The sequence below is a fragment of the Anatilimnocola floriformis genome (assembly GCF_024256385.1).
In the GTDB taxonomy this organism is placed as follows: Bacteria; Planctomycetota; Planctomycetia; order Pirellulales; family Pirellulaceae; genus Anatilimnocola; species Anatilimnocola floriformis.
On record NZ_JAMLFW010000001.1, the window covers coordinates 1786973 to 1844643 of the forward strand.

Sequence of the window (57671 nt, forward strand, 5' to 3'; positions counted from 1 at the left end):
ATGGTTTTCAACGTCATTCCCAAGTTGCAGACGTTTCTTACGTCGATGGGCAAGCAGTTGCCCGCGATCACGCAACTGCTCGTCGATATCACCACCTTTATCAACAATCACATCTGGTATGGCGTAGGCGGCGTGACGGTTTTAACCATCGTCACCGTTGCCGCACGGTTGTGGCCGACCAGTCGCGAGTTCACCGATCGAGTCCTCCTTTACGTGCCGGCGATTGGGCGAGTGTTTACCGTGGCGGGCACGGCGGCGCTGGCGCGGAACCTGGGAACACTGCTCCGCAGCGGTGTGACGGTGCTCGATTCCTTGCATTCGGTCGAGCAGTTGCTGGCCAATAAGCATCTGGCTCGCGTGATCAGTGAAGCACGCACCGAAGTGGTGCAAGGACGCACCCTCGCCGACGCTTTGCGCGGCCGCGGCGGCTTCACGCCCATGATTTGCAAGATGATCGCCATCGGCGAATCTTCAGGCCGCTTGGACGACGTGATGGATGAAGCGGCCCGCTATTACGAAGATGATCTGCGACGAGCGATCAGCACATTGGCAGCGCTCGTCGAACCGGCGATGTTGTTGATCGTCGGCGGTATCGTGGGATTTGTGTACATCGCGTTCTTCATGGCTATGTTTGCCGCGGCCCGCTAACCACTTCGCGCTTGGCTATTTTCGGATCGAGCGCGGGTTCTTCGCTTCGACCGGAATCGCCCCTTCAAACTCGTTCTCCTGGCCATGCGGACCACGATACCAGCCCTTGTAATCGCGGGCCGGTGGCGGCGGGAGCGGATAGATATAGTCCGGCTTCCAGCCGCGGAAATAATAGTTGCCGTAGTAACCGCGCGGATAATAGACCTTGTCCTGCATCTCGGCCGGGCCGGCGTACAGGCGAAAGAGCGCGTGGCGAGTTGCTCGATATAGTCCTACGCGCTGTTGGCCTTCAACCGGTTCTCCGCCCAGACCGTCGGCATATTCCACTGGCCCTGGCGATAAGATTGGCGCGGGACCGAGCGCTGGTTCAGGCGCGACAGGCCGAGGGAGCGGCGGAGCTGGCAGCAAGGGATCGGCTGGCGGCTCGGGCGGCACTTCGGCTTGGGCCGAGGCCGGCCGCAGCCCCGCATAATAGTCGAGTTGCTGAGCGACACACGTCGTCGCGAACAGGCCCGAGGCGGTCAAGACGCACGCAGCGAGAAACGAAAGGGGCAAGCGAGGCATGGGCAAAACTCCCTGTGGCAGTTGGCAACGAAATCGGGCTGCGAAACCTTAGAACTGCAAGGTGCGTAGCTCTTGCTCGCAGGATGCCATCCGCTCTTTGTTCTTGGCGTGTTCAAAGTACTTCGATTGATTCCAATAGGTCTGGGCCAGTGCTTCCACGTCTTGCTGAGCGCGGAAGTGTCCTTGGGCTCGTTCCAGCCAGTTCATGCCGTTCTTTTCATCGCCGAGCATCAGATAGGCGAGTCCCAAATCGGCTTCAGCAGCGGCCCGGTTGGGCCACTGCACTTCGGGTTGCGCGGTCAAGCCGCGGCGCAGGAGTGACAGGCCTTGCTGGGTCATGCCTTCGTGCAATTTAAGCGAACCGAGCTCGGCGGCCGCAGCGAGCGAGACCGGCGAGTTGTCCTTGGCCCCGGCGAGTTGAATCAGCAGCGCTGTCGAAGTCGAGGTTTGACCGAGCGCGGTCAAAGCCTTGGCCTGCGTGAGGCGAGTCCAACCGGTGGCGGCTTCGACCGTGCCGAGCGCTTCGGCTCGCTTGAGCAGCAGCAGACCTTGCTGCGCTTCATGACGATTCAACCGCCATGTACCCAGGCATGCCGCGATGATGGCCGGCACCGACGGCTTGTCGCTGCCATCGAGCTGCGCCTGCACGATGTTCATCGCCGGTTGCAGATCGAGCGGCACACTCGGCCCGCGATACAACTGCGTGAAATTCTGCAGCACTTGCGGCGGAAAATCGACGCCCACTGGCTGCAGATACACGGCGCGATCCCAGAGCGTGGGATCGATCAGCGGTTTGGGAAGCGTCAGCAGATTGCTGATGAGCGTCGTGGCGGCAGTCCAGGTTTGCACGGCTCCGCTATTGTCGCCCGACCGGCGCTGAGCTTCGCTGAGGAGCAACATGACATGCGCCGACTGATGCGGTGCGGAGTCGCGAGCTTGCGCGGCCGCTTGTTGAAAGGCGGCGGCAGCTCCGGCGGGTTGATCGGCCAGCATGCAACTTACACCAGCGAGTTGATAGGCTTCGATCATCAAATGGACCTGCCCGAGCGGCTGCGTGGCTCGCACCAGGTCGATCTGCATTGCTTCGGCAAATTGACCGTTACGCAGGCATAGCATCACCCGCATCCGTGTTTCGCGATAGTTTTTCAAAGCATCGGGCCGAGCAGCCAGCGTTTGCATGCAGACTTGCCAGCTGTACGCCGAATTCGTCGCCGAGCAGCATTCGTCATACGCCTGTGCGAGCGAGCCTTGGCTCTTCAGATCGGCCGATTCCGCTGCGGCATCGCGCAGCGCATCGAGAGCCAGGTCTGGATGCCGCTGCACGTACAACCGTGCGGCACCGAAGCGGTTTTCCTTGATGAGTGCTTGGAAGCGATCGACGAATTGCCGCTTGGCGGCGATATCTTGCTCGGGCTGACCGAGCGCGAGCGCGGGGCCATCGACGAGCACCTTTGTCGCCGTCGGCAGCGGCTTTTCGACCACGTGCGGTTTCTTCAGCGGATCGGACGTGGTCTTTTGTGGGAAGTAATGCGAGCAACCGGCGTGCAATGCGATTGCCGGGACGAGCAGGGCTAGGAAGTGAATCGTGCGCATCCGTGCGCTCCTTGAATTCGACTTTGATCGCGAGGGGGGATTAACAACGAGTGATTAGTAGTTCTTGGGTTCCACATTGTGAAACCGGAAAATCGTCTGCAGCGGATTCGTCGGCGGGTTCGGCCGTACCGCTTCATGCGGTGCGAACGATCCCAGTGTGCCGACCGCGTCGGGAGCGTTGGGATTGATGCTGAGTAAATCGACCAGGTGATGGCTGACCGCAGCGGTCTCCGACGGCGTGTTGAAGACGTAAGGGCGAATCATCACGACGAGTTCGGTCTTGCTGCGGCGAGTGTCTTGATTTCGAAAGAAGAAACCGATCACCGGCAACTTGCCGGCAATTGGAACTTCGTCACGCTGATCGCTCACGTGTTCTTCGATCAAGCCGCCGAGGGCAACCGTCAAACCGTCCTTGGCGACGACCGTGCCGCTCACGGTTCGAGCTGCAACGGTGTCGATCGTCTGCGGCACGAAGCCCGTGTTGGTCGGAACGAGCACCGTCGAGCCATTCGAGACAATATTCGATTGCTCCTGCAGGATCCGCAGCGTGACGGTTCGGTCGGCATTGATATTTGGTGTTACCAGCAGCGTTGTTCCAACGGGACGAAATTCGATGGCCGTGGTGCCCGCACCCAGGGCAGCACCACCGATGCCGTTGTTGATCGCCTGCGGTCCCGAGAAGCTGCGATTGAGCGGCACTTCCCGACCGACAAACAGGCGGCTGACTTCGTTATTGGCTGTCAGCAAGAGAGGTGTAGCCAATTCGGTTACACGGTTCTTGGTTTCCAGCAACTGCATGCGATAGCGGAAATTGTCGCTGACCACCTGAAACAGCATGTTGCCCGGAGTGACCGGCAGGCGTTGAAAATCGGGAGCCGGAAAACCTGCTGCGGTTGACGCAGGGTCATTGGTCAAAGGGCTAGGACTTCCGGGGCCGGGCGGCAGAATATCGCCCGTGGTGAATTGGCCGGTGGCCGCAGCGCCGCCGAATTGGTAATCGAACACTGAGTTGAAGCCGTCGCTGAGATCGAGCGACATAATCTTCACTTCCAGCAACACGAGCGGCGTGGGCACGTCGAGTCGTTGAACCAGATCGGCGATTTGATTCATCGTTTCTTCGTCGCTCGTCCGCACAATGATCTGGTTTTGCCGGCGAATCACGGTGATGAAGATCGACGCTCGTTGCTGCCGCATCAATTCGTTCACTACCGACTGATCGCGCTGATTATTGGATGAGCTGACGAGGGCCTGGATCTGATCGGGCGTCAAACGGCTGAGATCGACGCGATCTTCCGGCCGCGAAGAAGCGGCATCTTGGGTGGCGATATTGCGACCGGCTTGGGCATTTTGCAGCAGGTCGGTACGCGTCTGGCCAGCAAAACCGCCGCCGAAGTTGCCTCCAGCGCCGCCAGAACCACCGATACCGCCTCCTCCTCCAAAGCCACCACCACCGCCGCCACCAAAACCACCACCTCCTCCTCCAAAGCCACCCCCACCAAAACCACCGCCGCCACCACTGGTATTGCCGCCACCAAACAGGCCGATGCCCATGGCGCGCCGGTCGACCAGATCGAAGCGGTTAAATCGCTGCGATAGTTCTTGAAATTCCTGCTGTTGATTCGAACCAGTGCTGAGAACTACCTGGCTGCCGTAGATGTCGCTAATTGCTTGCGCGGCATCGTAAGCATTGGGATACAGCAGCGTGAAAACCTTGGTCTTCTCTTCGCGGAAGTTGCGCAGGTTGAACTCGAACTCTTCCGTGGTGAAGATCGAGATGATTCCCGACGCAACATCCTCGCGAAAGAACAAGCCGTGCGTCTTGGTCATCGCCTCGAGGGCTTGCCGCGGCGTGACGTTACGTACGTAGATGGAAATGGGAATTTCCGCTGCGGCCGAAGACGCCACCACATTGATGCCGGTTTGCTCCGAGAAGAGCAGCAGCGCGTCGCGCAGCGGCAGCTGCCGGAGTTCCATGATCGCGAGGCGTTCCTCCGGCACTCGGGCTCCCGGGCCAATTGGCTCTTGCGAGCGGCTCACGTTCCCAAGTGCGAGGGCCAGCGTGCACACCAAGCAGCGCACTATCTTGGCTGTTGTTCGATCGTCCATGATCTTATTTCCCACGGGCATCCTGCCCGAATTGTCTGTGGCGTTGCGATTGTCGTCAGGCTCAGGGTTGTTGAACGCAGAGGCGATTACCGCAGGTGGTACTCGTGTCCTGTTTCATCAACGACCACGACGACCTCATCCGCATTGAATGCTTTGACGATGATGGTGGTCCCGTTGTGACGGATCTTCTTTCCCTCTTTCACGAGCGTCTGCATGTCATTGATCCGCAACACGCCGTAAGCCCTTCCGCTGGCAGTGACGATGCGGCCGCGCACTTCGAGCAACAGCTCTTCGTTGTTGGCCCCTTCAACGCGCGTAGGTGGATCGAGCAGCGGCTGCAGTTCGGGATTGACGCGAGTGGGATCCCGACCGGGCCCCGATGGAGCCGGCAATTGCCGTTGCGGCGGGCCCTCGGGTGAAGGCGGGCCAGGTTGCATGGCCACGGTCCGAGTGAGCGGACGACTAGGCGTCGTCGGCTGCATTGCGATCGGCCGCATTGGAGCTGGGGCCGGCAAGTTTGCCGGCTCTTGCTTTTGCGCGCTGGGATCCGACCGCGGCGGCACGGGAATCAAGCCATCTTGCGCGCGTACGGTCCACACCGCCACAACGGCCATGCCGAATAGAACCAATCCAGTCAGCTGGTATTTCATTTTCATCACCGGGGGAAGTGACTTGCTTACGTAATTGTTTTTGGTGACTCACCACGAGGCTACGGAGGCGAGCACCTCGGCTGCGGATGTCAGTCCGCTTTGCATTTTCATCAAACCATCGTCCACGAGTTGTGGTTGTTGCTGCAGTCGCAATTGAGCGATGAGGGCAGTCTCTTCGGCGCCGCTCGAAATCATCCCGGCGATGCGTTCATCCACGGGAAGCATTTCAAACACACCCAGCCGGCCGACATAACCGCGATTTGCGCAGTACATGCAGCCGACAGGATCGAACACCGCTGTGCCCGCCGCTGGACGTGACAATGTTTCTGCCTCGGCGTGCGTGAGCGGTCGTGAACGATGACAGTGTTGGCAAAGTCGGCGGACGAGACGCTGAGCCACTGCCAAACGCAACGTGGCAGCAATCAGGAAGCGATCGATTTCCATATCCACCAGACGGGTCACTGCGCTCACCGCCGAGTTGGTGTGCAAGGTGCTCATTACCAAGTGGCCCGTGAGGGACGACTTGATCGCAATGTCGGCCGTTTCGTGATCTCGAATTTCGCCGATCATCACCACGTCGGGATCGTGTCGCAACACGCTGCGCAGAGCCTTCGCGAAGCTCACCTTATCGGCCGAGTCCACTTCGACTTGCTGCACGTCGGAGATTTCGTATTCGATGGGATCTTCGATGGTGATCACGTTGTAAGTCGCGCCCGCGATCAGCTTGCGAATCGCCGCGTACAGCGAAGTCGTCTTGCCGCTGCCGGTTGGCCCGGTGATCAAGATCAAGCCGTGCGGCCGATCAATGGCGTGCGAAAAATTCTTCAGGTCGGCATCGCTCATGCCGAGTTTTTCGAGCGTCAGAGATTCGGTTTGCACCGCTAGTAGCCGCAGCGTCATCCGTTCGCCGTGCCGCGTCGGCAAGGTTGCGACGCGAACGTCCACTTTTTGATTTTGACCGCCGAACGTGTGTGTAAAGCGACCGTCTTGCGGCGAGCGACGTTCGGAAATATCCATTCCCGAGAGAACCTTGAAACGGCTGACCATGCTGGCGTGCAAGGCGATGGGCAGCGGGCGATAGTCCTCGAGCACGCCGTCGACGCGAAAGCGAACTTGCAGCTTGTCGGCTTTGGGATTGAGATGCACATCGCTCGCCTGGCGAACCAGCGCGGCGCTGAGCAATTCATCGCAGAGCGAGACCGCGTCTTCCGATTCGACGTCTCCCGTACGCGGTTTGCCGGCAGCGGCGGCGCCCATACGTGCCGCTGCTTCCGCGTTACCATAAATGCGATCGAGGGCCCGCTTGAGCGATGCCGGCTCGGCGTTGTAGAGCTTCAGTGGTTGCTGCAGTTGCCGCTGCAAGGCTTGAATGGCCGAGGCATCGCGCTGATTGGAACAAGCAACGCAAACCTGTCCTTGCACGAGTGCAAATGGCAGCAGTTGCCGCCGCACCGCCAGCGAGGCAGGCACGCGCAGGGCCCAGGCTGGGTCGACTTTGACCTGATCCATGTCCAGCAATGGTTCGACTGGTTCTGTACTCATCGGTTGGCTCCCGTCGAGGGCCGACCGCCCGCCGGTGACGGCGAGCCATCGGTCGCTTGAAAGCCCCGCTGCCGATAGAGCAAAGCTCGTTCTCGCAGCACATTCGAATTGCGGGCCAAGGTTTGGGCGGTCGTCTCGCTGATGAAGCCCTGCATCCACAAACGGGCCAGATCGTGTTCGATGGTTTGCATGCCGACCGAGGTGCCGGCTTCGATGGCCGAAATGATTTGACTGCTCTTGCCGTTGGCAATCAGGTTGGCAACCGCGCTGGTGTTCTTCATCACTTCACTGGCGACCACGCGGCGGCGGGAAAGAATGCCAGTCACTTCGGCATCCTTCAAAACCCGCGCTCCATCGGCGACCAGCAACTGCTGGGCGATGATCCATCGCAGCACCAGCGCCAACTGCTTGCGAACGCCGGTTTGCTCGTCGGCAGGAAAGACCGAGACCAGACGCTCGACCGCGCCGATGCAATCGCCGGCGTGAACGGTGGTCAGCACCAAGTGGCCCGTTTCCGAAGCCGTGATCGCCGTGCGAATCGTGTTGAGTTCGCGAATTTCGCCGACGAGGATCACATCGGGATCTTGTCGCAGGGCGGCTACCAGAGCATCGTTGAAACTGCTCGCATCGATTCCCACTTGCCGCTGGTCGACTAGGCTCTTGGCGGGCGGATGAAGGTATTCGATCGGGTCTTCGATCGTGATGATGTGGCAAGGCCGTGTGCGATTCACGCGGTCGACCAGCGTCGCCAGCGTGGTGCTCTTACCGCTGCCCGTTGGTCCCGCGACGACCACCAGACCGTGGCTTTGATCGCAAACCTCGTACAACAAATCCGACAGACCGAGTTCGGCGAGCGTGTGCAGCCGGTCTTCGAGTCGCCGCAGTGCGATGCTCAGTTCGCCTTCGCGGCGGTAAACGTTAAAGCGAAAACGGGTCGAATCGGTGAATGTAAAAGCACCATCGGCCGAACCGGTCGCTGTTAGCGCTTGTTCAAAATGCGGGCCGATCAAACGGATCGACAGCAACTTCAGGGCGTCAAGCGAAAGAGGAGTGGAACCTGGAATCGGCGCGAGTTGGCCGTGCAAGCGCACGTAAGGAGGTCGGCCCGAAGAGAGATGCAAATCCGACGCGCCCGATTGCACGCACATTGCCAGCATGCCATCGAGCGCTTGCGTGATCGCAGCGACAGATTGCTGTGTAGCGATGTTCGATGTGGGGTCGATTGCAGAATTCATTGCCAGTCCAGCCAAGTTCGTAACTTCCACCTGAAGCGGCGGTAGCGAAACGAAACCAAGTATTTCGCTGCCGCGCTCAAGGAGCGCTAGCTAGCTGGCTGGCGGCAGCTTCACTCCTGAAGAGCAGGAGCGAAGCGCAAGACTGACTTGCTGGGCTAGTAATTCTATTTTCGGCAGACTTTGACGATTACATAAATTGTAACGACAAACTTTCGTCGCTAGCAACCGTCAGCACGCTTTTTTAGCTGTATTGCTGGCATTTTCCGGCTTGCACCTTGTCCTCAGCCCACCTGGCAAACCTGCGGTTTTACCACTCTGCCGCTGACCTCCGCTGCTTGACTCCCCTCTGCTAGCAGCCCTACAACCACGATTGTTGGCAGAACCGATTACTCCAGGAGAATGCATCATGAGCAAGCGAATTCTGAGTGCAGGGTTGGTTGTCTTGGCCGCGATGGCAAGCGTGGCGCTGGGCCAGACACCGGAACTGATTCTGACGACCGACAGCGCCCTGCTGTCGACCGTTACGAACAATGAAGCCGCGGTGGATAGTCAGTTGGCCGCGCGGGCGATCGAGATTCGCGGTATCGCGAAGAAGATCGTACGCACGGAGAGTGGTTACGTATTGCAATTCGCGCCCGACAGCATGACCGACAATTTTGTTCGGCTGCAAATCGATTGCGAGTTTCCAGCCGATCAGCGCGATGCGTTGGGCAACATCAGTTTGCCCGCGGCGGTCACCATTCGTGGCGCCGTCAAAGCCAGCCTGTGGACACCGCGGTACGACAACCACAAGTACTACAAGGTGGTGATTCGCGACAGCCAACTGACAGCGTCGGCGCCGCTGCTGCGCTAAATGCAGCGCTTCGCCGATTGTGGAAATGCGTCGAGTGCAAACTGGCACTCGACGGAAATCAATTGCCCGGCAAACGGACCACGCCGGTGCAAACGGCTTCGACCGACGTCAGGTCATGGGTGACCAGAATCGTCGGGACCGGATATTTCTTCAGGGTTTGAGCCAGGTAGCTGATCACGCTCTTCTTCAACTCGGGATCGAGCGCGCTAATTGGTTCATCGAGCAGCAGAATCGACGGATTGCTGGCGATCGCTCGGCCTAGCGCGACTCGCTGCCGCTGGCCGCCACTGAGTGACGCGGGAAAACGCTGCAGCAAATCGCCCAGTTCGAGTGCATCAATGAGCGGGCTCAGGCTGGCTGTCGCAGCCGTTCCGCGCGACGCGCCGTAACGCAGATTCTTATCCACCGTCATGTGTGGAAACAGCAAGTAATCCTGAAAAACCATTCCGATGCTGCGCCGATACGGCGGCACGTTCACGCCGCGGGCCGAATCAAAAAGCGTCTTGTCAGCGAGCACAATCTGCCCCGCTTGCGGCCGAAGGAGTCCCGCGATCAGGTGCAGGATGGTTGTCTTGCCCGCGCCTGACGGCCCGACGAGCGCTGTGATGCCTCGCTCGACGGCGAACGACTGATCCAGCTTGAAACCGGTTGGATACCTGAAGCGGCAGTTGAATTGCAAGACGCTCATCGGTTTAGTCCGCGGCTCCTTGCAGTCGCCGCCGACCTAATCGTTCGAGTAGTTCTCCCGAGAGTAACGCCAGCGCCGAGATCCCGATCGAGACCACGATCAAGCGATACACATTGGCAAACCCGTCGGGTGCATCGAGCTGGGTGTAAACAAACAGCGGAATCGTCCGCGTCTCGCCGGGAATGTTGCCGGCGATCATGATCGTCGCGCCGAACTCACCCATGCTGCGGGCAAAGGCCAGCACGCTGCCGCTTAAGATTCCCGGAATCGCCAGGGGAAGCGCGATCGTGAAAAAACTATCGGCGGGCTTTGCGCCGAGGGTTTGCGCTGCGAGGAGCAAACGGTTGTCGAGAGCTTCAAAGGCTTGGCGGATGGGCCGGACCAGAAGCGGAAAACCGACGATAGCCGAAGCCAGCGCGGCCCCTTTCCAGTCGAAGATCAGGCGCAGCCCGAGCGTATCCTCCAGCAGACGCCCCAGGTAGCCGCGGCGGCCAAAGAGAATCAAGAGCAGATAGCCGGTGATCACCGGAGGCATGACCAACGGCAGGTTGATCACCGTTTCGAGGATGAATTTGCCCGGGACACGCACCTTCGCAAGGAGCCAGGCAACGGCGATGGCGAGTGGCAGGCTGATCGTGACCGCGGTGAACGCCACGAGCAGCGTCAGCCGTGTCGCTTGCCATTCTTCAGCACTCATCACTGGTCACTTGATACGGCTGAAGCCGGCTTGAGAGTAAATCGGTTCGGCGCGATCCGCTTCCAGATATTCAAAGAAAGAAACGGCCGCGGGATTCTTCGCACCATGCTTGAGGAGCACCAGGACGTAGACAATTTCATCGTGCAGCGCCGGATCGAACTCATGAACGACTTCCACGTTCGGCGCCACCTTCACATCGGTGGAGTAGACAATTCCAGCCTCGGCCTCGCCTCGTTCCACAAAGCTGAGTGCTCCGCGCACATCCTGCGCGCGGGCAATCTTCTGGTCGGCGGTCAGCTTTTCAACAAGTCCAAGTTTGGTGAGAGCCTGATCGGCGTACTTCCCGGCGGGAACTTTTTCGCCGGCGAGGGAAATTTTCTTCACCTGATCTGAGAGCAAATCCTGCGGCGTTTTGACTTGCGCCGGGTTCCCCTTTGGCACGATCAGCACCAGCTTGTTCGTGAGGAGTTCTTTGGCTCGCTCAGCAACGCCCGCTTCTTGCACCTTGGTCGCCCATTCGCGACTCGCACTCAAAAACAAATCGGCGGGAGCTCCCTCAATGATCTGATTCGCCAGGCCACTCGAAGGTCCCGCGTTCACCTTGATCGTGACGGCTGCATCCTGCGAATAGCTGGTGCTTAGCGCTTCCATCAGTTCCTTGGTGCTGGCCGCGGCCGAGACCAGCACTTCGCCGGCAACCGCAGCCGATGCCGATGCGGAGTTATTCGCAGGAGCCGGAGCTGGATTTGCGACCGGCTTTGCGCCGTCGCAAGCCGCTAGCGCTCCGCACAATAACAGCACGACAAACCGCGTTAGCGGATGAACTGATTTTGGCATGAACGCTCCTGACTTGCTTGGGGCCATTCCCGGGAGGGCGAGGCTCCCGCATGTGATCGGGCACCATCATAACGTAGCGTGTCATAATCATGCCACTTGGCGAGCGAGCCGATTGCAGCGCGTTAGCGGACAAATCGCAGCGTGTCTTTGCCCATCGACGATGCGTACAGAATGTTCGCTTGCGGATCCCAGGCATAGTTCGGGCCGACCGGGCCGACGGTAAATGTATCCGGCAGCGGCGCGATCGGCTTCCAGTTTTTGCCGCCATCGGTCGACTCGTGAAAGCCTTCCTTGTTCACGAGCATCATTTCGGTGGCAGTTTTGCCGAAATAAGGACCGAAGACGCACGGCGGTGAACCGGCCAGCACTTCCCAAGTCTTCCCTTCGTCTTTGCTCGTCAGCAGCCCTTTGGCCGATGCCCAATAGATCGTGCCGTCGCGCACGATCGACACGCGCGCGGTGGGCGTGATGTCAGAAACCTCCGTCCACGTTTGCCCGCCGTCAGTGCTCCGTAGTATTCCTTTCTTTTTGCTGGCCAGCAGAATCTTGTCGCTCACCACCCCCAAGTGCGAAAAGCCGGGCTGCAGATCGGTCCACGTTTGCCCCTCATCGGTCGAGAGCGTGAGCAGATCCTTGTTCTCATGGCGAAACGAGAGAAACACTTTGCCGGTCGCATGCCAATCGACCGCGCCAAAATCGAGATGGCTGGTCTTCGACGCAGTCCATGTCTTGCCGCCGTCGGTCGTCAGCGCACTCGAGCCATAAATCATGAAGCACATCAGTCGCTTGCCGGCGGGGTCGAAGTTGAGCGCGTAGCCCGTCTCCGTTCGTCCACCGATCTTCTTGTCGTCGACGCGGGCAAATGTCTCGCCGTGATCGGTGCTCAGCCACATGCCGTTATCAGGAACGACCATGAAAACGTTGCCATTCGCCGGGTCGACCGTCACGCCAGCTGTCTTGCCGGGATAGCCAATCTTCTCGACCTTGGCGAGCGTGCTGTCGGAAATGACGGTCCATTTTCCTTTTTCCAGTTTTGCCTCCTGCGCAAAGCTGTTTACGGCTATGCACAACAACATCACGGAGAGGAATCGAATCACGGCAGGGCTCCTTAATGAATTGCAGATTGAAGATGTCAGATTGCAGATCGGAATACAGATCTATTTTTGAGAGACGCACCAGAGGTGTTTTTTGCCTTTAAGAACTAGCTTGCCGTCGCTCACCGCGCCGGATGGTGCTGCGGCATCGCCCAAGTCATTCGTTGCTAGTAGTTCGTACTTCGGAGCTGCCTGCACGACGAAGGTTTTGCCGGCGCTGGCAAAATAGAGCTTGCCATCGGGAGTGATGATGGGGCTTGAGGACACCGATACGCCGTTGAGTCGTTGGGCGTATTGTTCCTCGCCGGTGGTTAGATCGACGCACTTCAGCACGCCCGGATTGTGCAGGCGAAAGAGCAAGTTGCCGACGATGGCCGGCGAAGAGAGGCCCTCGGGGATTTGATCGAGCTTCCATTTCACGTGTGTGGCCGCGACATCGCCGCTGCCGTCGGCGGCGACGAGAATGCCAGGTCCGCCCCGACCGCTGTCGGTGTAAACCAAGCCGTTGGCAAAAACCGGCGAAGTGACATCGCCGGGTGTTTTGCACCACCACAGCTTCTCGCCGCTGGCCGGATCGAGCGCTTGCAATTCACCCGAAGCAGTCACCAGCAGCTGCGATTTGCCAGCTGCTTCGATGACGACCGGCGTGGTGTGTGTGAAGGCGCCTGTTCGTTTTGATTCCCACAGCATCTTGCCAGTTGCCGGCTCGAAGGCAGTGAGGGTCGATTTCTTTTGATTCCGATCAGCCAGGACGAGCAATTGGCCGCGATGCAAAATCGGGCTCGAAGCAATTGCCACATCAAAGGCTTGCCAATCGGGCAGGTCTTGTTCCCAGGCAATCTTTCCCAAGAAGTCGACCGCGGCCAGCTTCGACGAGCCGAACACGACATACACTCGCTCGCCGTCCGTTACTGGCGTCGGCGCGCAATAGCCGCCGCGCAAGTCCGAGAGCTTCCACGGTCCTGGCGGCACCGCCGTGTCCCACAGCTGCTCTCCGTCATTCAGCCGAAAGCAAGTCACGCGCTGCTCAGGCTGTTCCTCACCCTTGCGATCTTTGGGCCAGAACGCGGTCGTCACGAAAACTCGATCGCCCCAGATGATGGGGCTCGATTGATTGTGATCGGGCTTTCCCTCGGCCAGCGTGGCGGGGAGCGGCATCTTCCAGAGCACGTTGCTGCTGTCGTTGGCGTTCCAGGTGAGGGGCAGGTTTTTCTCCTGGCTGATCCCCATGCCGGTCGGTCCACGAAAGCCCGGCCAGTTTTCAGCCGCCGCAACCGAAGTCGCGATCAGCAGGATTGGGAGAAGTGCTCGTACACTGCGCGTCTTCATACTCGTCGCCCCGGCGAGATTTCGATTCACGAAGTCGCCGCAAGTATGGCGGGGGGCAGAGTGGGATGCAAGAAAAGACACGCGCTCGAACGACGGTCCGTAATTTGTCGCAGGGTTGCGGCTGCAGTACTGACGGGCTTCCGTTGATTAAAGTGTCCCGATACTTTAGTCGGATGGCCTCACCAAGCGGGATAATTCAATTGAAGTCGATTTCCAAGTTTCTTCTGGCGGCTCTGATGTTGGGAGCCGGTGCGATGCACTTCGCGCAGTCTGACTTTTTCACGAGCATCATGCCGCCGTATCTTCCGTGGCATCGCGAGTTGGTCTACATCAGCGGAGTTGCCGAAGCAGCGTTGGGCTTGTTGCTCATCGCCCCACGATTCTCACGCCCGGCGGCTTGGGGCATCATCGCCCTTTTGATCGCCGTGTTTCCGGCAAACATCTACCTTTACCAGCACCAAGAGTTGCTTCCCGCCCCGCCCATGGTCCATTTTCTTCGGCTTCCCCTGCAAGCCGTTCTCATACTTTGGGCGTTCTGGCATACGCGGTAAGAAAAATCCATCCGCGGCAGGTTGTGCATGTCGAAGTGCGCGGTGCTAAGATGAAGGCCCACCTAAACGGTTTCAGCTCCCACTGGATCCGTCCCACCCTTTACATCGTGAGCTTCGGAATCCTCCGAACAACGTACCTTAGCGCTCGGAAAGCCCGTCAGCCTATGCGCACTCTGATCAGCACGATTCTGTTGATATCGGCAGGCGGAATGGCTTGCCACGCGCAGGCCGCAGACAGCACATCGCCGACTTTCGCTGAGGTGCGTGAAGCTGGGCGAGCGAAGTCGCTGTTCTTAAAGGAAGCCGAGAAGAAGGCGGAGTCGACGCCGGCCATTCCCACCGCCAATCTCGATCACTTCCGCAAATCGATCGGGCCGATCCTCGCGCAGAAGTGCGTCGCTTGTCACGGTCCGGATGCGACGATGGGAAATCTGCGCGTCGACAAGCTGAATCCCGATTTGCTCACGGGGACCGACGTCGATCGCTGGCGAGGCATCTACAAGGTCCTCAGCAATTCCGAAATGCCCCCCGAAGACGAAGCCGATTACAAGCTGGCCGATGCCGATCGCAAGTTGATTGTCGATTGGCTTAGCGAAGAGATGAGCAAGGCCTCGTTGGTTCGTCGCAGCCGCGCCGAGCACTCTTCGTTTCGCCGCATGACGAAATACGAATACAACTACGTCCTGCAAGACCTACTCGGCCTGTCGTACCCGATTGCCAACAGCTTGCCGCCCGAGACTGCTTCGGAGGACGGTTTTAAAAACAGTTCCGACTTGCTGCAGATGTCGCCGCAGCAACTCGAAGCCTACCGCGATCTCGGCTTGAAAGCGCTGCAGCGCGTGACCGTGATTGGCGAACGGCCCAAGCCGACCACTTATCTCATTTCGCCCGCAGAAATGATCAACAAGACCAAAGGGGATAAGGCCAAGCGGTTCAACAAGTCGGACGATAGCTATCGCAATCAACGGCACCGCACGCACCTGCTGAATCAAGAGACAGGTGACGGCAGCCAGTTCACCGAAGGAAGCGTCGCTCCCAAAGCGGGCGAGTTCGCCGGCCATAATCCGGATGCTTCGCCGGTGGTCATCATCCTGCCGCGCAACAACGAACTGAAACTAAACCTCGATCGCTTCCTGCCCGACGAAGGGATGATGCGCGTGCGAATTCGGGCTGGCCGCAGCACGAACGACCCCGACGAGTATGCCAGCTTACGACTGATCTTCAGCGCTCACACGAGCAACAACGCCAACTTCTCGAACATCATCAGCCAGCGCGACCTGCCCGTCACCGCGGCCGCAGACAAGCCGGAGTTCGTCGAGTTCGACATCCCGCTCAGTGAAATCCAGCGCAATCCGTTTCGCAAACTCGAAACGACTTTTCCACGGCGGGATGAGTTCCTGCACATTCGCAATGAATCGAATGCGCAACGCAAAGAGCCGCTGCAGGTCGTCATCGATTACATCGAAATCAGCGCGCCCCACTTCGATCAATGGCCGCCACAGAGCCATCTCAACATCTTTATCGAGAGCCAGAATAAGAGCGACGAACAGGCTTATGGCCGAGAAGTACTCGCGAAGTTTTTGCTGCGCGCCTGGCGACGGCCTATTGCGGCGGAGGAGATCACTCCGTTCATGGAGTTGTTCGCCAAGTTTCGCGCGGATTTCGATTCATTCGAACCAGCGATGCTGGAAGTGCTCGCCACGGCCTTGGCCTCGCCGGAGTTCCTCTATCTGACTCAGAAGTCGCCCGCACCCGAAGAGAAGAAGCCGGCCACGATCAGCGATCAGGAATTGGCGACTCGGCTGTCGTTCTTCTTGTGGTCGAGCGTGCCCGATGATGAACTGCTGCAACTCGCTCGCGAAGGGAAGCTCAAAGATCCCGTTGTGTTGAATTCGCAAGTCGACCGCATGCTGGCCGATCCGCGGGCCGAACGCTTCTCGCAACATTTTGTGGAACAATGGCTGGGGCTCGATGGACTGGAGAGCGTCACGCATGTGAAGGACGCCGCGCTCCGCGAGGCGATGCGACAGGAGCCGATCGCGTTTTTCCGCGAAGCCCTCCGCAACAACAGCAGCGTGATGGACTTTTTGCATTCCGATTACGTCGTCGTCAACGAGCGACTGGCAAATCACTACGGCATTCCGAAGGTCTTCGGCACCGAGTTTCGCAAAGTGGCTAGTTCGGCCGATATTCATCGCGGCGGCGTGTTGACCGCGGCTGCTTTGCTCACGATGAATTCCGACGGCAGCGATTCGCATCCTCTCAAACGCGGCGTGTGGCTGCTGAAGCGCGTGCTGCTCGATCCGCCGCCACCGCCACCTGCCGCGGTACCCAAAGTCGACCTCACCGATCCTCGCATTCTCGAGATGACGCTCAAGGAACGGATCGCCGACCATCGCAACAAGGCCGCCTGCATTTCTTGCCACTCGCGCATCGATCCCTGGGGCATCGCGTTCGAGAACTACGACGCGCTCGGCACTTGGCGGACAAGCATCAAGAACAAACCGGTCGACGCCACGTCGACGCTGTTCAACAAACAAGAACTCGCTGGAGTGGATGGCCTTAAACGGCACTTGCTGGCCGATCGGCAGGATCAATTTTCCCGGGCCATGGTTCACAAAATGGCTGCGTATGCTCTTGGTCGGCCGCTGACTTTTGCCGATCATGCCGATATCGACGGCCTGACGGCCCAGTTTCGAAAAAAGAACGACGGCCTGGCCGATTTGATACATTTGGTCGTGAGCAGCGATTTGTTTAACTCGAAATAGAGCTAGTAACCCGACGAACGTTACCTCAAAGAGCGAACAATCATGAGCTTGAATCGTCGAAACTTCCTCCGTGGCGCCGGCGTCGCTTTGGCGTTGCCGTGGCTCGAGTCGTTGGCCGTGGCCGGTCCCGTTGCGAGCGCCACCCCGAAGCGGTTTCTGAGTGTCTATCATCCGGACGGCGTCGGCTTGCCGCTGAAGAGCGATCCGGCGTGGAAGGATTGGAGTTGGTTCCCGCGCGGCGGCGAAAAAGATTTCGAGCTGACGAAGGTGCTCGATGTGCTCGAGCCGCTACGGAGCGAAATCACCATTTACTCCGGCCTGTCGCACCCCGCCGCTCGCAAGGTGCATGGCCATTCCAATGCCGATCAATATCTGACCGGCGCGAACATCGGTGGCGATGGCCCGTACAAAAATTCGATCTCGGTCGATCAGGTCATCGCCGAGCATGCGGGCGAGTTCACGCGGCATGCGTCGCTGGTGATGTCGACCAACGGCGGGATTGGTGGCCCGCGTGGTGCGCAGACGCAATCGTACAATCGCGAAGGCCGCCCGATTCCGGCCATGAACAAGCCGAAGCAGATTTTCGACACGCTGTTTGTCACCAGCGGCAAGGATGCTCACGCTCGCCTCGCCCGCAGTAAGAGCGCGCTCGATCTGCTGATTGAGAATACGCGGTCGCTGGAGAAGTCGTTGTCGAAGCAGGATCAGCAAACGCTGAAGCAATATCTCGATGCGGTCCGCGACACCGAAGTGAAGCTTGCCAAAGCACAGAAGTGGATCGACACGCCGATTCCGACGATCGACACCAGCAAGCTCAACTTGCAAGCCACTCCGGAAGAAGCTCGCCTCTACTTCCAGACGATGTATGAACTGATTTATCTCGCCTTTCTCAGTGATTCAACGCGAGTCGCCACGTTCCAGCTCGGCCGCGAAAACGGCGAAGGGCCGCACGACCTACTCTCGAAGGCCGTCGGCCTGAACGGTGCGCATGGTCTGACGCACGCCGTCAAACAACCCGACGGCTGGAAGAATCTCGGCACCTACAACCGCTACCAGGCTGAAGCCTTCGGCGTCTTCGTTCAACGACTCAAGGAAACTCCCGAGCCGACCGGCCACGGCAACATGCTCGACAATACCTTCGCGATGCACGGTTCGGCGTCTAGTAGTTTTCACCTCTCGCGCAATTATCCGATCATTTCCGCCGGCGGGAAAAACCTGGGCTTTACCAACGGCCGCTACCTCAAGTTCGGCACGGGCAACGAAGACAACCAGGCTGGGGCGGGGATCGATACCGACGCTGGCTGGCAAAGCGACGCCAAGGTTCAAGAAGAAGCACTCGCCCTGCTGTTCACCACTCTGTTGCAGCGCTTCGGCGTCGAAACCGATTCGTTTGCGGGCATCACGGGAACGCTAAACCGGGTTTAAGAGTTCTCCTGCTGCACATGTCTTACCTCCGCCTCGCTGCGCTCGGCATTTGATTTCGTTGCGCAGCAACGAAAAGGTAGCCCGACGCGTGAGCGAGGGATTGGGCGAGTGGAGTCAGCCACCACCAACGTGCGACAGCACCTCCGTTTTTGTGCTTACGCACGTTGCCGAACCCAATGTCCTCGCGCCCAAACCCTCGCTCACGCGTCGGGCTACCTTGCTACTTGACGCTTCGAAATCATCGATCGCGGATGGCGGACGGCAAGAGCGGACCGGAGTTGTCCGCGCGGGTGTGTCTATTGGATGCCGGAGGTTGGGTGACGACGTGACGCGCGAGGTGAAGTGCCATGGGCCAGAGCTAGTTGGAGCGACCTGTTCGGGCGATTTTAGAGCCACCCGTTTTAGCTAGAATAAAGGGCGGCGTCCATAATGGAACGCGTTGCTAGCATTGAGTTTCGGGCATTTTGTGGAGGGGTGGCTGATTGAAAACGCCAACGCTGGGGCGGTTGAATAGAGGTTGGAAAACGACTTCTCGATTCAAACCGGAGACCCAGCGATGGCAATTCATTTTACCGTGAGCGAACGCCAGCAGTTGGCGGCATTGGTCGCGTTGCGAGTTTCGAAGATCGCGATTGCGCGCCGGTTGCAACGTGCCCCGTCCACCATCTTTCGTGAGCTCAAACGCAATTGCGGTGACACGGGTTACCAGGCGGGCTCGGCTCAGCAACAGGCGGTGATGCGGCACACGCACCGTCATCGCAAGATGGATTCTCCGGAGGTGGCCGAGTATGTGAAGTCGCGACTGGAGCTGCGCTGGTCGCCAGATCAGATCGATGGCCGAACCAGACGGGACTTTCTCGACGACCGCCTGCGGCGGATCTCGCGGCAAACGATCTACAACTGGCTGAAGCAACCTGCAGGGAGCGAGCATCGCCAATACCTGCGTTTTTATCGGGAAAAACCGCCACTTCGGCGTCGCGTCGATCCTGCTCAGACGCTCCCCAATCGGCCCGCCATCATCGGCCGCCGCGAACGCTTCGGCGACTGGGAAGGCGACACGCTCGTCGGTCGCAAAGGCATCTCGAAACCCGTGCTCTATAGCATCGTCGAACGGGTGAGCGGTTATCTCGAACTGGCGCGTGGCGAAAACCGTGAAGCCGACACGGCCAATCGCATCCTTCGCCGTCGCCTCAATCAGTACCCACCCAACTGGCTGCAGAGCTGCACCTTCGACAACGGCGCCGAGTTCGCCAAGGTCGGCGAGCTCGAAAGCGTGTTGCAAATCGAGGTGTACCACACGCAACCCTACAAAGCCTGGCAACGTGGGACAAACGAAAACACCAACGGCCTCATTCGCCAATACTTCCCCAAAGGAACCGACTTCCAGCAAGTCAGCCAAGCGGAGCTGACCACGGCTGAAAGCCAACTCAACACCCGCCCTCGCAAACGGCTCGGCTACCAGACTCCCCAAGAACTCAAAAACAAGTACTGCTAGCCACGCAATCCATTTTGGACGCCGCCAAAGTGCGATATGGGAACCCCGATATTGCAGTGGATTTTCGGCGTAAGTCGTTTGGATGGAGTCTTTTACAGGGAATTCGAAAAGTTGTATCACCTGTTATAATCTGGGGGTACGAAAGGGGGGGGCAGGTGTTCCAGAATTGCTGGCCACTGCACCGCGCGGCTCGGCGGGAGCCATTCCGTCGCTCGCCGCAACAGCGTGCCGTTTTTTTGCCGCTCGTTGGCGGCTACTCCAATGCCTTCGCTCCGAACGCCGTTTCCACGAGAACGAATTTCCCACCACATGGGAGACGCTCAAACTGGTCTCGTGTTTGCGGCGGCTTTTCCTTGCTCTTGCCTGCCGGGCAAATTAACATAATCGGTACGGAGCGCGAGAGTTGCGCTCGGGGTGCGCTTTATTGGCGGGTATCTACGGAGTTTGGCAATGACACGGAGCATTCGATGGCTGGCAGCGGCGGCGGTGGGCTGCTTGCTGTTCACCTCGGTCGGTTGGTCGCAAGATCAGCTGCTGGACGAACTTTACGGGCGGGGTGTGCATAACTATTTTGCACGCAACTATTCGCAAGCCCATACTTTTTTGACTGAGGCGGTCCAAGGCGGCAGCCAAGACCCGCGGGTCTATTACTTCCGCGCGCTCGCCTATAGCAAGCTCGGCCGGCCCGATGAAGCCAAGGCCGATTTTGAGAAGGGGGCCGCTTTCGAAGTGCAAGCTGGCGACATCTATCCCATCGGCCGTTCGCTGGAACGGGTGCAGGGAAATGACCGGATGACCCTCGAAGGTTATCGCCGCAGCGCCCGCATTTCTGCTCGCAGCAATACGAACAAACGAGACAATGTCCGCTTCGAAGAAATGAAGCGGAACGAACAAGAAGTGCTGCGGAATCCCGGCGCGGCTGGCAATTTGCCGGCCCCAGCCCCGGGAGCACCGGCTGCTCCTGCAGCTCCGGCCCCGAGCGACCCGTTTGGCGCTCCGCCCATGGCTGATCCATTTGGTGGTGCGGCTCCGGCTGCTCCTGCTGCACCCGCGGCCCCTGGCGCTCCGGCCGATCCGTTCGGTGCTGGCGCCGCCCCGGCAGCTCCTGCTCCAATGCCTGCCGCCCCCGCAGCGGACCCATTTGGTGCTGCTCCAGCGCCGGGTGCTCCGGCCCCAATGCCTGCTCCGGCAGCCGATCCATTCGGCGCTGCCCCAGCGCCGGGTGCTCCGGCTCCGATGCCCGCTCCTGCTGCCGATCCATTTGGCGCTGCTCCAGCGCCAGGTGCTCCGGCTCCGATGCCTGCTCCGGCAGCCGATCCATTTGGTGCTGCCCCAGCGCCGGGTGCTCCGGCTCCAATGCCTGCTCCTGCTGCGGATCCATTCGGCGCTGCTCCAGCTCCCGCCGCACCGATGCCGGCAGCTCCGGCTGCTCCAGCAGCAGATCCCTTTGGTGCTGCTCCGGCAACCGCCCCTGCCGTACCCGCTGATCCGTTCGGCGCTGGCGCTGCTCCCGTTGCCACCCCAGTAGCCGCTGGCGGTAAGTCCACCATGGGTTCGCTGTTTCGCGCTTTTACCAAAGCCATTCCCGGTGAAGCGAGCGCTCCCGGTGCTGCTCCCATCGTCGATCCAGCCGTTCGCCCAGCCGACAACCAAGTCGATCCTTTCAAGGATGACTCGCCGGCCGCGCCTGCTGCAGGTCGCCCAGCTGCGGCCATGCCAGCCGCCGATCCTTTTGGCGCTGCTCCGCCTCCCGCAGCCCCGACTGCACCGGCTCCGGCCGCCCCAGCACCCGCAGCAGCCGATCCTTTTGGCGCAGCCCCGCCGCCTGCTGCTCCCGCAGCTCCAGCCCCGGCAGCTGATCCGTTCGGCGCTGCTCCGCCAGCGCCAGCCGCTCCTGCACCAGCTCCTGCCGCCGATCCGTTCGGTTAATCGTCTGGCTCCGCTCGACTCCGCCATTTTCAGCGCCGTCATCGTTCCGATGACGGCGCTGTTGTTTCCGCCCGCCCGATTCGCTCTCACTCGCCTTCAACGATTCGCCGCTTCGCCTCGCTTCGGAGCTTTCGTATGAGTCGCTTGTCCTCTCTTGGTTGCTTGCTGGTTGCTCTGGTCGCCTCTTCGGTGAACGCGGCCCCGGCGATCAACGGTCTTTCGCTCCGCGGTCTCACGATCGGCAAGTCGGTGTCGATCACGATCGATGGCAGTGAGCTTGGCGACGATGCACGCATCGTTCTCGACGCGCCGATTGCGTCGCAAACGATCAAACCGGGTAGCAAAGGCAACCAGGTTACGATCGAGATTACCGTCGATAACGCGACTGCACCGGGGCTTTGTCTGTTGCGAGTTGCCACGAAGAACGGCATCTCAAACCCGCTCACGATCGGCCTCGATCGCCTGCCGCAAGCGATGTTCTCTGAAATGATCACAGCCACGCCGATCGCGCTGAGTGGCGCTATTCCGAACGGCGGCATCTTGCGCACGAAGTTTGAGGGAAAGAAAGGCGAGGTCATCGCGCTCGATTTGGAAGCGCAACGCCTTGGCGCTATGCTCAAGCCCGTGGTGCGATTGCTCGATCCGCGGGGCACGCAGCTCGCCTATAGCCCACCGTTGCGAGCGCTCGGTGGCGATCCGCGCTTGACCACCGCCTTGCCCGCGGATGGCACCTACACGATCGAGCTGCATGATCAACTCTATCGCGGCGCAAACCCGAGTCACTTTCGTCTGAAGGTGGGCGCCTTGCAGTTTGCTGATCAGGTCTTGCCTCTCGCCATGGCCAAGGGGAGTAAGGCGAATGTGAGCCTGCCGAACAGCAACCTCGCGGGTGAAGTGCATTTCGATGCCTCGGCTGCTCTGTTTCCACAATTAACCACGGTCGCCGTGCCGCCAACCGCGGAGCGGCTGACGGGCGCTGCGCCGCGGATCTTCGTAAGCGACATCGCCGAAAGCGTCGAACCAGCTCGCGAGGGTAATCAACTGCCGAAACTACCCGCCGTTCCAGTCGGCGTGAGCGGCGCGTTATCTGCCCCCGGCGAAGAAGATCGCTACGAACTGCCGGTCACGCCGGGCAAAAAACTGCGGTTCGAAGTTTTCGCCCAACGTTTCGGCTCGCCGCTCGATGGCGTGCTGACAGTTTATGGTCCGCAAGGCAATGCGCTGGCCAGCAGCGACGATCGAGCGGGAACAGCTGATCCCATGCTGGAATTCATGGTGCCAGCCGGCATGATGAGCGTGCAGGTAGGCGTGAAAGACATGCAAGAGCGTGGCGGCCCGGCATTTTTATATCGCATTGAAGCGCGCGACACTGCGGCACCGGACTTTGCTTTGAGTGTCGCCATCGATCGCTTGAACATTCCCGCCGGCGGTACGCAGGTGCTGCAAGTGCAGGTGAACCGCCTGGGTTACAACGGCCCCATCGATTTGCAGTTGCACGGTCTGCCCCATGGTCTCACCGTGAATGGCAACAAGATCGCCGCCGGGGCCGCCATCGCACTCGTCACACTGACTGCGAATGCAGACATCGGCGGCACGACGAGCCTGATTCAAATCGCCGGTACCGCTTCAGAACTCGAACCGCCCCTCTCGCGACTCGCTCTAACGCCCGATTTGCCGGGCTCCAGCTATCAACCGCAGTTTAAGCAGCAACTCGCTCTCGGCGTGACGGCCGCTTCGCCGATTCAGTTTGCCTGGCAAGGAGCCGACACCGATGCGTTGTTGCTAGGTGATAAGCTTCCCGCAAAACTAGCCGTCAGTCGCGCCGGCAAAACGCCAGGCAACGTGCGCGTGCGACTCCTCACGACGCAGCCCATGCCAAAGAAGACGATCAAGGAAAACAATCAAGACAAAGTGGTCGACGATATCAACAGCGCGCTGCGTCTCGAGGGTGATCCGCAACTCAAGGTAACCGAAGCCGAGTTAGTCGCGAACATTCTTGTCCCCGCTGATCTACCGCAACACGCTTGGGATCTGGTGTTGATCGCCGATCTGCTCGCGGCCGATGGCAAGACGGTCGTCTCGTCGATCGCCGCGCCAGTTCGCTCGTTGTTGCCGGTCAGCCCATTCACGGTGGAACTCGCCGGCAGCGACACCGCCGAAGGAAAGGCGGGCGCGGGAACAACCGGCAAATTGGCGGGCAAGATTCAGCGCGTCGGCTCGTTCAAACAGCCGATCGTCGTAACCCTGGAAAATCTCCCCAAGGGCTACGCCGCGCCGCAGGTCATCATTCCCGCCGATCGCGCCGAGTTTGAGTTGCCGCTGGTCTTCCCGTTTGGCAGCAAGCTCGGTGAATTGAAAGATGTAAAGCTCGTCGCCGTCGCCGCGCCCGTCTCGGCGAATTCCGTTCGCAGCCGAGGCCTGCCGGTAAAGATTACGGTCGTTGCCGGCGAAAAACCGACAGCCGAACCGCCGCTGGAGGTTTTCGAGGACGACGAGAAATTCATCGCCCTGCTCAACGAAGGCAACGGCAAGGCCGTGCCGGAAAATCGCGACAAGTTCAGCGGCCAAACGTGCATCCGCATCAACGGCGACCAACGATACAACGCCAAGCTCCCCGGCTTGAGTGTGAAGGTCCGCGAGAATCCCGGGCCCGGCGAAGTGCGCTACATTCGTTTCGCCTGGAAGAAAAACGGCGGCAACACGATCTGCCTGCAACTCAATCACGACGGCATGTGGGGACCGGGTGGCTCGGGCCGCGAAGGGGCGAAGTTTCGTTACCATGCCGGCCCCGGCGGCGAATGCTACGGCGGTTCGCTGGTGATCGATGAGAAGTTACCGGTGAAGTTTGAAGTGGTGACGCGCGACCTCTTCGCCGACTTCGGCGAGTTTACGCTCGATGGCATCGCGTTCAGCGCCGTCGATGGCCAAGCTGCTCTCTTCGACCATTTGTATCTCGGCCGCTCGCGAGACGATTTCGACTTGATCAAAGAGAAGGGCAAATAGGCTCGGCTTTTCAATCAGAAGTTAGTAATCAGCAATCGAGCCATCCGGCAACCGGCCGCGCGTGGGCCATTCCGGCGGCAAAGGTTGTTTCGCGAGTTCTTCCAGCACCTTCTCGTCGATCTCGCAGCCGATGCCGGGTCCTTCAGGCAACGAGGCGTAGCCGTCTTTGTCGAGTGACCAGTTTTTCTTCACGAGCCCTGGTGGCGTGATGCTGGGGTAGTACTCGTGGATCAGGAAGAAGGGAATCGCCGCGCTGACATGCAGGCTGGCCGTCGCGCCGAGGTCGGTCGTCACGCAGTGCGGCGCGAGGGGCACGTGATAGGCTTCGCCGAGGATCGCAATCTTTCGCATCTGCGAAATGCCGCCGGTGTGAGCGCAGTCGATCTGCAGAATGTCGGCGACTCCTTCTTGCAGGTAGGGAATCACTTCCCAAATGGTGCGGGCCTGTTCGCCGACCGCGAGCGGGATGTTGATGTGCTTCTTGAGCCGCTTGAAGACCTCGATGTTCCCGGGTACGGCGGGCTCTTCGATATAGAGCAGATCGTAGGCCTTCACCGCCGCGGCGAGTTGCAGCAGGAACGGCGGTGGCAACGCACAATGCGCATCGAACATCACCACACCATCCGCGCCGACTTGCTTGCGTGCATTCTCGATGTTCTTCACGATCCCTTCGATCTGCGCAGGAGTGCCGGAGAACGGCTGCGGCCCGGCACCGACCTTCGTGGCTTTCGCCGAAGGGTACATCCGCACCTTGTCGCGCGTCGGCCCACCGAGCAAACGATGCACCGGCACGCCCCACAGTTTGCCGGTGATATCCCACAGCGCCATATCGATGCCGGCCAACGTGTGCGTCATGAACGGCCCGCCGCGCATGTCGCGATGCGAGCGATAAATCTTCTGCCACAGATGCTCGATCCGCGTCGGATTTTCGCCGTCGAGCAATTCGAACAGCGACTTTACGAGGGCGGTCGCGACCGTTGTTTCGAGCTGATCGATCTCGCCCCAACCGGTCACGCCGTGATTCGTTTCGACTTTGATGAAAACCTTCCGCTTCACCGCCGTTGGTGTAATGCGGATGATCTTCAGCGTGGTCGTTTTGTCGGCCACGTTGGCAGCGGGATTGTTGTCCAACTGCGCGCCAAGGGCAGCGTTCATGTCGCCGCGGAAGGCGTTGAAGGTGAGTGTGCCAGCAGCAGCCGCGAGAAGGTTGCGTCGTGTGGTCATCGTTGCCTTTCACTGTCGCCTTTCGCTCCGCGAAAGGACGCGTCTGTTCAAGGTGGGAGAAAATGGGGAGGTGAGTTTGTTGCGCGTCGACGTGCAAAAGACGCGTGCTTTGACGGAGTGAAGGCCGACATTAGTAATCCGCGATCGAGCCGTCTTTAAGTTTTTGGCCGGGCCATTTGTAGGTCTGCGGTTTCTTCGCTGCTTCTTCGAGTGCTACTTCGTCGACTTCGACGCCGAGGCCAGGTCCGGTGGGCAACGCGGCGTAGCCGTCTTTGTCGACTTCCCACTTGATGCGCATGATCGAGCCGGGGTTGAAGCCTTTGTTGTCGGGATAGAACTCGTGAATCAGTAAGAACGGAATCGACGCCGCGACTTGAATGCTCGCGGAGATCCCCAGGTTGCTCGCCGTGCAATGCGGCGCGAGGGGTACGTGGAAAGCTTCCGCGAGCGCAGCGACTTTGCGCATCGACGTGATCCCGCCACCGTGGCAGCAATCGGGCTGCAGTACGTCAAGGCAGCCGTTCTGGAGATACGGAATCATCTCGTAGATGTAGCGATCGCGCTCGCCGGCCGCGAGCGGAATGCTGATCTGCTCCTTCAGTCGCTTGAAGACCTCGATGTTCCCCGGCACGGCGGGCTCTTCGATGAACAGCAGGTCATACGGTTTGAGAGCCGAAGCAAGTTGAATGAGAGTGGCCGGCGGCAGCGCGGAATGAGCATCGAGCATGACCGCGCCGCTGGGGCCGACTTTTTCGCGCGCTTGCTGAACCCGTTTGATGATGCCCTCGATGTCCGCTGGCGACGAACTATGTTCCAGCGGATGACAAGGAACTTTTTGGGCCTGCGGCGTGTGATAGACGCGAATGCGATCGCGCGTCGGCCCGCCGAGCAGGCGATAGACCGGCACGTTGTGGAGCTTGCCGCAGATGTCCCAGAGCGCCATGTCGATGGCTGCCAGCGTGTGCATCATCAGCGCGCCGCCGCGCAGGTTGCGATGTGAACGATAGATCTTCTGCCAGAGATATTCGATCCGAGTCGGATTCTCGCCGTCGAGCAGTTCGAACAGCGACTCGACGAGCGGTTTGCTGACGCGGGGATCGACTCCCTTGAGATCGCCCCAGCCAACCGGGCCGTGGTTCGTTTCGATCCGCACGAAGACGTTCGGATTGACCCACGTCGCGCGTAGGCCGGTGATTTTCAGCGTCGTCAATTTATCAACGACATTCGCCGCCGGATTTTGCGCGGCGGGCAAGGCTTCATTGATTAACGCAGTTCCCGCGGCAATCGCTGCCGCGGAAGCGATGAGGTCACGGCGGGTAGGCATAGGCAGGAAGTTGTAGGGTGGGCCGAGCTGTACTCAGCGAGGCCCACCAATACCCGAGTTCGGTCGGTGGGCCTCGCCGAGTACGGCTCGACCCACCCTACACTCTACACTTCGTTCAGCGGTTCCTTGCCATCGCCAAATTCCTTCGGACGATGACTCATCTTGTCCATCATCGACAAATACAGCCGGCACATCTGGCGGTTCGGCTGATCGCGGTAGTTCAGGATTTTGCCAGTGGCGATCCGTCCGCCGCCGCCACCGACCATCACGACCGGCAGCTGATCGTTGTTGTGATTGCCAGTCATCATGCTGCTGCAATACATGAGCATGCTGTTGTCGAGAGCGGTACGCGAGCCTTCCTGAATCGCATCGAGCTTGCGGGCGATGTAACCGACCTGCTCGACGAAGAATTGATTCACCTTCAGCCAATCGGCGGTGTCGCTGTGCGACAGCAAGTGATGGATCATGTAATCGACGCCCAGGTGTGGGAAGCGGAGCGACGAGTGGTCGTTGTTGAGCTTGAGCGTGGTGATCCGCGTCGTGTCGGTCTGAAAACCGAGGACGAGAATGTCGCACATCAGCTTCATGTGCTCGGCAATGTTCTGCGGAATGCCATCGGCAGGGCGCGCGATGTTCGGCTTGTCGAGTGTTGGTCGCCAGCCTTGCAACTCACCCTTCTTGCCCGCGCCGGCGATGCGCTGCTCGACATCGCGGACCGAATCGAGATACTCATCGAGCTTCCGCTGATCGCTGGTGCTGATCTGCCGCCGCAGATCGCGGGCATCGGAGAGTACCGCGTCGAGCACGCTTTGATCCCCCTTTTGCACTTCGTCTTTGAAAAGACGATCGAACGCCAGCGCAGGATAAAGCTCAAGCGGAGTAGGTGTGGTCGGCGATGTCCACGAGATATGCGAGCTGTAGAGCATCGAATAATTTTTGTGGACCGACGGATTCGATTTTTCGCAAGCCAGGACCAGACTCGGCACTTTCGTCGATCGGCCGTACGTTTGAGCAAGTAGCTGATCGACGCTCGTCCCCGAACGAATGTCGCCGCCCGATGCGAGCGGTGCACCGGAAAGCAAGTTGCCAGTCTGCGAACTATGGATGTTTCCCTTCAAAGCCTGTTCGTTATAGAGGCCTTGAATAAACAGCAGCTTTTCGCGGAAGTCATGGAGCGGCGCGAGAACCTTGCCCAGTTCCATCGCCGAGCCTTCGCCCTTGGCCCACCATTCCTTGCTGTGAAAGCCGTTGCCGGAAAAGAGAATCGCGAGGCGCACCGGCGCTTCGCTCGCTTTTTCGGCGCCGGTCTTTTCATCGCCCCAGACATTGATCGATTCGAGCCACGGCAAGGCCATGCTCACGCCCAGGCCGCGGAGGAGAGTACGGCGGGAAAAAATGTGTTGTGTCATGTGTGATGTCCTTACTTCTTATTCTTCAACGACCTGATCCTGGCCGCGGATTTCTCGGAACTGGCGACTCAGAATAATTGTCTCAAGGGCGAGCTGCATTTGATAGTTGTTGGTCTTCAGTTTGGTTTGCATTTCGGCGAGGAGCGGCTCGTCCGAAAGCTGCACGCTGCGGCCCAGGGCGTAGCCCAGCAACTTGCGACAGAACTGGCGGACGAAGGCCTCGCGGCGGGTGTTGGCGATGTAGTCCTGCAGACCGGCCAGGCCGTTGAACTTCACGCCGTCGATCGTTTGCACCGAGGTATCGCCGGGCTTGGCTGATCGCGCGCCGATGGCATCGAAGCCTTCGAGCGAAAAGCCGAGCGGATCGATCCGTTTGTGGCAGACCGAGCACTTCGCGTCGGTGGTGTGCTTCTCGACAAGTTGCCGAACGGTGAGTTCGGCGGACGGCAGTTCGTCGGGCAACTGCGGCACGTCTTTCGGTGGTCGAGGCAAGCGTTCGCCGAGCAGGACTTCGCTAATCCAGTTGCCGCGCAGAATCGGACTCGTGCGCGACGCGCCCGACTGCTTGGACAAGGTTGCGGCCTGCGCCAGAATGCCGCCGCGGTCGTACTTTTTCGCTTCGGCAATTCGCTGCCAGTTCGGCCCAACGACATTCGGAATGCCGTAGAGCTTCGCCAGGTCGGCGTTCACGAACGTGTGATCGGAACTGATGATATCCAGCACACTACCGTTGTTTTGAAACAGGTCGGTGAAGTAGCGGATCGATTCTTCATACATGTCGTCTTTCAGCGCGGCGAACTGCGGGAAGTGGCGTTCGCTCTTTTCGTCGTGCTGATCGAAGTCGTAAATGTGCAGCCATTGGCAGGCAAACTCTGTGGCGAGGCGACGCGTTTTGTCGCTCTTCAGCATGCGCTGTGATTGGGCAATCAACTGCTGTGGATCACGGAGTTTCCCCGCAGAAGCAACGGCGAGTAATTCTTCATCGGGCTGCGACGACCACAGGAAATAGCTGAGGCGACTGGCCAGTTCGAGATCAGTGATCGGCCCTTGCTTGTTACCAGGGACGGGCTTTTCGATTTTGTAGAGGAACGAAGGAGAAACCAGCACGCGGGCCAGCGTCAAACGAACTGCTTCTTCGTGCGGAATCTCTTGTGAGCGAAGTTTACCGTAGAGTTGTCGCAGCTCTTGCTGTTCGGCGGGCACCAGCGGGCGGCGATAAGCCTTCGCGGCAAACGCCTGCAGCTTGGATAAGTGCGCTGATTCGGCGTCGATGAGCGACTGTCGATAATCGGCGGCGCGCTTGGCAAATGGCTCGCGGAGCGGTTCGAAGACTTTCGGATTGGCATCCTGCGTTGCGTATTGAATGAGTTGTTCGAGCGCATCGACCAGCGTCAACGAATCCTGGCTGACGAAGTGCAACTCGGCCCACAGGTCATCGAGCTTTTTCCGCTGGGCATCGTCGAGCATCAGGCGAACGAGATGATCGTCTTCGCGGTAGAAAAGCATGAGCGTGACGACTTCGTCTACGGGCACGATCTTCGTGTAGCAGAGAGCGGCTGGGAACAGATCGCGAAAGGCATTCAGATCGGTTTCGATGCGAGTCTTCGCTGCCGAGCCGTCGTTGACCAGGATCGGTGCGCTGACGGAAGTCTGGCGGTTGTCGCCTGTCCACGCGCCGCCGCCCATCACGGTTTTAGCTTCGGCGGGTTGCAGAGCTGCGCCGAGCGTTCGTTTGCCGACGACGATCTCGTTTTGCGCGCTGCCTTCTTTGCCGGTGGTAGGTTCGAGCAATGTGGCCGTGATCAGTTCGCAACCGGCGACGAGCGCGGCAGGGAGACGAATCTCGAGAACCGACGGCGCGCGAACGCAAAGAGAGTTTCCATCGATGGCTGTGCCGTTCGGGTGTTTGCCGAAGAGGGACGGATCGAGACCGTATTCGTTTTTGACGGATTCACTGCCGGGAACTGGCGGCGCGGGGCGAACATCGCTGAGCACGCTGCCGAGAAGTGGGCCGCTGAGGGAGGTCAGCTGTTGATGAAGGGCGGCGTCGCTTCCTTCCGAACCGGCGCTCAACAACAACGTCTGCACCGCGCCGGCGAGTTTCACCTTTTCATCTGCGTTGCTGGCCGTTTGCCATTTTGCGAGGACTGAACCGGCGGGAATCGCTGGGGTCGTCGGTTGCGGCTTGTCGGCTTCGGTGAAGAAGTGCCAAACGTTCTTGTTACCGAAACTGTCGTCGTGCGGATTGCCGGTGAGGACGTTGCTGGAAATGTCTTTAGCGAGATTCCAAACGCGTTCCTTTTCGCCTGGCGAAGACAACTGCCAATCGATGTTGGTCAGATCGCAGGAATGATTGTTGTCTCGAGCGCCGATCGACAGCGCGATCACATCCCCGGTTTGCACGGCGACGTCTTCGAATGGCCCGAACTTCACTTCCTTGGCGCCTTGAGCAATGCCAGCGGCGAATTGCCGGCGGGTCGCGCCGCGGCGAAGTTCGAGCGACCAGGTTACGCCGTTGCCACACTCGGTGTGAGCGTGTGTCACCGTTCCGCTCATCGATAGTTTGCCGGTGACCGGGCTCTGCCAGCCGACGGCGACGCGAAGCGTCGGCGAGGGATGAACAACGACGCCGTGCGCCCGCATGTTGCCAGGAATGCGAACGTGCTGGTCGGATGAATTGGCAAGAAGCAGAGGAGTTTGATTACTCCCCCAGCCTTGTACGAATTTATACGCACCGGCTTCGTCGAGCTTGGTAGTGAAGTGGCCCTCGATTTTCGTAGTAGCGCCGCTGCCGAGGCCCAGGTAGTTCAGCCAGGCTTCGAGCGGTTGCTGATCGACTTCGTGTTTCTTGGCGAGCGCGGCGGCATCGAAAGTTCCCTGCGCAGCCTGCGCTTCGGCGCAGGCCGCGAGATACTTTGTTGTCGACGACAAGACGCGAGCCCGCCGTTCGGCCAACTGCTGAGTTACGGCGCGGACATCTTTCAGCAGCAAATCGGGCCGGCCGGGAGCAACGAGCCGAGGCTGCTGCCAGACGACGAAATCATTTTCATTGCCGTCGCCAAGATCGCTGGTGACGAGCGAGAGGACAATGTCTTCCCCGGCCGATGGCGGCGGCAGCTTGAATTTCAGATCTTGTTTGCTCGTCAGTGGGCTGAGAGGTTCCAGCCAGCGCTTCGGCCCGCCCACTTTGCCGATGTGGCCGACGGAGCCGAACCGCCACAGCCCACGCTGCCAGGCGGCGATCTCGGCCGTGAGTGCGGCAGAATCTTCGGCTTTGGTCGCCGCGGCCCAGCGCTGACGCAAACCACTGAAGAGCAACGACGGCTTTTCATCTGTCAGCTGTTGCCACAGCAGGCCGAGATATTTCGCATTGAGTGAACGTTCCGCAGCAACCGCAGCGATCGTTTTTTTGCCGCTGCGAATCGCTTCGCGCTCGACAATGGTCGCAGCGAGGTACTTTTCGACCGGCAATCGGCCGCCGCCGTTGGTATTGAAGACGACGCCCTGCAGGTTCACTTGCTCGCCGCCGGTGGGATCGGTGAATTGGCTGTAGAAGTTGCGAATATCGGCCAGCGTTTCGTTGGTCCAATCACTGCGAGTCGTGTAACGCGAAAAGCGAATGCCCTCGGGCTGCAGCACCGCATGCGCTGCCATTTCCTTGGCAGCGTCGAGATACTTTGTTACGAGCGCCGGAGACATGACGAGCGCGTTGCCGGTGTTCGTAAAGCCTTCGCCGGCAGCGCCATCGACGGGAAATTCCTTGGCCGGCGACAGATCGTTCACGCCGAGCAAATCGCGGAGCGTGTAGGTGTATTCGGCATTGCTCAAGCGGCGAAGCACCACTTTGCCGGGATCGCCGGCGCGGGCGGCTGCTTCGGTGGTGAGAAAACTCCGAACCCACTGCTGCAACACGCGGCGATCAGCTTCGGTTGGCTGCGTTGCGTCCGGCGGCGGCATTTGCAGGCTATCGAGCATTTCGCCGACGCGCTGCCAGGTCTGCGGGTGCTTTTGCAGATCGGCGAGCGTGGCGAACGTCGTCAGATCGAGTTCGGCTTCCATTCGTTTGGCGGAATGGCATTCCTGACAGTAACGCATCACGATCGGGCGAATTTTTGCGGGAAAGGATTCGCGCAATTGGGCCGGCGTGAGATCTTGCCCGCGCAGCAAACTCGCGCAGGCTATCAAGACGAGCAACGAACTAATTCCACGAAGCGATTTCAGGAAGCAAGAGTTCATAAGCGTTTGTAACTTCATCATTTCAGACTTCGGTATCGGCCCCATCGTAGCGAGCCGCTCGCGCGATTGCCACGCGCGAGCGGCTTCACTCGCCGCGGGCGGTGAATTAGAATCTGAGTGTCGTCGTTTCACCTCTTATCCTCAGGTTGCCTCATGAATTCCCGCCAGCTGCCACTGGGCCTGTCTATTTTGCTTGTTGTCATCGCTGCTCTCCCCGTGCGGGCTCAGTTTGCAGAGTTGACCAAGAAAATCCCGGGCTCGGCCAATGTCGCCGCGTTTGTCAACGTTGATAAGCTGATGTCGAGCCCCGCGGCCATGAAAAATGGCTGGTCGGAGAAGCGCGACAAAGCCTTCGCGAGTGGCGTGTCGTTCTTGCCGCCAGATGCGAAGTATGCCGTGCTGGCGATGGAGCTCGACGTGCAGATGTGGACTCCCATGTGGGAAGCTGCTGTCCTGGAACTCGATCACAATCCTGATACCAAGAAGATCGCCGAAATGACCGGCGGCGCGGTCGACACCATCGAAGGGCTGTCGGTTGTCGATCTTCCCAGCGATGCATACTTGGTGAAGTTCAACGGCAACACCGGCGCGTTCATGGCCCCGGCCAATCGCCAGTCGGTGGCCCGTTGGCTGCGTCAGGTGCAGGCCAAGAACGACCTGAATGTTAGCGGCTATTTGTTCGAAGCCTACAAGTACGCCAATGATCGCGGCACGCCGGTGATTCTGGCGCTCGATCTGGAAGACGCGTTTCCGCCAGGGGCCATTCAATCGCAACTAATGTCGCCCGATGCGGCCGACTTCCTGAAGAAGAACAACATCCCACTCGACAAAGCCGTCAAGCTTTGCTCGAACGTCCGCGGCATTACGCTCGGTATTACCTTTGCCGATCAACCGTACGGCAAGGTGAAGATCGACTTCAAGGATGATGTGGCGATGACTCCTGAAATGGCCAAGCTGGCCATGCTGCACGTCTTTAGCACGCACGGCGTGATGCTGAACGAATTTTATGAGTGGAAGCCCGAAGTCGAAGGCAGGTCGATCGCCCTCGAAGGCTATTTCACTCCCAGCGGCATGCGTCGCGTCGGTAGCTTGTTCAATCGTCCGCCAGCTCTGAAGATGCCCGCCTCGGCCAGCGACGTGGTGCCGAAGACCAAGCAAGAACTGATGCGCGATGCCTCGGTGAATTACTTCCACCACATCGAAGGTTATCTCAAGGATTTCCAAGAGGTGAAGACCGGCGCCCAGAGCATGGGTTCGTACGGCGTGTGGATGAACAAGTACGCTGGAAAGATCGATCAGCTGTCGGCGCTGAATGTCGATCCCGACCTGTTGAACTACGGCGCTTATGTGTCCGATACGCTGCGGCAGTCGTATAACGCGATTCGCACGGGGGCTGCCCGTTCGCGGATTCGCGAAGTGAATACGCCGATGCAGTACGACTACTACACCAATACCAATACCTGGGGCTACACCTATCGCGACGGCTGGTACGGCGGCGGCGTGGTGCCGTGGGGCAATACCTACACGACGGCAGTGCCTGATCAGCAGGCTTACATTCACGCCCGCACGGCGGTGAAGACCGAAGAGCGCGTGGAGTCGGGAACGCAGGCCCGCACGATATTCCAGGGGATCGAGAAAGCGACCGGCGACATCCGCCGCTCGATGACGACCAAGTATATGGTTGATTTCTAAGCCGCCATTCGCAGGCATTTTTGACGAACGGTCGCGGTATTTACGCTTGGTAACCGCGGCCGGCAAAACCGTCAGCACCCGCTTTCCGTGACATTCTGACGTCGCAGCGGGTAAATCCGGCAGCTTGCAAGCTTTTTCGGCTCAATAACTTGCGTCACCGCGCGCCGATCCCTGGCCCCTGCCGCAGATTACCGTTTATACTTAGGTCATGCTGCCAGTGCGGTCCCCGTAGTCCGGGCAAACGTGCTGGGCGGCAAACTCGCTGGGGCTGGCTCGAATCGTTCGGACCAGCCTTTCTCGACACCCCGGTGCGGCCCGCGCCGCTCTGCAATGATCGAACAGAATATCACTCTGGCCGACCCTAATCGGGCGCTCGCCCTCTTCGGCCCTCGCGATCAATATCTCCGTGCCCTAAAAGAAACCCTCGGTGTGACCCTCAGTCACCGCGACGGTGTTCTTCGCATTCAAGGAGAAGAGCCTGCCGTCAACAAGGCGGCGGCCATCGTCGAGCAATTGCAAACGCTGCTGAAGGAACGAGGCGAACTCGATCCAGAGACGGTCGGCGGTATTTTGGCAGCTGCTGGTGGCAAAGCCCTCGGCGTCGTCGCGCAGCCGATTGATATCATTAACGTGGCGAAGCGGATTCAACCCCGCACGGCCGGCCAGGCTCGTTACGTCGATTCGATCCGCGCACACGACATCACGTTCGCGGTCGGTCCGGCTGGCACTGGCAAAACTTATCTGGCCGTGGCTCTCGCGGTCGAAGCGCTGAAGCATCATCAGATGCGAAAGATCGTGCTCGTCCGACCCGCCGTCGAAGCCGGCGAAAGCCTCGGCTATTTGCCGGGCGATATGTTCGCCAAGATCAATCCTTACCTGCGGCCGTTGCTCGACGCGCTGACGGAGATGATTGATTACGACCAGATGAAAAAATACATGGAGCAGGACGTGATCGAAGTCGTGCCGCTCGCCTACATGCGCGGCCGCACGCTCAACGAAGCCTTCATCATTCTCGATGAAGCGCAGAACACGACCGCCTCGCAAATGAAAATGTTCCTCACTCGCATGGGTAACGGTTCAAAAATCGTGATCTCCGGCGACGTGACGCAAGTCGACTTGCCCCGCGCAAGTGCCAGCGGTTTGACCGATGCGCTGCAGCGGCTGCGCGATATTCCGGGCATCAACACGGTTCACCTCGGCAAGGGAGACATCGTGCGGCACAAGCTGGTGCAGGAAATTGTCCGGGCGTACGAGGAAGAACCGAAGTCGCCGCCCAAGAAGAGCACGCGCTAGTCGCGAATTGCCAAACCGTGTCGAACACCACCATTTCCCGACGACTCCGCAACAGTAAGATGGCAGCGCTGCCACCGGGCATGTTTGCGCGCAGCTGGGTTGTGTTGCGGCGGACCGATGTGCTGATTCGGATCGCGCTGTGTGTTTTCGCGGCGCTGGTGATGTGGGGAGTGACGCAATCTTGGGCGCCGTCCTTTTCCTATCGCACTGGCTACATTCCGAGCCGCGAAATCATCGCCCGCGTAACCTTTGAAGAAAAAGACGTCGCGGAAACTGCCAAGCAGCAAGAACAAGCCAAAGCTCAGGCAGAATATGTTTACGAGCACGATCCGCGGCCGCTGGAAGAGTTGCGGCAGGAATTGAAAAACAAAGTCTCGCAGCTCGCGAGCGTCGAAACGTATGACAAGGTCGACCAGGCGCTGTGGCGAGAGTTTTCGCCGCCGAGCGAAACCAAGACTCCGGAAACCGAGCAAAAACGCTTCGAAGCGCTGAAGGCCTACTTTGCCGCGGGGATGGATTCGGGCCGTTTTGACGATGCGGTTAAAAAAGCGTTTGCTCCACTCGAACGCAACGGCTTGATCGATGTGCTGCAACACACCGCCGCCCAAGGGAGCCAGCAAGCGATTCTCATTTTGCCAACCGGCAAGCCGAAGTGGACGCATCGTGCTCCGATCGAGGAAGTGCTGGTCAGTAAGATCAAGCCGCAATTGCAACAGCGATTGATCGAAGAGCTCAAAGTCTTCGGCGGGATGAACGACGGCAGCCTGACGGTCGCCGATTTGACGTACACCTGGCTCGATCAGCGGCTGGCAAAGTTCCGTACCCTCGCCGTGCACCAGGTCGCCTCGGAAGAAGAGAAGACTGCCGCGGCGAAGGCCGTTCTGCCTGTCATTCGCCAATACAAAGCGGGCGAAGCTCATCTGGCTCCCGCATTTGAACCTCTCGGCAACTTGCAGGTCGCGCTCCTTCGAAAGGAATACGACGCCTGGCGTAAGCAGACTGGCCTGTCGGCCAAGTTCGCGCACTCCGCTGCAACCTTCGGTATGTACTTCGCGCTCTGCACGCTTTGCGGCTTCTATATTTTGAACCGCCGTCGCAAGCTGGTCGAAGACCTCAACAAATTCACCGTGCTCTTGGGCTCGGTCGTCGTCACGGTTGTACTATGCTGGATCGCTTCCAAGGATCAGTGGCGGGCCGAAATCATTCCGCTCATGCTCTTCGGCATGACGGCGGCGATCGCTTATGAAAAAGAACTCGCGCTGCTACTGGCCGCGTCTGTGTCGCTCATCGTTTCGTTTGCGCTCGATCAGGGACTCGCGGAGTTCGTGATTCTGGTCTCGTCGGTGGCCGCCGCGATTCTGTTTCTGAAACGGATTCGTAGCCGCACGAAGCTGATCTACGTCGGCGCTATCTCCGGCCTCGTGGTCATCGCGACCACGCTCGGCGTCGGCACGCTGGTCGGTCAGGCCTTTGGCGCTACCGATGGTGCGCTGACGGTTGTCGAAGATTGGCTCCCCGAAAACTGGACCAATCGATTTTTCGTGACGCTCGGCACCGGCGCTCTCTGGTTCGGGGCGTGTTCGCTCCTCGCCAGCCTGCTGATGACCGGCCTGCTGCCGTTTATCGAACGCGTCTTTGACGTGCAGACCGACATCAGCCTGCTGGAACTCGGCGACGTGCAACATCCGCTCTTGCAGCAACTCGTTCGCCGCGCCCCGGGCACTTATAACCACTCGATCAACGTCGCTTCGATCGCCGAAACGGCCGCCGAAGCCATCGGCTGTAATGGCCTGTTGGTTCGCGTCGGTGCGTACTTTCACGACATCGGCAAAATGCTCAAGCCGGCGTACTTCGTCGAGAATCAAGGGACCGAAGGGAACCGCCACGAATTCCTGCAGCCTGCCATGAGCACGTTGGTGATCATCGCGCATGTGAAGGACGGCGCCGATCTCGCCCGCCAGCATCACCTACCCCGGACGATCATCGATTTCATCGAGCAACATCACGGCACGACGCTGGTCGAATATTTCTACCGCCGCGAAGCCAAACGGCTCGAGTCCGATCCTTCGCTGCCGGAACCCGATGAATCGACGTTCCGCTATCCTGGCCCCAAGCCGCAGACCAAAGAAACCGCCGTGCTGATGCTGGCCGATGTGGTCGAGAGCGCCAGTCGCGCCCTTTCCGACCCCACGCCGGCCCGCATCGAGAGCCTTGTGCACGATCTCGCCATGAAGCGCTTGCTCGATGGCCAGTTCGACGAATGCGGCCTCACACTGCAAGAGCTGCGCGTGCTGGAAGACAGCCTGGTGAAGTCTCTGACCGCCGTCTATCACGGCCGCGTGAAGTACCCCGAGCATCAAACGGTTTAGCGTGGTCGATAAGATCGAAATTGCCGACGAGCAGGACGCTCACGTCATCACCTACGAGCGGTTGATCACGGCAGTGCGCGAGATTCTCTTTGACGCTGGTTACACTGCCGGCGAGGTAAGCATTGCGATTGTCACCGACAGTGCGATGCACGAACTTAATCGCCAGTATCTTGAGCACGACTATCCCACCGATGTGTTGAGCTTCGTGCTGGAATCAGAAGCCGAACGGCTCGTCGGCCAGTTGATTGTCAGCGCGGATTATGCAGCCCGCGAAGCGCCGACTTTTGGTTGGACCACGGACGATGAGGTTTTGCTCTATACCATCCACGGCGCTTTGCACCTGGTGGGGCACGATGATCAAGAGCCAGAGTTAAAAGCCGAGATGCGCGAGCAGGAGAAATACTATCTCTCCAAGTTCGGCTTGAGTCCGCAGTATTCGTAACTGCTCGGCCTCGCTACTTTTTAGCCGGTGAATAGCGGCGGTTGAAGATTTCCGGATCGAACGGATCCCGCGGCTGCCATGGTTTGTGAACTGCCGTTGGCGCTGGCGTTTGGGGGGGCGAGTGGTGCCCGTGCGGCGCGGGAGTCTTGGGCGGTTCACCGAGTTTCGGTGGTGTTGTCGCATCCCAAGGAGCTGGCACTTCGGCCACGTGTTTTGTTTCTGTGGTCCGCTGCTGCATGTTTTCGCCGGGCGTGGCCCGGAGCGGGGTCGTCAGCTGGGCCGCTTGCGGATCGATCGTGGCCGGCGTCGGCGCATCTTTGCGATAGGCAAGTTGTTCGACCCAGGTCTGAAGTTCCTGTAATTGCGAACGGCTGCGGACATCCAAGGCCGCGGCCGTGCCGCCGCCGTGAGGAGCTTGTGGCTTGTTGAGTAGCGCGCTGTTCGCCGGTTCATCGCGATCGACGAACTGTAGCACCGCATACAGATTGCGCTGCGTAAACTTCTGGGCGGAACCAATTCCCGCCGGAGGACGCAGCAGAACCAATTCACTCGTCGAGTTCGCGCCGTGGCAGTGGCTCGTCGCGCAGCGATTGTTCAAGATCGGTTGCACGATCGTCGAAAACCGCTCCAACGCCCCCTTAGGCAGCTCGCGCAACGTCTTTTCGAGTTGCTCCCCACTCACGATCGTCGAATTGGCCGACTTGGCCTTGATCGGCGCGGGCGCTTGCGTGGCAAGCTGCAAACGGCGGTCGATCCCTTCCAATCGCTTGTTGTCGGGTTCGGTGGCGAGCGCGAGTGACAGTTGCTCGGCGCATTGGCGATGCAGATTATGTCGCAGGCTCCATTCGGCCAGATCGAGGTGTGGCCCGGCGCCATCGCCCGACAATCGCCGCAACTTATAGTCATATGCGCCTTCGATATCGGCGCACTGCGTTTCGACTTCCTTAGCTGCGATCTTTACTTCGCCGCCGATGCCGAACGTGACAATGTAGTTGTCGCCAGCCCGTGTGATCTGTCCTTGCAGCATGTGTCCATTGCGCAGCAACAGCAGTCCCGCCTGAGGAGTCAGGCTGGTGAATTCCTGCGCGACCGACAACGCCGGGAGCAGCAGAATCAACAGAATGGTGCGACGACAAAATGACATACGGCGCGGAGATTAGAGATTGGCCGCAAGTGGGTCAAGAGAAATCAAACAAAATTTACAGCGTTGCAACGCCAGCACTTGCCGCCATGGGATGAAAGCGCGGAAGTGCAATCGCGAGTAAATATCACGCGTTGCCGACTTGCTAATTCAAGAACGATCTTCCGTGCACTACGCAGCCTGGCGAATGCCCAGCAGCGGCTGCAATGGCAGCGGCAATTTCGCCGCATGAATGGCCGGATCCTGCGACAAAGCTGCGGCTAATTGATCGAGTTGTTCGACGGCCGAAAGGGCCAGATCGAGAAAGATATGTCGTCGGCCGCCGAATTCGCACACGCCGCCACCGGTCCCGCCGAGCCATTCTTGCCGCACGCTGTAACCGAGTTCTTCGGCCAGACGGATCATTCGTTCGCGCATTTCGACGGTGTGCATGGCTGCCTCCTTGCAGCGATTTCTCTCTTAGTTCACGGCGGATTGTAACCCGTCAAAGTCATGCGAGCCAGTTCGATTCGTCGATAAGACAACGTCCCTATTCGGCCCTGGCAAATTTCTTGTCATCAACCGGGCAATCCAGGCGAACTGCATCAGATCGAGGGCTTCGTGAGCATGACCAGCTCGTCCCGCACCGTGACACCGTCAGCAACGCTAGCAGACGAAAACGCCGATCTCCGGCGGCAGGTAGCTGTGCTCGAGGAGCAGCTCCTCCAGGCCCAGAAGCTGACTTCGTTGGGCGAGTTGATGAGCACGACGACGCACGAGTTCAACAACATTCTGATGACGGTGATGAACTACGCGCGCATGGGCATGCGTCATAAGGACGAACCGACGCGCGACAAAGCTCTGGACAAAATCTACAACGCCGCGACTCGCGCTGCGAAGATCACCAGCAGCGTACTTGGCATGGCCCGCAACCGCACGATCTCATTTGCGCCGACGGAACTGCCGCAGCTGATCGAAGAAACCATGACGCTCCTCGAACGCGAGATGAGCAAGTATCGCATCGCTGTCGAACTTCAAATCGGCGCTGCGCCGCCGGTGTGGGCCGTGGGAAATCAGCTGCAGCAGATCCTGCTTAACCTGATGATTAATGCCCGCCAGGCCATGCCCAACGGCGGTCAGTTGATCGTGCGCGTGGAACACGACACCGCGACGAACATGGTCGACTTGACCGTGCGCGACAGCGGCAGCGGTATTCCCGCCGACAAGCTGCGGCAGATTTTCGATCCTTTCTTCACCACCAAGACCGGCCCCGATGAAACGGGCAAAGGTGGCACTGGCCTTGGCCTGGCCGCGTGCAAGCGCATCGTCGAGGCTCACCGCGGTCGCATCCGCGTCGAAAGCACCGTCGGCCGCGGCACGGCCATCACCATCAAACTGCCAACCTCGCCGCCGGCTGCGAATACCAACGCGGCCTGATCTTTCATTCGACAGTTGGCCACGATTGATTACCGCCGGCGGCCTTGGCGCGGCGGAGCTGTTCATCGGCGTTGCGAAAGGCAGCGGGCTGAGTGTCGTCCTGCGGTTGGTCAAGCACCGCCCAGCCAGCGCTGAGAGTGACCGAACGCGGTGCGTTGAGCCCGGCAGCGCTGCGGATTTGCTCGACGGTTGCGGCCACTCGGTTACTCGGCACGGCGGAAAGTATCAACGCAAACTCATCGCCACCCCAGCGAAACACAAAGTCGCCGCGGCGGACAGCGGCTGAGAGTCGCTCGGCTACGCTGATGAGCTGCTGATCGGCCAGGGCATGGCCGAAGTCATCGTTCCAGCGTTTGAAGTTGTCGATGTCGAGTAAGGCGATGACGGTCGCATGGCCGTTGCCCGCGGCAATGTGGGCCGGCGTGTTTTGCAGTTGCTGCCACATTTCATCCCAAGCCCGGCGGTTGGCCAGGCCGGTGAGCGAATCCGTCGCGGCTGCTTGCCGCAGAAGTCGTTGTTGTCTTTGTTCGCGGAGCAGTTGTCGCCGCTGCGCCACGATCTGGCCGAGCAATCGACAAGCGAGCACGATCTCGCGCGACGTGGCATCGGCCGGAAGTTGTACATCGGCGGGAGCAGTCTGGCCGATCAGGACAACGCCGATTTCACCCCGCTCCAAGCGTTGCACCGGCAGGTTCAACCGCTGTGGATCGACTGGTTGATCCGACAAAATGACGTGGATGTCGTCGAGCGTCAGATTCTCTGAAAGCTCCAGCGGAGCCAGCGCATCGATCCCCGCCGAACCGAGCGTGTTCCGCCAGGCCGCGAGTTTCGCGGTGTTATTCGAGACGAGCAGGATTGGCCGGGATCGACTCATGAGCGGGTTGGCCCGACTTTCGCCGAAGTGGATGCGAGTTGCCGCAAGGATTCAGCTCGAATTTTAGCGAGAAATGCCGCAACATTCTGCTAGAATAATGGTTGAAACAGAAACTCCCTCCACGGCTTCGTAAGCCGGACAATTGGTCCGTCCGCGAAGCGGGTGCCGAGCTTGGTCGTCTACGCTCGCTGCCCTTCGACGGACCGATGGTTCGTACTACTTTTTGAGCAAGGAATCGGTTCGCGCATGCCTCGACGGAATCCATATTTCGCCCTCTGGATCTGCCTGGCATTTTTCCCTGCGCTGGCCGTCGCACAAGCTCCGGCCAAACTCACGCCCGCACAAGCTGCCGCGGCCGCTGAACAAAGTTACCGAGCGCAGGTCGTGCCGTTTTTGAAGCAGTATTGCCTCGAGTGCCATACGACCAAGAAGCCCGACGAAGAGATTCAATTCGAAAAGTTCAAGGACGCCCCTTCGGTCGTTGCCAATGCGAAGATCTGGCAAAAAGTCCTGGAGATGCTGAACTCCTCGGCGATGCCACCCGATGACAAGCCGCAACCCAGCGACGCGCAGCGGAAGCAGGTCATCGCCTGGATCGAAAAGACGATCTACAACCTCGATTGCGACGGCACGCCCGATCCGGGCCGAGTGACCATCCGCCGCTTGAACCGCGCGGAATACAACAATACGATTCGCGACTTGCTCGGCGTCACGTTCCGACCCGCTGATGATTTCCCTTCGGACGACGTCGGCAGCGGTTTCGACAATCAGGGAGATGTTCTCTCGCTGCCGCCGCTCCTGTTTGAAAAGTATCTCTCGGCGGCCGAAAAAATCTCTCATTCGGCGATCATCGCTAACTCTGCCTCGCTCGTGAAAACGCAGAAGATGGGTCGCAAGCTGGAAGCGGTCGGCGGCAAGTGGGAACGGGGCGAACACGGCTGGGGACTCTATTCCAACGGCGGTGTGAAGGGCTCGTTCGATATCGAGAAGCCCGGCGAGTACACGCTGCGAGTGATCGCCGGCGCGCAGAACATCAATCGCGAAGACGCCGAGATGGAACTTCGCCGCGGCGACAAAGTCTTGAAGAAGTTTGAGGTCCACGCGCCGCACGACAAGCAGAAGGGCTACGAATTCAAACTCAAGTTGCCCAAAGGCAAGCTCGAACTATCAGCGCACTTCACCAACGACTTCTACGACGAGAAGGCAACCGATCCGAAAAAGAAGGATCGCAACTTGTATGTCACCTCGCTTGAGGTGCAGGGGCCACTCGAAGTTGCCGAGAGCGACTATCCGGAATCGCACCGCAAGTTGATCGTTACTAAACCTGCTGGCGGCGTCACTCCCGCGCAAGCCGCCTTGGCGAATCTGCGGCCTCTCATGCAGCGGGCGTTTCGTCGCAAAGTCAGCGAGCAAGAAATCCTGCCCTTCGCCGAACTCGCCGCGCAAGCGGTAAAGGATGGCGAGTCGTTCGAAGCCGGCATGCAGATCTCGCTGCAAGCGGTGCTCGTCTCGCCTCATTTTCTCTTTCGCCTGGAGCGCGATGCGCAGCCGAACAACCCGCAGCAGATTCACGACATCGGTTCGTACGAACTGGCGACCCGGCTGTCGTATTTTCTCTGGAGCAGTCTGCCTGACGACGAACTTTTCATCCTCGCTAACCAAGGCAAGCTCAATCAGCCCGATGTGCTGAAGCAACAAGTCCGCCGCATGTTGCAAGATCCAAGGGCCGAAGCGCTGACGCAGAACTTCGCGCTGCAATGGCTCAACTTGCGGATGCTCGATACGACTTCGCCCGATCCCAAAGTCTTTCAGGGTTTCGATGACAAACTAAAAGCCGACATGCGGCGCGAAACCGAGATGTTTTTCAATACCATGGTCAAAGAAGATCGGAGCATCGTCGATTTTTTGAATGGCGACTTTACCTATCTCAACGAACGATTGGCGAAGCACTACGGATTAGAGGACAAAGCGAAGTTCAACGGCGATGAGTTCATTCGCGTGAGCCTGGCCGGTTCGCCCCGCCGCGGCGTTTTGTCGCAGGCCAGCGTGCTGACACTGACATCGAATCCGGGGCGAACTTCACCGGTCAAACGGGGAAAATGGATCCTGGAAAATATCCTGGGTGCTCCGCCGCCGGATCCGCCAGCCGATGTGCCACAGCTCGATGCCACGCAGAAGGCCAAGCCGAACCTTTCGCTACGCCAGCAACTTGAACTTCACCGCCAAAACGCGGTTTGTGCTTCTTGTCATAAGACTATGGACGCTCTAGGCTTCGGGTTAGAGAACTTCGATGCCGTGGGCCGCTGGCGCGACAAAGATGGCAAGGATGCAATCGATTCGTCGGGCGTCCTGCCGAACGGCGACAAGTTCCGCGGCCCTAGCGAACTGACTGGAGTGCTGGTGCAGCGAAAGCAGGAGTTCGCCCGCTGCTTTACCGAAAAAATGATGGTGTACGCGCTCGGCCGGGGTTTGGCTCCGTATGACCGTTGTGCCGCCGACGAAATTGTGAAGGTTGCCGGACAGGAACAATTCAAAATATCCGCCGTGGTGACGCAGATCGTGCTCAGCGATCCGTTCCGCCGCCGCCGGGGTGATGGAGGGAAACCATGAGCGAATTCAAGGCGACATTTGGCGTGAATCGACGGACGGTGCTGAAAGGGCTTGGCTGCACGCTGGGCCTGCCGTTGCTCGAAGCGATGTTCCCCAGTTCGTCGTTCGGCGCGCCCAAGACAAAAGCTCCGGTGCGGATGGGTATCGTCTTCTTTCCCAACGGCGCCATCATGCCGGCTTGGAAGCCGAAGGAAACCGGCACCAGTTATGAGATGCCCGAAACGCTCACGGAACTCGAAGCCGTGCGTAAGGACATCTCGATCATCACCGGCTTGGCCCAGGACAATGGCCGCGCCAAAGGAGACGGCCCGGGCGATCACGCGCGCTCGGCAGCCTCGTTCCTCACCGGCGCTCATCCGTTCAAGACCACGGCTGCAAACATCAAGGTCGGCATGTCGGTCGATCAAGCTGCAGCCATGAAGGCAGGCGAGTTCACCCGTCTGCCGTCACTGGAAATTGGCATCGAACGAGGTCGCGACGCCGGCGGCTGCGATAGCGGTTACTCGTGCGCTTACAGCAACAACATCAGCTGGAAGAGCGAATCGACGCCGATGGCCAAGGAGATCAATCCGCGAGCCGCGTTCGAGCGCCTGTTTGGCAGCAAGGAACAAACGGCTGACATGGCCAAGCGGAATAAGGTCCGCAAAAGCATTCTCGACGTCGTCGGGGCGCAAGCCGCCTCGCTGCGTAAAGATCTGGGCCAAACCGATCAGCACAAGATCGAAGAGTTCTTTACCAGCGTGCGCGAGATTGAACTCCGCATTCAACGGGCCGAAAAACAAGCCGCCCAAGCGCCGCCCGATTTCAAAACGCCAGAAAGCGCCCCGAGTGATCTGCGCGAGCACATCCGCCTGATGTACGACTTGCTGGCCATCGCTTTTCAAACCGACACGACCCGCGTCGCCACCTTCATGCTCGCCAACGAAGGGAGCAATCGTTCCTATCGCAGCGTGGGTGTAAACAGCGGCCATCACGAGTTGTCGCATCACCAGAATGACAAAGAGAAGATTGATCAGATCAAAAAGATCGATCGCTTTCTTGCCGATGAGTTTGCTCGCTTCGTGAAGAACCTCAAGGACATCAAGGAAGGAAGCGGCTCGCTCCTCGACAACTGCATGATCCTGTACAGCAGCGGTCTCAGCGACGGCAATCGTCATCGCCACGATGACTTGCCGGTGGTCCTCGCCGGTCGCGGTGGTGGCAGCCTCAAGGTCGGCCAGCACTTCGATACGAAGCGCGAGATTCCGATGAATAACCTGTTCCTGTCGATGCTCGATCGGATGGACGCCGGCATCACCGCCTTGGGCGATAGCAACGGACGGCTGACGATGATCGATTCGTAACTAATTTTGCCGTAATCATTCCACGGCAAGGACTGTCGTTCCCGCAGCCAATCAACTGAATCAGCCGCATGCCGTCTTCGACTCCTTATTACCAACCGGTTTCGCCAGCTCAGCGGGAAAACGATCAGCGCGTCTTTCGCTGGATGGCAGCCGCTTATCTGGGCGTCGGCGCGACGCTCTGCTTCGTGCTTGGCGTTGCGATCTGGGGTGTTTATCACGACTTGAGCCAGGTCCGAGTAACCTATCTCAGCGTCGAAATGAACCGGCTTCGGACGCACGCTTCGCGCACAGCGGCGCTTATTCAGGATGAACTCCATAAGGAGGACAAAAAGTCGCTTGATGAACTGGAAAATGACTTGTTTCTGCGGAATCATTGGGAACGCTACGTCATTCCCGATCGCTCGCGCGTCTATGCGGCCGTGGTGGGGACAAACAACATCATCATCAAGCACAGCGACAAGTCGCGCGAAGGCAAGCCGCTGGAAAGTGTCTGGTACGACCGCCCCGTACTCGAAGCGGGTGAAGACGTCGTCGAGACGCACTCGCAAGCGCTGGCCGGCGGCGTGCCGGGTTACAACGTCAACTCGCCGATCTACGTCAACAACGTTTTGATCGGTACCTATCACTCCGCGCTTCGCAAGGACTCGGTGGAAAAAGCCGTCGTCGATCGGCAGTCGCCGACCAAACGAATCTGGACCTATCTCCTCACTCTCATCGGCCTGATCGTTGCCATTTCTGGCGGTTCGCTGTTTTTCATCAGCCGGCGGATGGTCATGCTGCACGAATCGGTCAAGCTGACCCGCGCCCGTCGTTTTGCGGAACTCGGCCAACTGATGGCTGGCATCGTGCACGAAATTCGCAACCCGCTGAACGCCATGCGATTGAATCTGCATGTCCTCTCCCGCCGCCAGGAACTCAACGAGCCCGCCCCGGAAGAACATGGCGAGATTATTCGCGAGACGAATTACGAAATCGAGCGAGTCGAAGGGCTCCTCCGGATCCTGCTCGGTTATGCCCGCCCCGATAATCCTCGCAATGAGATTCTCGACGTCCGCTCTGAGGTGCAAGCCACGCTGATGTTTCTGCGGCCTTTGCTCGAGCGGGCCGAGATTCTGGTCAAGGCAACGTTCCCCGAGCAGCCCGCGCTCGTCGTGATGGATCGCGATCGCTTTCGGCAGATCCTGCTGAACCTGATCAACAACGCCCGCGAAGCCATGGACATCGGCGGCTGCATTCAGATTCAAGTGAAGTTACTCGGCGAGAAGGTCGAAGTCGTCGTTGCCGACGATGGCCCTGGCGTGCCATCGTCGCATCGCGAACGGATTTTCGAACCATTCTTTTCTACCAAAGAATTAGGTACCGGCCTCGGCTTGGCCATCGTCCGCCGCTTTGTCGAGGAAGGCGGCGGTTCCATCACTTGCGAATCCAATCAGGCTCAGGGCGCGTTGTTCCGCCTGCGGTTCGTCGCCAGTCAAACTGACCCGGTCCCCACGAACTCTGCACTTTCACCTCCTGCCAAATAGCAAAGGATCTCTCTTGGCCAGTGCAAGCAACAGTGCAATCCAATCACGAATTTTGATTGTCGAAGATGATGACAGCGAGCGCGAGGCCCTCGCCCGCGTGCTGCGGTTGGAGGGGTACGCCGTAATCTCGGCCCGTTCGATTGCCGAGGCCTTTGAATTGTCGGTCGACGGCGCCGATCTGGTCATCAGCGATCTATGTCTCAAACGCGAATCGGGCATCGATCTGCTGCGTCGTTGGAAATCGCGTCAGCCCAACGGTCCATTTTTGCTCGCTACCGCCTTCGGCACGATCCAGACGGCCATCGACGCGATCAAGCTCGGCGCCGACGACTTTTTGATCAAGCCCGTCGATCCCGTTGCTCTATTGGAACTTGTCAAGCGCTTGCTGCTCCGCCGCAAGCCCAGCCTGCTCGCGCCCGAAACGCCCAGCCTGGCTGCCATCGTCGGCAAGTCGCCGGCAGTCGAAGAAATTCGGCAGAACATTCGCCGCGCCGCGGCCACCAACAGCACTGTGCTGATCATGGGCGAATCGGGGACCGGCAAGGAATTGGTTGCCCGCGCGATTCACGCCTCGAGCCCACGCTCGGGCAGTCCGCTGATCGTGATCAACATGGCAGCCGTCCCCGAAACGCTGGTCGAGAGCGAACTCTTCGGTCATGCGAAGGGCGCCTTCACCAGCGCCGTGCAAACTCGCGTCGGCCGTTTTGAGCAAGCCAATCACGGCACGCTGTTCATCGACGAAATCGGCGACTTCCCGCTCCACATGCAACCGAAGTTGCTGCGCGTGGTCGAGGACGGCCTCGTGTCGCCCCTCGGCAGTGAGATGGATATCCAAGTCGATGTTCGCCTCGTCGCCGCAACCAGCCGACCGCTGCTGAAGCTCGTGCGCGGTGGTGAATTTCGCGAGGATCTTTACTATCGCTTGAATGTCATCGCCATCGATCTGCCGCCCCTCCGGCAGCGCCGCGAAGACATCAGGCCGCTTGTCGAGCACTTCCTGAAGCAACTCGCGGCCAACCCCGCGATCGTGACCCACCAGGTCGCGCCCGATTTGATGCAGCGGCTCGAGAATCTCCCGTGGCCTGGCAACATTCGCCAACTTCGCAATTGCCTGGAGCGAATGTGCGTGATGAGCCAATCCGAGGAACTCACTGTCGCCGATCTGCCGAACGACGTCGCCGAAGAAACGCCAATTCCGTCGGGCGATTTGCGAACCATGGAGCGATCTGCCATCATCGATACGCTCCGCCGCTTCGACGGCAACCGCACTCGCGCCGCCGAAGCCCTCGGCATTTCCGTCCGCACCTTGCAGCGGCGGTTGCGCGATTGGGGCGACATCGATGTAGCCGAATAACCTCAGTACGGACCTGCTATGAACTCATCCGCCCATGCTGCCAGTCGCATGATCGCCGATCTGGTGATCCCAGCCATTCCCGACGACGAGCGCCTCTGGGTGCCGCAAGCGAAGGGCGTCTGGTTTCGACCGCTGTTCTTCAACACAGTTAGCGGCGAGTGGGTCAACCTCCTCCGCGTTCGCCGCAGCGGCGTGTTGAGTCGTCACCGCCATCCCGCGCCGGTGCACGGCTTTGTCCTCAAGGGCGAATGGCGCTATCTCGAGCACGACTGGGTGGCCCGCGAGGGAACCTATGTTTTCGAACCACCAGGCGAAGTTCACACGCTCGTCGTCGACGACGACTGCGCCGAAATGATCACGCTCTTCCACGTCTGCGGCGCCCTCATCTATTACACCGAGCAAGGCGAGCCGGCCGGACACGACGACGTTCACACCAAGCTCGACATGTGCCGCCGCCACTTCACTGCCACCGGCCTCGGCGAAGACTACGTCGACCAATTCGTGCGCTGATGCGTAGCAATCTCTCCTCTCTGTGTGCTCTGTGCATCTGTGGTGTTTTCGTTTTTGCAACGAGCGCCGAAGAGCCACATCCTCTGCTCGCCAAACACTGCGTCACCTGCCACAACCCCTCTGACCCCAAAGCAGGCCTCGACCTCACCAACTCCAAAACCGCCCTCGCCGGCGGCGACACCGGTCCGGTGATTCTGCCCGGCAAACCCGCCGAAAGCCTCCTTCTCGAACGCGTCACCGACGGCTCGATGCCCCCCGAGCACGACGGCCGCCGCCTCACGCCCGCCGAAGTTGCCAGTCTCAAAGACTGGATCGCCGCTGGCGCGAGGTGGCCCGTAGAAAAAGTTCTCAGTCAATTCGAATTCACCACCGAGCGCCGCGCGGGTTTTGATTGGTGGTCGCTGCAGCCGCTACGAACTCCGTCAGCTCAATCGATCGATGAGGTGCTCCTCGCGAAACTAAGCGAGAAGGATTTACGTTTTGCTCCTCCCGCAGATCGCATAACACTTCTCCGCCGCGCATACCTCGATCTAATCGGTCTCCCTCCCGAGCCCGTCGATGTCGCTGCCTTCGTCGCCGATCGCGCGCCCGATGCTTTTGAAAAAACGCTCGACCAATTACTTGCGTCGCCCCACTACGGCGAACGCTGGGGCCGCCATTGGCTCGATGTTGCGCGCTACGGCGAAAGCGATGGCTTTGAGCACGACAAGTACCGCGAGCACAGCTGGCCTTATCGCGACTACGTCATTCGTAGCCTGAACGCCGACAAACTGCTGTCCGATTTCATCATCGAGCAAATCGCCGGCGACGCGCTGCCGAATGCAACGAAGGAGCAGATCGCCGCGACCGGGTTTCTCGTTGCGGGCCCTTGGGATGAAATTCAAAACGTCGGCGCGAGCCCCACTGAAAAACGTCGCGCTCGTGAGGAACAGCAGGAAGAGCTGATCGCTGCCGTTTCGCAAAGTTTCCTCGGCCTGACGGTGAATTGCGCTCGCTGCCACGATCACAAGTTCGATCCAATCCCTCAGACCGATTACTACCGCCTGAAAGCCGCGCTCGATGGCGTCGATCATGGTTTGCGACCATGGCAATCAGCCGCTGAATCGCAAGCCTGGGAAGCCGAACAAAAGCCATTGCAGGAGGAACTCGCGCAGCTGAAGTCGCGCATCGCTGATGCCAGCAAGTCGCTCCCCGGCGATGCTCGCCTCGAAAGAGGAGCCGAGCAAAAGCTCGTCGCCGGCAAGTTCGGCCAGACCTTTTCACCGCAACACCACGCTGTCGCAGCGCCGCCGTCGGCTGCCTATGAACTACCGCCGTTGACCATCGAATGCTGGGCCAAACTCGACGGCAAGAAGAATTTCAACGTTCTGGTTGCCTGCAATCCGAAGTCGTCCAGCGAACATTGGGAGCTCTACACCTACGCCGGAAGCGGTGAACTCAGTTTGTATCTTCCCGGCTGCAAGCCCGCCGAAATCAAGTCGGGCGTGAACGTCGCCGACGGTGAGTGGCATTACCTTGCCGCGACGATGACAGAGAACGAAGTGCAACTCTTCGTCGACGGCAGGTCGGTTCGCACCACCGCTATCGAGCGACACAGCAAAGCGACTTCGGGCAAAAAACACACCGGCGGCCAGCTGCAGTTCGCCTCGCTCGTCGAAAAGTCGATCGGCTGCGAAGGGCTGATCGATGAAGTCCGCCTCAGCCGCGGCGTGCGCAAGATCGATGCTGTTCCCGCCGGTCCGTTTGCAGTCGACAACGAAACGGTCGCTCTTTGGCATTTCGACGAAGCCCCCGGCGATTTGTTCCGCGACTTCGTTCGCGCAGCGGAATCAGCCGATGCCGAAGCCACTCGCGCCGAACTCGATAAACTCACCGAATCGCAAAAACAGCTGGAATCTAAACTCAAATCCCAAACGCGGCCGCAGATTTACGCGGGTGTTCGCAAGCAACCCGAACCAACGCTGCTCCTCATTCGCGGCGATCTCACCAAACCTGGTCCAGCAACCGCGCCGGGAACATTAACCGCGCTGCGATCATTCGCTAGTACGGAGATGGTCGCCGATCTGCCCGAAGCTCAACGTCGTTTGACGCTCGCCAAATGGATTACTCATCACGACAATCCACTCCCCTGGCGAGTAATGGCCAATCGCCTCTGGCAGCACCATTTCGGCCGCGGCCTGGTGGATACGCCGAGCGATTTCGGATTCAGCGGCGGCCGACCATCGCATCCAGATTTGCTTGATCACCTGGCGCACGAGCTTCGCCATACTGGCAGCTTGAAAACGCTCCATCGCCGTATCATGACCTCGCTCGCCTATCAGCAATCGAGCGTCGTCCACAATGCGCAGGCTGCGGCTACGCTTGATGCCGACAATCGCCTGCTGTGGCGATATCCGGCCCGTCGCCTCGAAGCTGAAATCGTCCGCGATGCGATGCTCGCCGTGAGTGGACAACTCAATCGCCAGCAGGGAGGCCCCAGTTTCAAACCGTTCACCGTGACGGTGTTCAACACGCACTTCTACCATCTGCATGACCAGGACCGTGCGGAGTTGCAGCGGCGCACTGTCTATCGCGCCGCCGTCGTCACCGGCCGTAATCCACTCCTCACCGCGCTCGATTGTCCGGCCCCTTCACTCGCGGTGCCATTGCGGCAAGAAACGGTCACGCCGTTGCAAGCTCTCGGCCTGATGAACGATTCCTTCGTGCAACGACAAGCGGCGCGACTGGCCGAGCGCGTCTCTTCGCAAAAACAACTGCCAGAGCAAATTCGCGAACTCTACTCGCTGACTCTCAGTCGCGAACCTCTGGCCGAAGAAATCACCGACGGCCAAACGCTGATCGCCGCACACAGCCTGCGAGAGCTCGCCTGGGCGCTGCTGAATAGCAGCGAATTCCTCTACCAGCGTTAGAGAGCATTGCTGACGTTTTCTGTTCGCGGTACGGTTACAATCCTTACTCGCTGATAGCGGTTGAACGTTCTGAATCTGAATTGGTGCGCAATGAAACAGATGATCTTTGCTGGGTTGGCTTTCTTCGGGCTGTTCGTTGTGTCGAGCGCAGCCGAACCCAAGCCGAATGTCTTGCTGATCTGCGTCGACGATCTCAAGCCGGTGCTCGGTTGCTATGGTGACCAGCTGGCCAAGTCGCCGAACATCGACAAGCTCGCAGCCCGCGGCGTGCGCTTCGAAAACGCGTATTGCAATCAGGCTGTTTGTTCGCCATCGCGGAACGCGCTGCTCGTCGGCTTGCGATCGCAGACGCTGGGCATTTATGACCTGGCCACAAATTTTCGCAAGTCGCAGCCCAGCGCGATCACGTTGCCGCAGCACTTCAAGCAGAACGGCTACCGCACCGAAGCGCTGGGGAAGATCTTTCACGTCGGTCATGGCAACAACGAAGATGCTGCTTCCTGGAGTGTGCCGCATTTACAAGTGAAGAGCATCGGCTACGCGCTGAAGGAAAATAATTCGGAGCCAACGCGCGAAGGGGCGCTCTTTGAAAACAAAAATCCCGCCAACCTGCCGAAGGGTGCCGCCTATGAATCGGCCGATGTCGACGACTCGGCTTACGGCGATGGTAAGGTTGCCGAAGAAGCGATCAAGCGATTGCAAGCCGCAAAAGATCGGCCCGATCAGCCCTTCTTCATCGCCGTGGGTTTCGTCAAACCGCACCTGCCGTTCTGCGCACCGAAGAAGTATTGGGATCTGTACGACCCGAATCAATTCAAACTCGCCGAACAAAAAACTCCGCCGGTGAAAGCTCCTGAATACGCGCCGCAGTTTGGTGGCGAGCTTCGCAACTACAAAGACATTCCCGCCAAGGGCGAATTGCCCGCCGATCTGCAGCGGACACTCATTCACGGTTACTATGCCGCGATGAGTTACATGGATGCTCAACTCGGTCGCGTCCTCACCGCGCTCGAGGAAACTGGCCAGGCGAAGAACACGATGATCGTTTTCTGGGGCGACCACGGCTGGCACTTGGGCGATCACGGAATGTGGTGCAAACACACCAACTACGAACAGGCCGCCCACATTCCGCTGATCGTTTCTGCTCCGGGTAAGCTCGCGGGCCGCAGCACGAAGTCGCTGGCCGAGAGCGTCGATGTGTTTCCTACGCTCTGCGAACTGGCTGGCCTGCCTGCACCCAGCGGCGTTGACGGCCGGAGCTTCGCCAGCGTCATCGCCGATGAAAAGTCGCCGACCAAAGATGCGATCATTCACGTCTATCCCCGCGGTAACCGCCTCGGCCGTGCCGTGCGTACCGAGCGTTATCGTCTGGTGGAATGGAAGGTGATCGGCGCCGCGCCGGAAACGGCCGAACTTGAACTCTACGACTACGCGAAGGATCCGCTTGAGACGGAAAACATCGCCGCCGATCGTCCCGCTGTGATCGCCGAGTTGCGAAAAATTCTCGCAACCCAGCCCGAAGCGAAACCGCAGTACAAAGCCGCCGAAGAAGCAAAACAACCGGCCAAGGGCACGCCTCGCGCGGATCTTTTCGCGCGCAAAGACGCCGACAAGAATGGCAAACTGAGTCGCGAGGAATTCCTCGCCAATCAACCTGATCCTGATAAAGCACCTGCCCGTTTCACTCAGTTTGATACCGACAAGAACGGCGAACTGAGCAAAGAAGAGTTCATCACGCAGGGTGGCAAGAATCCGGATGCGAAGTAAGTCACGCATTTCAACTAGAGCTGGAGCAATCGTGTTCAAAATCCGGATCGCAACATTTTTTTGCCTGGTGCTAGTTTCTTGCGTCATCACTAGTGCGCAAGATAGCGACAAACCACTCCCTTCCTGGAAGGCCAGTCCCGCCCGGACGGCGATCCTCGATTTCGTCGCTTGCGCGATCAATCCTGACTGCGGTAGTTTCATTCCGCCAGCGGAACGGATTGCTGTGTTCGACAACGACGGTACGTTGTGGTGCGAGCAACCGATTTATATTCAGTTTGCTTTTGCCATCGATCGTGTGGTGGCTCTCGCGCCGCAGCACCCCGAGTGGAAGACCGAACAACCCTTTGCCGCCGCGTTGAACAAGGATCTGAAAGCCGTGGCCGCCAGTGGCGAGAAAGGTTTGCTGCAGTTGCTCGCTGCGACGCACGCGGGGATGACGACCGAGGAATTCGATCAAACGGTCAAGGAATGGTTCAAGACAGCGAAGCATCCGCTTTACAAACGGCCGTACACCGAGCTGGTTTATCTGCCGATGGTCGAATTGCTCGAGTACCTGCGCGACAACGGCTTTAAGACGTACATCGTTTCCGGCGGCGGCATCGAATTCATGCGGGCCGTTACTGAGGAGATCTACGGCATACCGCCGGAGCAAGTGATCGGCAGCAGCGGCAAGTTGAAGTACGAACTCAAAGACGATAAGCCGGTGTTGATGCGGCTCGCTGAAATTGATTTCAATGACGACAATGCGGGCAAGCCGGTTGCCATTCAGAAATTCATCGGTCGACGACCGGTCCTCGCCTTTGGCAACTCCGATGGCGACTACGAAATGCTCCGCTGGGTGACAGCGGGCAAAGGGCCGAGGCTCGGTCTGATCGTGCATCACACCGATGCGGTTCGCGAAGTAGCCTACGATCGCGATTCGCCCATCGGGCGGCTCGATCGGGCGCTGACGGAAGCTCCCGATCGAGGCTGGCAAGTCGTTGATATGAAGCGCGACTGGTCGGCAGTATTTAAATAGCCGTTTAAGTCACTTACCGCTGCAGGTCATCCACCCGCAGGGCATTCTGATTGCCCGCTGGTGCAGCGGGAGCACCCATCGCGCGGATCGTACCGCGGGCCAGGCACTTCGTAACACCGCCCGCGGGGAGATCGGTTTCGATCTCGATTACCTGTTGCACTTCACCGGTCATTTGACCAGCCGTGAAGGTCACGGGGACGAGATGCACGGTTTTGGCCTGGTCGTTGGTCTTGAATTGGAAGGCTTCGCCATCGCAACGGACGCCCGTGATCTTGAACGGCGTCTTGGCCCTCACGACGAGTTGCTTCGTCACGGTGCTGCCGGGCTCCAGCACACCGAGAAAGAGCGCACTCGGGCTGACCGTCAGCGGCGGCAACACTTTGCCTTCGACCGTGAGCGGCACGGTGGGAATGTTGCGATCGTCGGTGACCAACGTCAGCGTATCGTTGATAAAGCCGGCCGGCGCATCGGGCTTCACTTTGACGGTCATTTGATAAACCGTTTTGCCCGCAGTGCGATTGGCATTGCTCAATTCGACTTCGAGGTGTTCATTGGCGCTGCGAACATCGGTGATGTTCCAGTTCGAGCGGCCGTAAAACGTCACGGCCACTTGCTGCTGCACGGCGGTCCCTTGCACGACATCGCCGAAGACAACGGAGCCGGGCTGGAAGTCGACATCGTTATGAATGTATCCCGAAACGGTCAGCTGCACCTCGGCGCGGAAGGGGCGATCGATGACGACAGTAATCGTCGAGTTCCGCTGTCCTTGGAACGACTTGGTGTTGAACGTGGTGACGATCGAGCCCTTTTCCCAGGTCTTCAGCGTTTGCTTGGTAATGCTGGGCGTGGTGCAGCCGCAGCTGCTCCGGACCTCGGCAATGTGCACGTCTTCTTCGTACGTGTTTTGGATCTCGAAGGCGAATTCGGTTTTCGCACCGTGGGCGACATGCCCGAAGTTGTGCGAGGTCACGGTAAACATCTTCTGCGCCCAGTCTTTGGCTTCAACTGTACCGCAGAAACAGAATGCCAGCAGCGTGCAACCCGCCAGCAGGGCTCGTCGCCCGGCCCGCGTGTTGGCTTGCTGTGTGCCTGTCAGGTTGCGAATCATGTATCTCCTCCGCTGTTCGCCGCGCTCCATCCACGGATGAGGCGGGCAGCACAGTGGCCCTACCTTGGATTCTCTGTCTAGCTTATCGCCGATGCAATTACCGGTTGCCAGCATCGGCCTCAATCGGCGCCCCTACGGCGCGCATCGAGATGCCGCATGGATAAGTATTCGGCCAGTCGCCGAGCGGGCTGCAAGACTTTTTCACGGGCGGTATAAGTGAGATAGGACAGGTAAAGTTTGCGGGCAGATTGTTTGGAACTGGGCCTGCTGTCACGATTGCTATCGTGAGAACCATCTGTTTTAGTCGCCCGGCTCGTCGGACCGGCAGGAACCGTTTTCGCGGTACACTTCCGCCGATCCGTGGGGTACGATGTTAGCCGCCGTTGTCCCTGTCGCTATTCAAGCGCAGTCAGCGGCGGATGATCTGCAGGTTGAAGGAGTGGTTATGAGTTTGGCATTCGTTGGTCGCGGGTCTTTTCTAACGCTGGCCATGGTGATGATTGCTGCGGTAATCATTGGCGGATCTGGATGCATCAATGAGTCGACCCAGCCAAAGTTCAAGCCGGTCGCCGAGGTCAACAACACGGCTGCCGTCACCGAACCGGCCATGAGCGACAGCAACCCGGCGAACGAAGAGACTCCCGCCGCGACGGAAAAGCCCGGTGACAAAGAAGTCGCCGTGCAAGCACCAGCCGAAGCCGGTAAGGATCATCCCTTCCGCCGCAAGCTCGAAGCCCCCGATTTTCCCCGGGGGATGGAATGGATCAACACCCGTCCTCTCGCGAAGAAGGATCTCAAGGGGAAGTTCGTTCTCCTCGACTTCTGGACCTATTGCTGCATCAACTGCATGCACATTCTGCCGGAGCTGAAGAAGCTCGAAAAACAGTTCCCTAACGAACTGGTAGTCATCGGCGTACACTCGGCCAAGTTCGACACCGAGAAGGATAAGGACAACATTCTCGCTGCCGTACTCCGTTACGAAATTCAGCATCCCGTGGTGAATGATCACGAACACGCCATCTGGGATACCTTTGGCATCAACAGCTGGCCGACCGCGCTCCTCATCGATCCCGAGGGGAATGCCGTGTGGGGCCGCAGTGGC

41 protein-coding genes (2 of these 41 running past the window's edge) are annotated in these 57671 nt (G+C 59.2%); 22 read left to right on the forward strand and 19 right to left on the reverse strand.

The window, feature by feature from the left end; translation table 11 throughout:
- Nucleotides 1-648 carry the 3' portion of a type II secretion system F family protein gene (locus M9Q49_RS07215; RefSeq protein ID WP_254508040.1) on the forward strand. Its footprint begins 564 nt before the window's first position, so only the last 648 of its 1212 coding nucleotides appear in the window; the start codon falls outside the window, past its left edge; it ends in the stop codon at nt 646-648.
- 15 nt (nt 649-663) lie between these two features.
- Here the strand turns inward: M9Q49_RS07215 and M9Q49_RS07220 are convergent, their stop codons facing one another.
- The 6 genes from M9Q49_RS07220 to M9Q49_RS07245 form a co-directional block, all read right to left on the reverse strand.
- Complete coding sequence (locus M9Q49_RS07220) at nt 664-1212, reverse strand: hypothetical protein (protein ID WP_254508041.1); 549 nt, start codon at nt 1210-1212, stop codon at nt 664-666.
- A gap of 48 nt (nt 1213-1260) precedes the next feature.
- Complete coding sequence (locus M9Q49_RS07225) at nt 1261-2805, reverse strand: tetratricopeptide repeat protein (protein ID WP_254508042.1); 1545 nt, start codon at nt 2803-2805, stop codon at nt 1261-1263.
- A gap of 54 nt (nt 2806-2859) precedes the next feature.
- Complete coding sequence (locus M9Q49_RS07230) at nt 2860-4911, reverse strand: type II secretion system protein GspD (RefSeq protein ID WP_254508043.1); 2052 nt, start codon at nt 4909-4911, stop codon at nt 2860-2862.
- A gap of 86 nt (nt 4912-4997) precedes the next feature.
- Complete coding sequence (locus M9Q49_RS07235; protein WP_254508044.1) at nt 4998-5561, reverse strand: hypothetical protein; 564 nt, start codon at nt 5559-5561, stop codon at nt 4998-5000.
- Between the two features lie 48 nt (nt 5562-5609).
- On the reverse strand, nt 5610-7103 hold the full coding sequence (locus M9Q49_RS07240; RefSeq protein ID WP_254508045.1) for a GspE/PulE family protein: 1494 nt from the start codon (nt 7101-7103) through the stop codon (nt 5610-5612).
- Complete coding sequence (locus tag M9Q49_RS07245) at nt 7100-8338, reverse strand: type IV pilus twitching motility protein PilT (RefSeq protein ID WP_254508046.1); 1239 nt, start codon at nt 8336-8338, stop codon at nt 7100-7102. The genes M9Q49_RS07240 and M9Q49_RS07245 overlap by 4 nt, the downstream gene beginning before the upstream one ends.
- 406 nt (nt 8339-8744) lie before the next feature.
- Between M9Q49_RS07245 and M9Q49_RS07250 the strand changes: the two genes are divergently transcribed.
- Nucleotides 8745-9191: a hypothetical protein gene (locus M9Q49_RS07250; protein WP_254508047.1), complete on the forward strand. Its 447-nt coding sequence runs from the start codon at nt 8745-8747 to the stop codon at nt 9189-9191.
- Between the two features lie 58 nt (nt 9192-9249).
- Here the strand turns inward: M9Q49_RS07250 and M9Q49_RS07255 are convergent, their stop codons facing one another.
- From M9Q49_RS07255 to M9Q49_RS07275, 5 genes are all read right to left on the reverse strand, one after another.
- Nucleotides 9250-9879, reverse strand: coding sequence for an ATP-binding cassette domain-containing protein (locus tag M9Q49_RS07255; protein ID WP_254508048.1), 630 nt, complete (start codon nt 9877-9879; stop codon nt 9250-9252).
- Nucleotides 9880-9883: 4 nt separating this feature from the next.
- On the reverse strand, nt 9884-10576 hold the full coding sequence (gene modB, locus M9Q49_RS07260) for a molybdate ABC transporter permease subunit (protein WP_254508049.1): 693 nt from the start codon (nt 10574-10576) through the stop codon (nt 9884-9886).
- 6 nt (nt 10577-10582) lie between these two features.
- Nucleotides 10583-11413, reverse strand: a complete 831-nt coding sequence (gene modA / locus M9Q49_RS07265; RefSeq protein WP_254508050.1) for a molybdate ABC transporter substrate-binding protein — start codon at nt 11411-11413, stop codon at nt 10583-10585.
- A gap of 122 nt (nt 11414-11535) precedes the next feature.
- Nucleotides 11536-12510: a sialidase family protein gene (locus M9Q49_RS07270; RefSeq protein WP_254508051.1), complete on the reverse strand. Its 975-nt coding sequence runs from the start codon at nt 12508-12510 to the stop codon at nt 11536-11538.
- 60 nt (nt 12511-12570) lie between these two features.
- Nucleotides 12571-13836 (reverse strand): PQQ-binding-like beta-propeller repeat protein, encoded by a 1266-nt coding sequence (locus M9Q49_RS07275; RefSeq protein WP_254508052.1) that lies wholly within the window; start codon nt 13834-13836, stop codon nt 12571-12573.
- Nucleotides 13837-14036: 200 nt separating this feature from the next.
- Between M9Q49_RS07275 and M9Q49_RS07280 the strand changes: the two genes are divergently transcribed.
- The 6 genes from M9Q49_RS07280 to M9Q49_RS07305 all read left to right on the forward strand — a co-directional run bounded on the left by M9Q49_RS07280 (nt 14037) and on the right by M9Q49_RS07305 (nt 25007).
- Nucleotides 14037-14387 (forward strand): DoxX family protein, encoded by a 351-nt coding sequence (locus tag M9Q49_RS07280; protein WP_254508053.1) that lies wholly within the window; start codon nt 14037-14039, stop codon nt 14385-14387.
- Nucleotides 14388-14551: 164 nt separating this feature from the next.
- Entirely contained in the window at nt 14552-17155 is a 2604-nt protein-coding gene (locus M9Q49_RS07285; RefSeq protein ID WP_254508054.1) for a DUF1592 domain-containing protein, read from the forward strand.
- A gap of 42 nt (nt 17156-17197) precedes the next feature.
- On the forward strand, nt 17198-18580 hold the full coding sequence (locus tag M9Q49_RS07290) for a DUF1552 domain-containing protein (protein ID WP_254508055.1): 1383 nt from the start codon (nt 17198-17200) through the stop codon (nt 18578-18580).
- 556 nt (nt 18581-19136) lie between these two features.
- The gene (locus tag M9Q49_RS07295; RefSeq protein ID WP_254508056.1) at nt 19137-20075 is read left to right on the forward strand and encodes an IS30 family transposase; all 939 of its coding nucleotides are present in this window, start codon (nt 19137-19139) and stop codon (nt 20073-20075) included.
- Nucleotides 20076-20525: 450 nt separating this feature from the next.
- A complete protein-coding gene (locus tag M9Q49_RS07300; protein WP_254508057.1) occupies nt 20526-22004 on the forward strand; it encodes a tetratricopeptide repeat protein in 1479 nt (492 codons plus the stop codon).
- A 135-nt stretch (nt 22005-22139) separates the two neighbouring features.
- Nucleotides 22140-25007 (forward strand): hypothetical protein, encoded by a 2868-nt coding sequence (locus tag M9Q49_RS07305; protein WP_254508058.1) that lies wholly within the window; start codon nt 22140-22142, stop codon nt 25005-25007.
- Nucleotides 25008-25028: 21 nt separating this feature from the next.
- Here the strand turns inward: M9Q49_RS07305 and M9Q49_RS07310 are convergent, their stop codons facing one another.
- The 4 genes from M9Q49_RS07310 to M9Q49_RS07325 all read right to left on the reverse strand — a co-directional run bounded on the left by M9Q49_RS07310 (nt 25029) and on the right by M9Q49_RS07325 (nt 33158).
- Nucleotides 25029-26231 carry a mandelate racemase/muconate lactonizing enzyme family protein gene (locus tag M9Q49_RS07310; protein WP_254508059.1) on the reverse strand — a complete coding sequence of 401 codons (1203 nt, stop codon included), beginning with the start codon at nt 26229-26231 and terminating at the stop codon, nt 25029-25031.
- A gap of 130 nt (nt 26232-26361) precedes the next feature.
- The gene (locus tag M9Q49_RS07315) at nt 26362-27555 is read right to left on the reverse strand and encodes a mandelate racemase/muconate lactonizing enzyme family protein (protein WP_254508060.1); all 1194 of its coding nucleotides are present in this window, start codon (nt 27553-27555) and stop codon (nt 26362-26364) included.
- Between the two features lie 104 nt (nt 27556-27659).
- Nucleotides 27660-28964 (reverse strand): DUF1552 domain-containing protein, encoded by a 1305-nt coding sequence (locus M9Q49_RS07320; RefSeq protein WP_254508061.1) that lies wholly within the window; start codon nt 28962-28964, stop codon nt 27660-27662.
- An 18-nt stretch (nt 28965-28982) separates the two neighbouring features.
- Nucleotides 28983-33158: a DUF1592 domain-containing protein gene (locus M9Q49_RS07325; RefSeq protein WP_254508062.1), complete on the reverse strand. Its 4176-nt coding sequence runs from the start codon at nt 33156-33158 to the stop codon at nt 28983-28985.
- 195 nt (nt 33159-33353) lie between these two features.
- On the opposite strand from M9Q49_RS07325, the gene M9Q49_RS07330 reads away from it, so the two are divergent.
- The 4 genes from M9Q49_RS07330 (at nt 33354) to ybeY (ending at nt 38996) form a co-directional block, all read left to right on the forward strand.
- Nucleotides 33354-34892 (forward strand): hypothetical protein, encoded by a 1539-nt coding sequence (locus M9Q49_RS07330; protein ID WP_254508063.1) that lies wholly within the window; start codon nt 33354-33356, stop codon nt 34890-34892.
- 330 nt (nt 34893-35222) lie between these two features.
- Nucleotides 35223-36185, forward strand: a complete 963-nt coding sequence (locus M9Q49_RS07335) for a PhoH family protein (protein WP_254508064.1) — start codon at nt 35223-35225, stop codon at nt 36183-36185.
- 17 nt (nt 36186-36202) lie between these two features.
- Nucleotides 36203-38554, forward strand: a complete 2352-nt coding sequence (locus M9Q49_RS07340) for an HD family phosphohydrolase (protein WP_254508065.1) — start codon at nt 36203-36205, stop codon at nt 38552-38554.
- A gap of 1 nt (nt 38555) precedes the next feature.
- Complete coding sequence (gene ybeY / locus M9Q49_RS07345; RefSeq protein WP_254508066.1) at nt 38556-38996, forward strand: rRNA maturation RNase YbeY; 441 nt, start codon at nt 38556-38558, stop codon at nt 38994-38996.
- A gap of 13 nt (nt 38997-39009) precedes the next feature.
- On the opposite strand, the gene M9Q49_RS07350 is transcribed toward ybeY, so the two are convergent.
- Both M9Q49_RS07350 and M9Q49_RS07355 read right to left on the reverse strand, forming a co-directional pair.
- Nucleotides 39010-40140, reverse strand: a complete 1131-nt coding sequence (locus M9Q49_RS07350) for a hypothetical protein (RefSeq protein WP_254508067.1) — start codon at nt 40138-40140, stop codon at nt 39010-39012.
- 168 nt (nt 40141-40308) lie between these two features.
- Nucleotides 40309-40569, reverse strand: coding sequence for a hypothetical protein (locus M9Q49_RS07355; RefSeq protein ID WP_254508068.1), 261 nt, complete (start codon nt 40567-40569; stop codon nt 40309-40311).
- A 174-nt stretch (nt 40570-40743) separates the two neighbouring features.
- On the opposite strand from M9Q49_RS07355, the gene M9Q49_RS07360 reads away from it, so the two are divergent.
- Entirely contained in the window at nt 40744-41553 is an 810-nt protein-coding gene (locus M9Q49_RS07360) for a sensor histidine kinase (protein ID WP_254508069.1), read from the forward strand.
- 4 nt (nt 41554-41557) lie between these two features.
- Here M9Q49_RS07360 and M9Q49_RS07365 read toward each other — a convergent pair whose 3' ends face one another.
- Nucleotides 41558-42427, reverse strand: a complete 870-nt coding sequence (locus M9Q49_RS07365) for a GGDEF domain-containing protein (protein ID WP_254508070.1) — start codon at nt 42425-42427, stop codon at nt 41558-41560.
- 246 nt (nt 42428-42673) lie between these two features.
- Between M9Q49_RS07365 and M9Q49_RS07370 the strand changes: the two genes are divergently transcribed.
- From M9Q49_RS07370 to M9Q49_RS07405, 8 genes are all read left to right on the forward strand, one after another.
- Nucleotides 42674-45037, forward strand: coding sequence for a DUF1592 domain-containing protein (locus M9Q49_RS07370; protein WP_254508071.1), 2364 nt, complete (start codon nt 42674-42676; stop codon nt 45035-45037).
- Nucleotides 45034-46380: a DUF1552 domain-containing protein gene (locus tag M9Q49_RS07375; RefSeq protein ID WP_254508072.1), complete on the forward strand. Its 1347-nt coding sequence runs from the start codon at nt 45034-45036 to the stop codon at nt 46378-46380. The genes M9Q49_RS07370 and M9Q49_RS07375 overlap by 4 nt, the downstream gene beginning before the upstream one ends.
- Before the next feature lie 68 nt (nt 46381-46448).
- Nucleotides 46449-47903: a sensor histidine kinase gene (locus tag M9Q49_RS07380; RefSeq protein ID WP_254508073.1), complete on the forward strand. Its 1455-nt coding sequence runs from the start codon at nt 46449-46451 to the stop codon at nt 47901-47903.
- 13 nt (nt 47904-47916) lie between these two features.
- The gene (locus M9Q49_RS07385; protein ID WP_254508074.1) at nt 47917-49257 is read left to right on the forward strand and encodes a sigma-54-dependent transcriptional regulator; all 1341 of its coding nucleotides are present in this window, start codon (nt 47917-47919) and stop codon (nt 49255-49257) included.
- Nucleotides 49258-49275: 18 nt separating this feature from the next.
- On the forward strand, nt 49276-49767 hold the full coding sequence (locus M9Q49_RS07390) for a 2,4'-dihydroxyacetophenone dioxygenase family protein (protein ID WP_254508075.1): 492 nt from the start codon (nt 49276-49278) through the stop codon (nt 49765-49767).
- Nucleotides 49767-52676 (forward strand): DUF1553 domain-containing protein, encoded by a 2910-nt coding sequence (locus M9Q49_RS07395; RefSeq protein WP_254508076.1) that lies wholly within the window; start codon nt 49767-49769, stop codon nt 52674-52676. The genes M9Q49_RS07390 and M9Q49_RS07395 overlap by 1 nt, the downstream gene beginning before the upstream one ends.
- 90 nt (nt 52677-52766) lie before the next feature.
- Nucleotides 52767-54443, forward strand: a complete 1677-nt coding sequence (locus tag M9Q49_RS07400) for a sulfatase-like hydrolase/transferase (RefSeq protein ID WP_254508077.1) — start codon at nt 52767-52769, stop codon at nt 54441-54443.
- A gap of 31 nt (nt 54444-54474) precedes the next feature.
- The gene (locus M9Q49_RS07405; RefSeq protein ID WP_254508078.1) at nt 54475-55461 is read left to right on the forward strand and encodes an HAD family hydrolase; all 987 of its coding nucleotides are present in this window, start codon (nt 54475-54477) and stop codon (nt 55459-55461) included.
- A 13-nt stretch (nt 55462-55474) separates the two neighbouring features.
- Here the strand turns inward: M9Q49_RS07405 and M9Q49_RS07410 are convergent, their stop codons facing one another.
- On the reverse strand, nt 55475-56569 hold the full coding sequence (locus M9Q49_RS07410; RefSeq protein ID WP_254508079.1) for a DUF1573 domain-containing protein: 1095 nt from the start codon (nt 56567-56569) through the stop codon (nt 55475-55477).
- A gap of 445 nt (nt 56570-57014) precedes the next feature.
- On the opposite strand from M9Q49_RS07410, the gene M9Q49_RS07415 reads away from it, so the two are divergent.
- Nucleotides 57015-57671, forward strand: the 5' end (the start) of a protein-coding gene (locus M9Q49_RS07415) for a thioredoxin-like domain-containing protein (protein WP_254508080.1). It continues 1608 nt past the right edge of the window; only the first 657 of its 2265 coding nucleotides appear in the window; the start codon lies at nt 57015-57017; the stop codon falls past the right edge of the window.

Coding starts and splice junctions, on each gene's coding strand:
- M9Q49_RS07330 (WP_254508063.1), top strand. CDS start 33,354: ATGAATTCCCGCCAGCTGCCACTGGGCCTGTCTATTTTGCTTGTTGTC.
- M9Q49_RS07380 (WP_254508073.1), top strand. CDS start 46,449: ATGCCGTCTTCGACTCCTTATTACCAACCGGTTTCGCCAGCTCAGCGG.
- M9Q49_RS07320 (WP_254508061.1), bottom strand. CDS start 28,964: ATGACACAACACATTTTTTCCCGCCGTACTCTCCTCCGCGGCCTGGGC.
- M9Q49_RS07300 (WP_254508057.1), top strand. CDS start 20,526: ATGACACGGAGCATTCGATGGCTGGCAGCGGCGGCGGTGGGCTGCTTG.
- M9Q49_RS07275 (WP_254508052.1), bottom strand. CDS start 13,836: ATGAAGACGCGCAGTGTACGAGCACTTCTCCCAATCCTGCTGATCGCG.
- M9Q49_RS07305 (WP_254508058.1), top strand. CDS start 22,140: ATGAGTCGCTTGTCCTCTCTTGGTTGCTTGCTGGTTGCTCTGGTCGCC.
- M9Q49_RS07285 (WP_254508054.1), top strand. CDS start 14,552: ATGCGCACTCTGATCAGCACGATTCTGTTGATATCGGCAGGCGGAATG.
- M9Q49_RS07360 (WP_254508069.1), top strand. CDS start 40,744: ATGACCAGCTCGTCCCGCACCGTGACACCGTCAGCAACGCTAGCAGAC.
- M9Q49_RS07250 (WP_254508047.1), top strand. CDS start 8,745: ATGAGCAAGCGAATTCTGAGTGCAGGGTTGGTTGTCTTGGCCGCGATG.
- M9Q49_RS07230 (WP_254508043.1), bottom strand. CDS start 4,911: ATGGACGATCGAACAACAGCCAAGATAGTGCGCTGCTTGGTGTGCACG.
- M9Q49_RS07395 (WP_254508076.1), top strand. CDS start 49,767: ATGCGTAGCAATCTCTCCTCTCTGTGTGCTCTGTGCATCTGTGGTGTT.
- M9Q49_RS07355 (WP_254508068.1), bottom strand. CDS start 40,569: ATGCACACCGTCGAAATGCGCGAACGAATGATCCGTCTGGCCGAAGAA.
- modB (WP_254508049.1), bottom strand. CDS start 10,576: ATGAGTGCTGAAGAATGGCAAGCGACACGGCTGACGCTGCTCGTGGCG.
- M9Q49_RS07310 (WP_254508059.1), bottom strand. CDS start 26,231: ATGACCACACGACGCAACCTTCTCGCGGCTGCTGCTGGCACACTCACC.
- M9Q49_RS07335 (WP_254508064.1), top strand. CDS start 35,223: ATGATCGAACAGAATATCACTCTGGCCGACCCTAATCGGGCGCTCGCC.
- M9Q49_RS07400 (WP_254508077.1), top strand. CDS start 52,767: ATGAAACAGATGATCTTTGCTGGGTTGGCTTTCTTCGGGCTGTTCGTT.
- M9Q49_RS07225 (WP_254508042.1), bottom strand. CDS start 2,805: ATGCGCACGATTCACTTCCTAGCCCTGCTCGTCCCGGCAATCGCATTG.
- M9Q49_RS07295 (WP_254508056.1), top strand. CDS start 19,137: ATGGCAATTCATTTTACCGTGAGCGAACGCCAGCAGTTGGCGGCATTG.
- M9Q49_RS07365 (WP_254508070.1), bottom strand. CDS start 42,427: ATGAGTCGATCCCGGCCAATCCTGCTCGTCTCGAATAACACCGCGAAA.
- M9Q49_RS07410 (WP_254508079.1), bottom strand. CDS start 56,569: ATGATTCGCAACCTGACAGGCACACAGCAAGCCAACACGCGGGCCGGG.
- M9Q49_RS07240 (WP_254508045.1), bottom strand. CDS start 7,103: ATGAGTACAGAACCAGTCGAACCATTGCTGGACATGGATCAGGTCAAA.
- M9Q49_RS07370 (WP_254508071.1), top strand. CDS start 42,674: ATGCCTCGACGGAATCCATATTTCGCCCTCTGGATCTGCCTGGCATTT.
- M9Q49_RS07290 (WP_254508055.1), top strand. CDS start 17,198: ATGAGCTTGAATCGTCGAAACTTCCTCCGTGGCGCCGGCGTCGCTTTG.
- M9Q49_RS07390 (WP_254508075.1), top strand. CDS start 49,276: ATGAACTCATCCGCCCATGCTGCCAGTCGCATGATCGCCGATCTGGTG.
- M9Q49_RS07375 (WP_254508072.1), top strand. CDS start 45,034: ATGAGCGAATTCAAGGCGACATTTGGCGTGAATCGACGGACGGTGCTG.
- M9Q49_RS07235 (WP_254508044.1), bottom strand. CDS start 5,561: ATGAAATACCAGCTGACTGGATTGGTTCTATTCGGCATGGCCGTTGTG.
- M9Q49_RS07245 (WP_254508046.1), bottom strand. CDS start 8,338: ATGAATTCTGCAATCGACCCCACATCGAACATCGCTACACAGCAATCT.
- M9Q49_RS07220 (WP_254508041.1), bottom strand. CDS start 1,212: ATGCCTCGCTTGCCCCTTTCGTTTCTCGCTGCGTGCGTCTTGACCGCC.
- M9Q49_RS07315 (WP_254508060.1), bottom strand. CDS start 27,555: ATGCCTACCCGCCGTGACCTCATCGCTTCCGCGGCAGCGATTGCCGCG.
- modA (WP_254508050.1), bottom strand. CDS start 11,413: ATGCCAAAATCAGTTCATCCGCTAACGCGGTTTGTCGTGCTGTTATTG.
- M9Q49_RS07350 (WP_254508067.1), bottom strand. CDS start 40,140: ATGTCATTTTGTCGTCGCACCATTCTGTTGATTCTGCTGCTCCCGGCG.
- M9Q49_RS07255 (WP_254508048.1), bottom strand. CDS start 9,879: ATGAGCGTCTTGCAATTCAACTGCCGCTTCAGGTATCCAACCGGTTTC.